General features: G+C 67.9%; 60 protein-coding genes (2 of these 60 cut by a window edge). 25 read left to right on the forward strand and 35 right to left on the reverse strand.

Annotation, left to right across the window (positions count from 1 at the left end):
• The 4 genes from uvrB to MWU52_RS11770 all read left to right on the forward strand — a co-directional run.
• On the forward strand, positions 1-1,689 hold the 3' portion of the coding sequence (gene uvrB / locus MWU52_RS11755; RefSeq protein WP_246952877.1) for an excinuclease ABC subunit UvrB. The gene continues 477 nt to the left of window position 1, outside the view; only the last 1,689 of its 2,166 coding nucleotides appear in the window; the start codon falls outside the window, past its left edge; it ends in the stop codon at positions 1,687-1,689.
• Positions 1,690-1,773: 84 nt separating this feature from the next.
• Positions 1,774-2,442: a helix-turn-helix domain-containing protein gene (locus MWU52_RS11760; protein ID WP_246952247.1), complete on the forward strand. Its 669-nt coding sequence runs from the start codon at positions 1,774-1,776 to the stop codon at positions 2,440-2,442.
• 12 nt (positions 2,443-2,454) lie between these two features.
• Complete coding sequence (locus tag MWU52_RS11765) at positions 2,455-2,850, forward strand: hypothetical protein (RefSeq protein ID WP_246952249.1); 396 nt, start codon at positions 2,455-2,457, stop codon at positions 2,848-2,850.
• A 105-nt stretch (positions 2,851-2,955) separates the two neighbouring features.
• Entirely contained in the window at positions 2,956-3,138 is a 183-nt protein-coding gene (locus tag MWU52_RS11770; protein WP_246952250.1) for a PLD nuclease N-terminal domain-containing protein, read from the forward strand.
• 56 nt (positions 3,139-3,194) lie between these two features.
• Here MWU52_RS11770 and MWU52_RS11775 read toward each other — a convergent pair whose 3' ends face one another.
• A complete protein-coding gene (locus MWU52_RS11775; RefSeq protein ID WP_246952252.1) occupies positions 3,195-3,473 on the reverse strand; it encodes a GlsB/YeaQ/YmgE family stress response membrane protein in 279 nt (92 codons plus the stop codon).
• A gap of 122 nt (positions 3,474-3,595) precedes the next feature.
• Between MWU52_RS11775 and MWU52_RS11780 the strand changes: the two genes are divergently transcribed.
• Positions 3,596-4,291 carry a hypothetical protein gene (locus MWU52_RS11780; RefSeq protein ID WP_246952254.1) on the forward strand — a complete coding sequence of 232 codons (696 nt, stop codon included), beginning with the start codon at positions 3,596-3,598 and terminating at the stop codon, positions 4,289-4,291.
• 14 nt (positions 4,292-4,305) lie between these two features.
• Here the strand turns inward: MWU52_RS11780 and MWU52_RS11785 are convergent, their stop codons facing one another.
• The 3 genes from MWU52_RS11785 to dacB are packed head-to-tail and all read right to left on the reverse strand — an operon-like array spanning position 4,306 to position 6,514.
• Positions 4,306-4,578: a DUF5665 domain-containing protein gene (locus tag MWU52_RS11785; protein WP_246952257.1), complete on the reverse strand. Its 273-nt coding sequence runs from the start codon at positions 4,576-4,578 to the stop codon at positions 4,306-4,308.
• A 29-nt stretch (positions 4,579-4,607) separates the two neighbouring features.
• Entirely contained in the window at positions 4,608-5,069 is a 462-nt protein-coding gene (locus MWU52_RS11790) for a TrmH family RNA methyltransferase (protein ID WP_246952258.1), read from the reverse strand.
• Positions 5,066-6,514: a D-alanyl-D-alanine carboxypeptidase/D-alanyl-D-alanine-endopeptidase gene (gene dacB / locus MWU52_RS11795; RefSeq protein ID WP_246952260.1), complete on the reverse strand. Its 1,449-nt coding sequence runs from the start codon at positions 6,512-6,514 to the stop codon at positions 5,066-5,068. The genes MWU52_RS11790 and dacB overlap by 4 nt, the downstream gene beginning before the upstream one ends.
• A gap of 101 nt (positions 6,515-6,615) precedes the next feature.
• Between dacB and MWU52_RS11800 the strand changes: the two genes are divergently transcribed.
• Positions 6,616-7,461, forward strand: a complete 846-nt coding sequence (locus MWU52_RS11800; protein WP_246952262.1) for a DMT family transporter — start codon at positions 6,616-6,618, stop codon at positions 7,459-7,461.
• Here the strand turns inward: MWU52_RS11800 and MWU52_RS11805 are convergent.
• Positions 7,458-8,057 carry a nicotinate-nucleotide adenylyltransferase gene (locus MWU52_RS11805; protein ID WP_246952264.1) on the reverse strand — a complete coding sequence of 200 codons (600 nt, stop codon included), beginning with the start codon at positions 8,055-8,057 and terminating at the stop codon, positions 7,458-7,460. The genes MWU52_RS11800 and MWU52_RS11805 overlap by 4 nt on opposite strands.
• Before the next feature lie 127 nt (positions 8,058-8,184).
• On the opposite strand from MWU52_RS11805, the gene MWU52_RS11810 reads away from it, so the two are divergent.
• Together MWU52_RS11810 and ettA are read left to right on the forward strand one after the other, a co-directional pair.
• Positions 8,185-8,448, forward strand: coding sequence for a hypothetical protein (locus tag MWU52_RS11810; RefSeq protein ID WP_246952266.1), 264 nt, complete (start codon positions 8,185-8,187; stop codon positions 8,446-8,448).
• A 42-nt stretch (positions 8,449-8,490) separates the two neighbouring features.
• Positions 8,491-10,146, forward strand: coding sequence for an energy-dependent translational throttle protein EttA (ettA, locus tag MWU52_RS11815; protein WP_246952268.1), 1,656 nt, complete (start codon positions 8,491-8,493; stop codon positions 10,144-10,146).
• Between the two features lie 25 nt (positions 10,147-10,171).
• On the opposite strand, the gene MWU52_RS11820 is transcribed toward ettA, so the two are convergent.
• The 5 genes from MWU52_RS11820 to fliF are packed head-to-tail and all read right to left on the reverse strand — an operon-like array spanning position 10,172 to position 13,986.
• Complete coding sequence (locus MWU52_RS11820) at positions 10,172-10,729, reverse strand: hypothetical protein (RefSeq protein ID WP_246952270.1); 558 nt, start codon at positions 10,727-10,729, stop codon at positions 10,172-10,174.
• 30 nt (positions 10,730-10,759) lie between these two features.
• Entirely contained in the window at positions 10,760-11,467 is a 708-nt protein-coding gene (fliP, locus tag MWU52_RS11825; RefSeq protein ID WP_246952879.1) for a flagellar type III secretion system pore protein FliP, read from the reverse strand.
• The gene (locus MWU52_RS11830) at positions 11,467-11,742 is read right to left on the reverse strand and encodes a FliM/FliN family flagellar motor switch protein (RefSeq protein ID WP_246952272.1); all 276 of its coding nucleotides are present in this window, start codon (positions 11,740-11,742) and stop codon (positions 11,467-11,469) included. Before MWU52_RS11830 ends, fliP begins: the two co-directional genes overlap by 1 nt.
• Position 11,743: 1 nt before the next feature.
• Complete coding sequence (locus tag MWU52_RS11835) at positions 11,744-12,355, reverse strand: hypothetical protein (protein WP_246952274.1); 612 nt, start codon at positions 12,353-12,355, stop codon at positions 11,744-11,746.
• Positions 12,352-13,986 (reverse strand): flagellar basal-body MS-ring/collar protein FliF, encoded by a 1,635-nt coding sequence (fliF, locus tag MWU52_RS11840; RefSeq protein ID WP_246952276.1) that lies wholly within the window; start codon positions 13,984-13,986, stop codon positions 12,352-12,354. The genes MWU52_RS11835 and fliF overlap by 4 nt, the downstream gene beginning before the upstream one ends.
• A 123-nt stretch (positions 13,987-14,109) precedes the next feature.
• Here fliF and MWU52_RS11845 point away from each other — a divergent pair, with 123 nt between their 5' ends.
• The 9 genes from MWU52_RS11845 to MWU52_RS11885 all read left to right on the forward strand — a co-directional run bounded on the left by MWU52_RS11845 (position 14,110) and on the right by MWU52_RS11885 (position 22,470).
• Positions 14,110-14,607, forward strand: coding sequence for a flagellar basal body-associated FliL family protein (locus tag MWU52_RS11845; RefSeq protein WP_246952277.1), 498 nt, complete (start codon positions 14,110-14,112; stop codon positions 14,605-14,607).
• A 1-nt stretch (position 14,608) separates the two neighbouring features.
• Positions 14,609-15,010: a hypothetical protein gene (locus MWU52_RS11850; RefSeq protein WP_246952279.1), complete on the forward strand. Its 402-nt coding sequence runs from the start codon at positions 14,609-14,611 to the stop codon at positions 15,008-15,010.
• Complete coding sequence (locus MWU52_RS11855; RefSeq protein ID WP_246952281.1) at positions 15,007-15,573, forward strand: hypothetical protein; 567 nt, start codon at positions 15,007-15,009, stop codon at positions 15,571-15,573. Before MWU52_RS11850 ends, MWU52_RS11855 begins: the two co-directional genes overlap by 4 nt.
• Before the next feature lie 3 nt (positions 15,574-15,576).
• On the forward strand, positions 15,577-16,440 hold the full coding sequence (motA, locus tag MWU52_RS11860) for a flagellar motor stator protein MotA (RefSeq protein WP_246952283.1): 864 nt from the start codon (positions 15,577-15,579) through the stop codon (positions 16,438-16,440).
• On the forward strand, positions 16,437-18,200 hold the full coding sequence (locus MWU52_RS11865) for a hypothetical protein (RefSeq protein ID WP_246952285.1): 1,764 nt from the start codon (positions 16,437-16,439) through the stop codon (positions 18,198-18,200). The genes motA and MWU52_RS11865 overlap by 4 nt, the downstream gene beginning before the upstream one ends.
• A 64-nt stretch (positions 18,201-18,264) precedes the next feature.
• Entirely contained in the window at positions 18,265-20,325 is a 2,061-nt protein-coding gene (locus tag MWU52_RS11870) for a flagellar biosynthesis protein FlhA (RefSeq protein ID WP_246952287.1), read from the forward strand.
• Complete coding sequence (locus tag MWU52_RS11875; protein WP_246952289.1) at positions 20,322-21,077, forward strand: flagellar biosynthetic protein FliR; 756 nt, start codon at positions 20,322-20,324, stop codon at positions 21,075-21,077. Before MWU52_RS11870 ends, MWU52_RS11875 begins: the two co-directional genes overlap by 4 nt.
• Positions 21,074-22,147 carry a flagellar type III secretion system protein FlhB gene (locus MWU52_RS11880; RefSeq protein ID WP_246952291.1) on the forward strand — a complete coding sequence of 358 codons (1,074 nt, stop codon included), beginning with the start codon at positions 21,074-21,076 and terminating at the stop codon, positions 22,145-22,147. The genes MWU52_RS11875 and MWU52_RS11880 overlap by 4 nt, the downstream gene beginning before the upstream one ends.
• A complete protein-coding gene (locus MWU52_RS11885) occupies positions 22,144-22,470 on the forward strand; it encodes a hypothetical protein (RefSeq protein ID WP_246952293.1) in 327 nt (108 codons plus the stop codon). The genes MWU52_RS11880 and MWU52_RS11885 overlap by 4 nt, the downstream gene beginning before the upstream one ends.
• Before the next feature lie 25 nt (positions 22,471-22,495).
• On the opposite strand, the gene MWU52_RS11890 is transcribed toward MWU52_RS11885, so the two are convergent.
• The 9 genes from MWU52_RS11890 to MWU52_RS11930 form a co-directional block, all read right to left on the reverse strand.
• Positions 22,496-22,954, reverse strand: a complete 459-nt coding sequence (locus MWU52_RS11890) for a hypothetical protein (protein WP_246952295.1) — start codon at positions 22,952-22,954, stop codon at positions 22,496-22,498.
• Positions 22,955-22,956: 2 nt separating this feature from the next.
• Positions 22,957-23,688: a flagellar basal body L-ring protein FlgH gene (gene flgH / locus MWU52_RS11895; RefSeq protein ID WP_246952297.1), complete on the reverse strand. Its 732-nt coding sequence runs from the start codon at positions 23,686-23,688 to the stop codon at positions 22,957-22,959.
• Positions 23,689-23,714: 26 nt separating this feature from the next.
• Complete coding sequence (gene flgA, locus MWU52_RS11900; RefSeq protein WP_246952299.1) at positions 23,715-24,128, reverse strand: flagellar basal body P-ring formation chaperone FlgA; 414 nt, start codon at positions 24,126-24,128, stop codon at positions 23,715-23,717.
• On the reverse strand, positions 24,125-24,910 hold the full coding sequence (gene flgG, locus MWU52_RS11905; protein WP_246952301.1) for a flagellar basal-body rod protein FlgG: 786 nt from the start codon (positions 24,908-24,910) through the stop codon (positions 24,125-24,127). Before flgG ends, flgA begins: the two co-directional genes overlap by 4 nt.
• Positions 24,911-24,923: 13 nt before the next feature.
• The gene (locus tag MWU52_RS11910; protein WP_246952303.1) at positions 24,924-25,637 is read right to left on the reverse strand and encodes a flagellar hook-basal body complex protein; all 714 of its coding nucleotides are present in this window, start codon (positions 25,635-25,637) and stop codon (positions 24,924-24,926) included.
• Position 25,638: 1 nt separating this feature from the next.
• Positions 25,639-25,905 (reverse strand): flagellar biosynthetic protein FliQ, encoded by a 267-nt coding sequence (locus MWU52_RS11915; protein ID WP_246952305.1) that lies wholly within the window; start codon positions 25,903-25,905, stop codon positions 25,639-25,641.
• A gap of 10 nt (positions 25,906-25,915) precedes the next feature.
• Entirely contained in the window at positions 25,916-26,137 is a 222-nt protein-coding gene (fliE, locus tag MWU52_RS11920) for a flagellar hook-basal body complex protein FliE (RefSeq protein WP_246952881.1), read from the reverse strand.
• A gap of 75 nt (positions 26,138-26,212) precedes the next feature.
• Positions 26,213-26,605, reverse strand: a complete 393-nt coding sequence (gene flgC, locus MWU52_RS11925) for a flagellar basal body rod protein FlgC (protein WP_246952307.1) — start codon at positions 26,603-26,605, stop codon at positions 26,213-26,215.
• 2 nt (positions 26,606-26,607) lie between these two features.
• Complete coding sequence (locus tag MWU52_RS11930) at positions 26,608-26,967, reverse strand: FlgB family protein (RefSeq protein ID WP_246952882.1); 360 nt, start codon at positions 26,965-26,967, stop codon at positions 26,608-26,610.
• 98 nt (positions 26,968-27,065) lie between these two features.
• Between MWU52_RS11930 and MWU52_RS11935 the strand changes: the two genes are divergently transcribed.
• Positions 27,066-28,448, forward strand: a complete 1,383-nt coding sequence (locus MWU52_RS11935) for a FliI/YscN family ATPase (RefSeq protein WP_246952310.1) — start codon at positions 27,066-27,068, stop codon at positions 28,446-28,448.
• Positions 28,449-28,579: 131 nt separating this feature from the next.
• Here the strand turns inward: MWU52_RS11935 and MWU52_RS11940 are convergent, their stop codons facing one another.
• The 4 genes from MWU52_RS11940 to MWU52_RS11955 all read right to left on the reverse strand — a co-directional run bounded on the left by MWU52_RS11940 (position 28,580) and on the right by MWU52_RS11955 (position 31,082).
• Positions 28,580-29,368, reverse strand: coding sequence for a DUF1217 domain-containing protein (locus MWU52_RS11940; RefSeq protein WP_246952312.1), 789 nt, complete (start codon positions 29,366-29,368; stop codon positions 28,580-28,582).
• Positions 29,365-29,757, reverse strand: a complete 393-nt coding sequence (locus MWU52_RS11945) for a flagellar biosynthesis repressor FlbT (protein ID WP_246952313.1) — start codon at positions 29,755-29,757, stop codon at positions 29,365-29,367. The genes MWU52_RS11940 and MWU52_RS11945 overlap by 4 nt, the downstream gene beginning before the upstream one ends.
• 13 nt (positions 29,758-29,770) lie before the next feature.
• Positions 29,771-30,142, reverse strand: coding sequence for a flagellar biosynthesis regulator FlaF (locus tag MWU52_RS11950; RefSeq protein ID WP_246952314.1), 372 nt, complete (start codon positions 30,140-30,142; stop codon positions 29,771-29,773).
• 112 nt (positions 30,143-30,254) lie between these two features.
• Positions 30,255-31,082, reverse strand: coding sequence for a flagellin (locus tag MWU52_RS11955; protein ID WP_246952315.1), 828 nt, complete (start codon positions 31,080-31,082; stop codon positions 30,255-30,257).
• Between the two features lie 240 nt (positions 31,083-31,322).
• Here MWU52_RS11955 and MWU52_RS11960 point away from each other — a divergent pair, with 240 nt between their 5' ends.
• A complete protein-coding gene (locus MWU52_RS11960) occupies positions 31,323-34,493 on the forward strand; it encodes a 4Fe-4S double cluster binding domain-containing protein (RefSeq protein WP_246952316.1) in 3,171 nt (1,056 codons plus the stop codon).
• On the opposite strand, the gene MWU52_RS11965 is transcribed toward MWU52_RS11960, so the two are convergent.
• Positions 34,490-34,954, reverse strand: coding sequence for an Lrp/AsnC ligand binding domain-containing protein (locus MWU52_RS11965; protein ID WP_246952318.1), 465 nt, complete (start codon positions 34,952-34,954; stop codon positions 34,490-34,492). The genes MWU52_RS11960 and MWU52_RS11965 overlap by 4 nt on opposite strands.
• Positions 34,955-35,086: 132 nt before the next feature.
• Between MWU52_RS11965 and MWU52_RS11970 the strand changes: the two genes are divergently transcribed.
• Positions 35,087-38,050 (forward strand): L-glutamate gamma-semialdehyde dehydrogenase, encoded by a 2,964-nt coding sequence (locus MWU52_RS11970; RefSeq protein ID WP_246952320.1) that lies wholly within the window; start codon positions 35,087-35,089, stop codon positions 38,048-38,050.
• A gap of 17 nt (positions 38,051-38,067) precedes the next feature.
• On the opposite strand, the gene MWU52_RS11975 is transcribed toward MWU52_RS11970, so the two are convergent.
• Positions 38,068-39,684 (reverse strand): GMC family oxidoreductase N-terminal domain-containing protein, encoded by a 1,617-nt coding sequence (locus MWU52_RS11975; RefSeq protein WP_246952322.1) that lies wholly within the window; start codon positions 39,682-39,684, stop codon positions 38,068-38,070.
• Positions 39,685-39,806: 122 nt separating this feature from the next.
• Here MWU52_RS11975 and MWU52_RS11980 point away from each other — a divergent pair, with 122 nt between their 5' ends.
• The 4 genes from MWU52_RS11980 to MWU52_RS11995 all read left to right on the forward strand — a co-directional run bounded on the left by MWU52_RS11980 (position 39,807) and on the right by MWU52_RS11995 (position 43,973).
• Positions 39,807-41,039: a TRAP transporter substrate-binding protein gene (locus MWU52_RS11980; protein WP_246952324.1), complete on the forward strand. Its 1,233-nt coding sequence runs from the start codon at positions 39,807-39,809 to the stop codon at positions 41,037-41,039.
• A gap of 132 nt (positions 41,040-41,171) precedes the next feature.
• On the forward strand, positions 41,172-41,846 hold the full coding sequence (locus MWU52_RS11985) for a TRAP transporter small permease subunit (protein WP_246952326.1): 675 nt from the start codon (positions 41,172-41,174) through the stop codon (positions 41,844-41,846).
• Positions 41,843-43,201 carry a TRAP transporter large permease gene (locus MWU52_RS11990; RefSeq protein WP_246952328.1) on the forward strand — a complete coding sequence of 453 codons (1,359 nt, stop codon included), beginning with the start codon at positions 41,843-41,845 and terminating at the stop codon, positions 43,199-43,201. The genes MWU52_RS11985 and MWU52_RS11990 overlap by 4 nt, the downstream gene beginning before the upstream one ends.
• Before the next feature lie 4 nt (positions 43,202-43,205).
• Positions 43,206-43,973, forward strand: a complete 768-nt coding sequence (locus MWU52_RS11995) for an IclR family transcriptional regulator (protein WP_246952330.1) — start codon at positions 43,206-43,208, stop codon at positions 43,971-43,973.
• Here the strand turns inward: MWU52_RS11995 and MWU52_RS12000 are convergent.
• The 8 genes from MWU52_RS12000 to MWU52_RS12035 are packed head-to-tail and all read right to left on the reverse strand — an operon-like array spanning position 43,970 to position 51,601.
• Positions 43,970-44,866, reverse strand: a complete 897-nt coding sequence (locus MWU52_RS12000; RefSeq protein ID WP_246952333.1) for an SMP-30/gluconolactonase/LRE family protein — start codon at positions 44,864-44,866, stop codon at positions 43,970-43,972. The two genes, MWU52_RS11995 and MWU52_RS12000, sit on opposite strands and share 4 nt — an antisense overlap.
• 25 nt (positions 44,867-44,891) lie before the next feature.
• On the reverse strand, positions 44,892-45,878 hold the full coding sequence (locus MWU52_RS12005) for an oligopeptide/dipeptide ABC transporter ATP-binding protein (protein WP_246952334.1): 987 nt from the start codon (positions 45,876-45,878) through the stop codon (positions 44,892-44,894).
• On the reverse strand, positions 45,875-46,858 hold the full coding sequence (locus MWU52_RS12010; protein ID WP_246952336.1) for an ABC transporter ATP-binding protein: 984 nt from the start codon (positions 46,856-46,858) through the stop codon (positions 45,875-45,877). The genes MWU52_RS12005 and MWU52_RS12010 overlap by 4 nt, the downstream gene beginning before the upstream one ends.
• Positions 46,855-47,166, reverse strand: a complete 312-nt coding sequence (locus tag MWU52_RS12015) for a hypothetical protein (RefSeq protein ID WP_246952338.1) — start codon at positions 47,164-47,166, stop codon at positions 46,855-46,857. Before MWU52_RS12015 ends, MWU52_RS12010 begins: the two co-directional genes overlap by 4 nt.
• Positions 47,163-48,152: an ABC transporter permease gene (locus tag MWU52_RS12020; protein ID WP_246952340.1), complete on the reverse strand. Its 990-nt coding sequence runs from the start codon at positions 48,150-48,152 to the stop codon at positions 47,163-47,165. The genes MWU52_RS12015 and MWU52_RS12020 overlap by 4 nt, the downstream gene beginning before the upstream one ends.
• Positions 48,149-49,126: an ABC transporter permease gene (locus MWU52_RS12025; protein ID WP_246952342.1), complete on the reverse strand. Its 978-nt coding sequence runs from the start codon at positions 49,124-49,126 to the stop codon at positions 48,149-48,151. The genes MWU52_RS12020 and MWU52_RS12025 overlap by 4 nt, the downstream gene beginning before the upstream one ends.
• Before the next feature lie 39 nt (positions 49,127-49,165).
• Positions 49,166-50,005 (reverse strand): hypothetical protein, encoded by an 840-nt coding sequence (locus MWU52_RS12030; protein ID WP_246952344.1) that lies wholly within the window; start codon positions 50,003-50,005, stop codon positions 49,166-49,168.
• 36 nt (positions 50,006-50,041) lie between these two features.
• Positions 50,042-51,601 (reverse strand): ABC transporter substrate-binding protein, encoded by a 1,560-nt coding sequence (locus MWU52_RS12035; protein WP_246952346.1) that lies wholly within the window; start codon positions 51,599-51,601, stop codon positions 50,042-50,044.
• Positions 51,602-51,716: 115 nt separating this feature from the next.
• On the opposite strand from MWU52_RS12035, the gene MWU52_RS12040 reads away from it, so the two are divergent.
• Complete coding sequence (locus MWU52_RS12040; protein ID WP_246952348.1) at positions 51,717-52,925, forward strand: crosslink repair DNA glycosylase YcaQ family protein; 1,209 nt, start codon at positions 51,717-51,719, stop codon at positions 52,923-52,925.
• Between the two features lie 27 nt (positions 52,926-52,952).
• Here the strand turns inward: MWU52_RS12040 and MWU52_RS12045 are convergent, their stop codons facing one another.
• Positions 52,953-53,966 (reverse strand): PAS domain-containing protein, encoded by a 1,014-nt coding sequence (locus MWU52_RS12045; RefSeq protein ID WP_246952350.1) that lies wholly within the window; start codon positions 53,964-53,966, stop codon positions 52,953-52,955.
• Between the two features lie 96 nt (positions 53,967-54,062).
• On the reverse strand, positions 54,063-54,614 hold the final stretch of the coding sequence (locus tag MWU52_RS12050) for an ABC transporter substrate-binding protein (protein WP_246952352.1). 1,023 nt of this gene lie beyond the right edge of the window; 552 of the gene's 1,575 nt are visible here — the last part of the coding sequence; its start codon lies off the right edge, out of view; its stop codon occupies positions 54,063-54,065.

Consider the following 54,614-nt stretch of genomic DNA (forward strand, 5'->3'; position numbering starts at 1 on the left):
GGCATCGGCTCGGTCGAGACCTACGGCGCCATGACCCAGGACCTGATCGCGGGCAGCGAATACGACCAGCGCCGCGTCATGGCCGATCTGGTGGCCCAGCAATACCGCCGCAACGACGCCGCCTTCGCCCGCGGCTCCTTCCGGGTTCGCGGCGATTCGGTCGAGATCTGGCCCGCCCACCTAGAGGACCGCGCATGGCGGCTGTCCTTCTTCGGCGAGGAACTGGAGTCGATCACCGAATTCGACCCGCTGACGGGCGCCAAGACCGGCACCTACGACAAGATCCGCATCTACGCCAACAGCCACTACGTCACGCCGCGCCCGACGATGCAGCAGGCGATCAAGGGCATCAAGGCGGAGCTTCAGATCCGCCTCGACCAGCTGGTGGGCGAGGGCAAGCTCCTCGAGGCGCAGCGGTTGGAGCAGCGCACCAATTTCGACCTGGAGATGCTGGAAGCGACCGGCGTCTGCAACGGGATCGAGAACTACAGCCGCTACCTGACAGGCCGCGCGCCGGGCGAACCGCCGCCCACGCTCTTCGAATACATCCCCGACAACGCCATCGTCTTCGCCGACGAAAGCCACGTCTCGGTTCCCCAGATCGGCGGCATGTACAAGGGCGACTTCCGCCGCAAGATGACGCTGGCCGAACACGGCTTCCGCCTGCCGTCCTGCATGGACAACCGCCCCCTCAAATTCGAGGAATGGGACGCGATGCGCCCGCAATCGGTCTTCGTCTCCGCCACCCCCCAGGCGTGGGAGCTGGAGCAGACCGGCGGCGTCTTCACCGAACAGGTCATCCGCCCCACGGGCCTGCTGGACCCGCCGGTGGAGATCCGTCCCGTCGACATGCAGGTGGACGACCTGCTGGACGAGATCCGCCGCGTCTCCGCCGACGGCTATCGCACGCTCTGCACCACGTTGACCAAGCGCATGGCCGAGGACTTGACCGAATACCTGCACGAACAGGGCATCAAGGTCCGCTACATGCACAGCGACATCGACACGATCGAGCGGATCGAGATCCTGCGCGACCTCCGCCTCGGCGCCTTCGACGTGCTTGTCGGGATCAACCTGTTGCGCGAGGGGCTCGACATTCCCGAATGCGGGCTGGTCGCGATCCTGGACGCCGACAAGGAGGGGTTCCTGCGCTCCGAGACGTCGCTTGTGCAGACCATCGGCCGCGCCGCCCGGAACGAGAAGGGCCGCGTCATCATGTATGCCGACCGCATCACCGGCTCGATGGAACGCGCGATCGGCGAGACAAACCGCCGCCGCGCCAAGCAGCAGGCCTACAACGAGGAACACGGCATTACCCCCGCGACGGTCAAGAAGAACGTCGAGGACATCCTGGCCGGTCTCTACCAGGGCGACGTCGATATGAACCGCGTCACGGCCAAGGTCGACAAGCCCATGGCCGGCGCCAACCTGCAGGCCCATCTCGACGCCCTGCGCACCCAGATGCGCAAGGCCGCCGAGAACCTGGAATTCGAGGAAGCCGCCCGCCTGCGCGACGAGGTCAAGCGCCTGGAACAGGTCGACCTCCTGGTGTCCGACGACCCGCTGGCGCGCCAATCGGCGGTCGCCCAGGCGGTAGAGGATGCGCGCAAGGCCGAGGGGCGGAGTACCGCGGGGCGACCGGGGCAGCGCGGGGGGAACGTGAAGCGGCGGAAGAAGGGGGGGCGTTAAGGCTTGCCATATAAGGTCCCGACTTGACCGGTAGAGGATTAACAAAGTGGGCCTCCGGGTCTAGTAATGGCACCGGAGGGCCTGATGCCACTTGATATTAACATTCTCGGCGAAGGCGTTTACACGCCGCGCGAAGTTGCACGCCTTATCGGCTCGACGCCGCAAGATGTTCTTAGGTGGACGAGGGGCAGCGGCCCAAACCCACCGCTATGGAACGCGTATTATCAGCCTCTGGACGACACAACCGAACTAAGCTTTCTCGATCTCATTGAGTTGCGAGTAGTGAAAGCCCTTCGAGCGGCAGGGCTTTCGATGCAGAGCATTCGCTTCGCGATAAATCTGGCTAAGGAGCGCTATGGAATTAGCAGGCCACTTTCTACTGCTGGATTTAGAACGGATGGCGCAGAAATTCTGATAGACGCGATCGAAAACGACGGAGAGTATTTAAGCCTCTCAAAGAAGAACCCCGGCCAGAAGGTCTTCTCGAAAGTTGTCGGCCAATCACTTGTCGATTTGGAATATGATGGAGATCAAGTGGCGCGCTGGCGACCGGGATTTGCATCAGGCGTTGTTGTAGACCCCAAAAGGTATTTTGGGGATCCACTCCTAGACGATTTTGGAATCTCAACAAAAGTGATCTCGGATGAGTTTGAATTGACTGGAAGCGTACAGAAACTTTCAGATCTATACGAAATTCCAGAGAAAGCAGTCCGCAATGCTATCAATTTTGAAGAAGCGCTTGAGAAGCCATAGAACTCTGGGTTGATGGCGAAGGTTCTTTTCGATCACAACATGCCGCCAGCGCTCGCCAGAGGTCTTCACGAGATCATCTCCAAGGATGGGCACGAAGCGTTTGCCCTGCGGGACAAATTCCGGCCTGATATACTAGATGTCGAATATTTCGATATACTTGGACGAGAGCGCGGATGGATAGTAATATCAAAGGACTTAGCAAACTCGAAAAAGAAGGCTGAGCGTGCTGCAATTATGAGGAATAGGATCATCGCATTTTACCTCTCTCCAGCGCTCCAACGGAAGCCTGTCACAAAGCAAGCAGCGTCCGTGCTGTGGCATTGGGAAGGAATTCTTGAGATGGCCCGCCTCAACGACCGTGGTCTGTTTCAACTTTCTGAAAATAAGGGGAAGTTTCGGCCACTGTAATTGCGATCGGATACGCCTCCGAGGACGTTTTCGCGTAGATCGCCGCCCCGGAACCATCCTCACACCCCCTCGTTTCTCCCCCGACCAATCAAAAGGAGAAACCTCATGGAATACGGCATCATCGGCCTGCTGATCCTCGCGGCCAACATCTACGCGATCTACCATGTGATCACCTCCGGCGCGTCGACCATGGCGAAAGTCCTCTGGACGCTGGGCATCCTGATCTTCCCCGTCCTGGGCGTCATCGCCTGGTTCATCGCAGGCTCCAAGGGCCACGCGACGGCCTGATCGCCCGACGGAGGCAAGATCGGCCGCCCGGGGGCCCGCAGCCTCGGGCGGTCGCGCTAACTTCTCCGCCCGCTGACCGCCCGCACCAATCCCACCACCACCGCCGCACCCACGGCCCCCACGATCACCACGAGCAGCAACCCGCCCGCCGCCAGCACCGTCACGCCCAGCGCTACGAGGATGAACGGCGTGGCCATCGCCGCCACGGCGCCCAGGATCGCGTAGGGCGCCTTGCCCCGCCCCGTCAGCGCGCCGGCCAGCCAGCCGATCACCAGGCCGACCAGCGCCAGGATGATCAATGCGGCCACCCCCAGACCTTCGAAGAACGCTTCCATCTTCCGACCTCGCTCCGTCTCTGTTCCGTGGGATCCTAGCGTATATGGCGGCGGTGGCATCCCTCATGTTCGGCGTTGACGGATTAACCGTTGCTTAACCATGGTTGCGCCATGACCGCGGGATGCGCGTCCTGCTCCTGCTTCTCGCCCTTCTCGCGACCCCCGCCACCGCCGGCCCATGGCCGCGGGCGAAGGGGGACGTCTATGCCCTGTTGAGCCATCAGGGCGGCCGCGAAGGCTGGACTGGCGCGTATTTCGAATGGGGCGGTGCCCGCAACCTGACCTTCGGCCTCGACCTTGGCGGTCATGTCGTGGGCCTGCCCCGGCTGATGCGGACCGGGTACTCGGACATCGCCGTCGACGGGCGCGTCCGGTCCTTCCTGCGGGTCCCCGTGCCGCTGCCCGAAGGCGCGCATGTGCCGAACTGGTTCGATCCCTGGCTCGCCGCGGTCGAGCTTAGCCTCGGGCGCGACTATCTCGAGGACAGCACCCAGGCGGATCGGGTCGGTGTCGGCCTCACCATCGGACGCGGCTTCGACGGGCCCATGGGGGAGGGCTGGATCACGCTCGATCTGCACGGCTCGACCACGCGCGAGGACCGGACCCGCGAACAGGCCGGCTTCGTGGTCGGGATCAAGCCGCGCGAGAACCTGGCCGTCGAACTGGCCGCCTTCGGCGAACGCGAGGACGACACGCATTACCAGTACGGCCCCACGATCCAGTACGGCTTCGGCGCGTTCGGCGAGGGGCGGCTGGGTGTCGCGCGCGCCTCGGACGGGGGGACGCGCTGGACGCTGGGCTGGTCGCGAACGTTCTGACCGCGCGCGGGAGTTCAGTCGCCGGACGGCTCGATCGTCTCGAGGATCTGCGTGGCCCAGTCGCCGATGACGGGGATGAAGTTGATCTGGCTCAGCGACCAGACGACCACCGACAGCAGCAGCGACGCGCCCAGGACGGTCCCCAGACCGAACGCCAGGCCGCGATAGAGCTGAAACAGGATCAGGCGCGGAATCGAGTTGTGCACCTGGATCCACCGGTGGCGGTTCATCCGGGCCAACTCGCGCCGCAGGCCGGCGATCTCTTCGTGGATCTCGTCGGAATTCATAGCGCGATACCTAGCAGCTTGGCCGCCTGTCACAAGGTGCCGCGCAGGGCCTGATAGGCGGCGGCGGTCGCGGCGTTGGCCAGGTTCAGCGACCTGATATGGTCCGAGCGCATCGGCAGCCGCGTCAGCCGGCCCTCATGTCCGGCCAGAAGGGCGGGGGGCAGACCGACGGTCTCCTGCCCGAAGACGAGGTGGAAATCCTCGGGATAGTCCTGGTCGTAGAAGCTGGTCGCGCCGAACTCCTCGAACAAGAACAACGCCTCGGGGCGGGGCGCGCGACGCGACAGGAACTGCGCCCAGTCGTCGTATTCATGCAGCCGGACGTGCTTCCAGTAATCAAGCCCGGCCCGCCGCACGTTCCGGTCGGTGATCGCGAAGCCGTAGGGCCGGATCAGGCAGAGATCGAGGTCGAGGGCGACGCAGGTCCGCCCCACGGCGCCGGTGTTGCCCGCGATCTCGGGCTGGACCAGGACGATCGCGGGGCGCGTCACGCGTGGACGGCCGCCCAGCGCTCGATCAGGTCGAACTGCAGCGACCGCGCCGTCCGGGCCCAGCCGCGCCCGCCCTGGGGTCGTTCGCGTTCGGCCACGGACAGGCGCGCGCGCCGGTCGGTATCGGCGACGAAGGTCGCGAAGGCGAGGCTGCGGCCGGAGCGCGCGTCGAAGTAACCGGCAAGCCCCGAGACGAAATTGAGCGTGCCGGTCTTGGCCTGCACGGTCTGGCGCGGCGGGCCGTCCAGCGTCAGTTCCTTGAGGAGCGGGCGCAGGCGGGTCATCGCGCCCGCCGCCGTCAACAGCCGAACCATGTCGGCCGCCGCGACGCGCGTCGTCCCGTTCAGTCCGGAATGATCGTCGAAATCCGGCTGCCGCCCGCCGGTGCGCTGCGCGACCCAGGCGGACATGGTCGCCGCGGACCCCCCGAGGGACCGGGGCGGCCCCGTCAGGCGCGTGGTCGCGGTCGCGCCGATGACTTCGGCCACGAGATTGGTGGAATAGCGCAGCATGGACGCGACGATCCGGTTCAGCGGCGCGCTTTGCGTGATGGCGATCGTCGTGCCCTGCCCGCGGCCGGGCTGGGCGGCGGGCGCGGTGATGCCATTCGACCGCAGCATGGTGCGCAGGACGTCGCCCGCATAGCGATCGGGGTTTCGCACCGGCAGCCACCGCGATCCGCTGCCGCCAAGCTGCCCGCGCGCAACCGTCCAGTCGTCGACATCGCCCGCGCGCGCGTAGGTATAGACCGGCAGCGTGCGGTCGGCGATGCGCATCCGGCTGGTGGACACGCCCGGGCGGAACCGCTCGGTGCGCGCCTGCAGGGCGGTGTCATAGGCGTTCCCCTGACGCTTCCAGGAAAAGTGGACGCGGTTGAAGTTCAGGTTCACGCCACCCACGGCCGGGTTGTAGCCGACATGATCCGGCTGGGTCGGGTCGATCCGGTCGATCACGGGCAGGGCCGAGCCGTCGACCAGGAGGCGACCCGCCACCTCGCGCAGGCCGGAGGCCTTGGCCTGACCGGCCAGGTCGTGCAGGCCATCGGTGTCCAGCGCCGGGTCGCCGCCGCCCACGAGCACCAGATCGCCGTCGAGCCGGCCGTTCACGATCGGCCCCGTCGCCACCAGCCGCGTCTGGAAGCGGAAGTCGGCGCCCAGCGTCTCCAACGCATAGAGCCCCGTGACGGCCTTGGCGACCGAGGCCGGCGGGAGCGGGCGGATGGGATTGTAGGTCTCCAGAACCTCACCGGTGCGGGCATCCGCGACCATGAACCCGACGCGCCCGCCCAGGCCCGCCGAGGCGATCAGGCGTTCGGCATCTGGCGCCGACCGCGCCAGCGCGTCCGCGGGCTTCGCCGCCGGTCGCAACGATGTCTCCGGCGCGTTCGCACAGGCCGGCAGGGCCGCCGTGGACAGGGCGCCCGATAGAAAGAAACGTCGTCGCATTCGTGAACCTCCGCAACTGAAGCGTTGATGCAATGCCGCCCGGGCATTGTGAAGCCCATCCGCATCTGTCCCTGCCCCGAGCGAGGTGCTAGGCGGGCGCGATGACCCGCGAAACGCTCGGATCGGTGGCACTGATGTTCGTCGCCATGTCGCTGATCCCGCTGGGGGATACGGCGGGGAAGCTGCTGACCGGGACGCATGGTGCCTCGCCGTTCTTCGTGGCCTTCAGCCGCTTCGCGGTCGGAGCGGCCATGATCGGCGCGATCCTGGGCGGGCGCGTCCATTGGCCGCTCTACCGCGACTGGCGGATCTGGTTCCGGGCCGGCCTGATCGCGGCGGGCATCGCCTGCATCCTGACGGCGCTCAGGACGGAGGACCTGGCCACCGTCTTCGGCGCGTTCTTCGTCGGTCCGATCTTCAGCTACCTCCTTTCGATCCGGTTCCTGGGCGAACGGGTGACGTCCCTTCAATCGGTTCTGCTGGCGTTGGGGTTCTGCGGCGTGCTCCTGGTGGTGCGTCCGGGTTTCGGGATGACGACGGGCTTGGCCTTCGCGGTTCTGGCCGGGCTTTTCTACGGTGCGTTCCTGACGACCTCGCGCTGGCTGGCGGACCTCGCTCCGCCCCGGCAGCTGATGCTGACGCAGACGGCGCTGGGGACGCTTCTGCTCGCGCCGCTGGGCCTGCTGGAGATCCCGGCCTTCTCGGCGCCCGTCACGGGGCTGGTCCTGCTCTCTGGGCTCGCCTCGGCCAGCGGCAACCTCCTGCTGGTTCTGGCCTATCGACGCACCCGTGCGACGATCCTGGCGCCATTCGTCTATTTTCAACTGATCTCGGCCACGACGTTGGGCTGGCTGGTCTTCGGGACGTTCCCGGACGCGCTCGCCCTGACGGGGCTTGCCATCCTGATCGCGGCGGGGCTGGGCACCGTCCTTCTGCGGCGCGGCTAGTCCCAGCCGCCGGCGCGACGGATCCGGGTGGAAGAGGCGTCATGCATCGGCATGTCGAGGAAGGTCCAGGCCGGCGGGTCGCGTCGCCCCAGACCCCGTGCCGCCCAGACCGGGACATAGGCCCGGCGAAGCCGTTCGGCCGCCGGCGAATGGCGCGCGGGTCCGCGCTGGTCGGGCCGTGCCAGGACGGCGACCGGGACGCGGGCGAAGATCTCGGTCCAGTCCCGCCAAAGATGCACCTGCGCCATGTTGTCCGCGCCCATCAACCAAACCAGGCGAACGCCGGGCAGCCGATTTTGCAGCGCGGCGATCGTGCGCGCGGTGTGCCGTGTCCCGAGCCGCGCCTCAACATCCGTGACCGCCACGCGCGGGTCCTGCATGACCGCGCGCGCCCGTGCCATCCGCCGGTCGAGCGACACAGGTCCCCGCGCCTTGAGCGGGTTGCCTGGCGAGACGAGCCACCAGACACGGTCGAGATCGAGGCGCTTCAGGGCCTCGCGTGTGATGTGCGCATGCCCCGCATGCGCCGGGTCGAACGACCCGCCCAGAAGGCCGATGACCATTCCGGGCCGGGTTGGGGGGAAGCCGTGGCGCATGACGACAGGCATGCCCCGGCGCCCTGACCGAGGCAAGCGCCCCGCACCGGATGGCCTGACGGGCCCGGGGCGTGTATTTCCGTGGCTGACGTCCCGCGCGCGTTCGCGCGGATGGGGGGCAGATGCCATGAAGGACATCATCGAGGTCCTACTGCGGTCCTTGCGAGGATATTTCCCGATCCTGCTGGCGCTCGTCACCGGCCCCAAGACCACGGTCCTGTCGCGCCTCTATGGGCGGGTGGACCTGTCACGCTTTCGTTCCGCCCCAAGTGCTCGTTTAGGCCGCATTGCGGCTGGGTGCGACATTGCTGCGCGGCCACTACGACAGGGCGCCGCCGCCGCTGCTCTGACATCGACAGGCTTTGTTGAACCCGGACGCACGGCGCAGTAATGACCCGCTCGACCCGAGACACCAACGCGCAGGAGCGGACGAATGGCAGCCTATCAATACGTCTACCACATGGACGGCGTGTCCAAGACCTATCCGGGCGGCAAGAAGGTGTTCGAAAACATCCGCCTGTCGTTCCTGCCCGGCGTCAAGATCGGCGTCGTCGGCGTCAACGGCACCGGAAAGTCGTCCCTGATGCGGATCATGGCCGGGCAGGACAAGGACTTCCAGGGCGAGGCCTGGGCCGCGGAGGGTGCCAAGGTCGGCTATCTGCCGCAGGAGCCGCAGCTCGACGAGAGCCTCACCGTGCGCGAGAACGTCATGCAGGGCGTCGCGGCCAAGCAGGCGATCCTCGACCGCTACAACGAGTTGGCGATGAACTACTCGGACGAGACCGCCGAGGAGATGGCGAAGCTCCAGGACGAAATCGACAGCCAGGACCTGTGGGACCTCGACAGCCGTGTGGACATCGCGCTCGAGGCGCTGCGCTGCCCGCCCGACGACGCGTCCCCTGCGAACCTTTCGGGCGGCGAACGGCGGCGCGTGGCGCTCTGCAAGCTTCTGCTCGAAGCGCCCGACATGCTGCTGCTGGACGAGCCGACCAACCACCTGGATGCCGAGACGATCGCTTGGCTGCAGAAGCACCTGATCGACTACAAGGGCACGATCCTGATCGTGACCCACGACCGCTATTTCCTCGACGACATCACCAGCTGGATCCTGGAGCTGGAGCGCGGACGCGGCATCCCCTACGAGGGCAACTACTCCGCCTGGGTGGAGCAGAAGGCCAAGCGGCTGGAGCAGGAGGCCAAGGAGGACAAGTCCCGCAAGCGCACGCTGGAGCGCGAACTGGCCTGGATGCGCTCAGGCGCCAAAGCCCGGCAGACCAAGTCCAAGGCCCGGATCGCCGCTTATCACGAGATGGCCGACCGCTCCGAGAAGGAGCTGATCGGCAAGGCGCAGATCATCATCCCGAACGGCCCGCGTTTGGGTCAGAAGGTGATCGAGGCAGAGGGCCTGACAAAGGCCTATGGCGACAAGCTGCTGTTCGAGAACCTGAGCTTCTCGCTGCCGCCGGGCGGCATCGTCGGCGTGATCGGCCCGAACGGCGCCGGCAAGTCGACGCTGTTCCGCATGCTGACCGGACAGGAGCAGCCCGACAGCGGCAAGGTCGAATACGGCGACACGGTCAAGCTGAGCTATGTCGACCAGTCGCGCGACGACCTGAACCCCGACGACAATGTCTGGCAGGCGATCTCCGGCGGGGCCGAACTGATCAAGCTGGGCGACGCCGAAGTGGCCAGCCGGGCCTATTGCGGGGCCTTCAACTTCAAGGGGGCCGACCAGCAGAAGAAGGTCGGCATCCTGTCGGGCGGCGAGCGCAACCGCGTGCACATGGCGCGCCTGCTCAAGGATGGCGGCAACGTGCTGCTGCTCGACGAGCCGACGAACGACCTCGACGTGGAGACGCTGCGGGCGCTCGAGGACGCGATCGCCGAGTTCGCCGGCTGTGCCGTCGTCATCAGCCACGACCGCTTCTTCCTGGACCGGCTCTGCACGCATATCCTCGCCTTCGAGGGCAACGCGCATGTCGAGTGGTTCGAGGGCAACTTCGAAGCCTACGAGGAGGACAAGGCCCGCCGCCTGGGGCCGGACGCGCTGGAGCCGAAGCGGGTGAAATACAAGAAGTTCACGCGCTAGCGATACGCGCCCGTGGGGCAGGTCGTCAGGCCGCCTGCCCCTCGAGCTGGCGCAGCGCGCGGTGAACGGCGCGCATCTGCGGCCCCGGCAGGGTGCGCAGCAGCGCGGCCTGATCCAGCGACCGACGCCCAATCAACGTCCGCGCGATGATGGCCGGGTGTTCGCCGCGCAGGTGATCGCGGTCGAGGCGCGTCTCGATGATCTCGCCGACCTCCACCCGCGGGAGAACGAATTTCGCGACATCCGTCCGCCCCGCCCCGGAAGTCGGTGCCTGCGATGCAGCGGCCGGCTTGTCGGGGACCCGCACCTCCGCGCCCGACGAGCCGGTCTCGGGCATGGTCAGGGTCGGGGCGCCATGTGTGAAAAGGCGCGGCGCGGGTTTCGCCGGCCGGGCCTGCGGCGAAGCATCGGCCCGCCCGCGCTCGATCGTCTCGACCAAATCCCGCGCCCAGTCGCGCAGCCGCTCGGGCGGCACGTCGGCGGGGACGTCGCCGCGCCCCTCGATCATCGAAAGCAGGGCGCGGGCCTTCCGGGCGGTCCCGGTCGAGGGCCGGTCGCCGTCGGGGGCGTGAAATTCGGGCATGCGGGCGGTGCTTGGCATGGAGAAATCCCCTTAGAGATAGCTTCGGACGAGCGCGCCGGACACGAGGGTCCAGCCGTCGACCACAACAAAGAAGGCAAGCTTGAACGGCAGCGACACGATCGCGGGCGGAACCATCATCATGCCCATCGACATCAGGACGGCGGCAGCGACCATGTCGATGATCAGAAACGGCATGAAGACCAGAAAGCCGATCTGGAACGCGCGGCTGATCTCGGACAGCAGGAAGGACGGCACGAGGACCGAAAGCGCCCCGGGCTCCGCCGCGGGCCGCAGGTCCTGCAGATGGGCCAAGGTGTCGCCATCGACACGCGCGGCCATGAAGGCGCGGAACGGCTCTACCGCGGCGGGAACGGCCAGGGCGGCATCCATCTCGCCCCGCGTCAGCGGGCCGATCCCCGCCTCCCAGGCCGCGGTCGCGACGGGCTCCATCACGAAATAGGTCAGAAACAGCGCGAGGCTGATGATCAGCATGTTGGGCGGTGACGCCTGCAGGCCGATGGCCTGTCGCATGATCGACAGCACGGTGACGATGAACGGAAAGCACGTCACCGTCACCGCGATGCCCGGAGCCAGGCTGAGAACCGTCAGAAGCGCGATCAGCTGGACGGTCCGCAGCGTCAGAGACCCCTCACCGCCCAGGTCGATGGCGAGTTCCTGCGCGACGGCCGCGCCGGGCAGCGCGAGGATCAGCAGGACCGGAAGGAGAAGGCGCGCGATCACGCGGCCCCGTCGGTCTCTGCGACCTCGGTCAGGCGCACGGCCAGGCGACCGGACGTATCGCCCTCGACCGCCTGCAGCTCGCCGCGCGCGATCAGGCGGTCCCCGGCATAGAGCTCCACCGGATCCGACATCGACCGGTCCAGCGGCAGGACGGCGTCGCGCTTCAGCGACAGAAGTTCCGATACGGTGGGATGCGCGCGCCCGACCGAGATCGTGATTTCCACCGGCACGCGCGACAGCGCCGTCTGAGCGTCTTGAGTTCCGTCAGCCAATTCAGGCCCCCTTTGGTTGCTGTGCCACGGCGCCTTCCGCCGGGCGGGTCGTTGCAAGAAATGCTTCGAGCGCGTCGTCGAGCGCGGTCAGCGCCGCCTCCAGGTCGATGCGCCGCTCTCCGCCCGGCCAGCGGATCTGGGCCTGACCCAGCGACAGCGCCGCCTCGGGCAGCACGCGGGCGCGGTCGGATCCGATACCGGACCGCTCGACCAGCGCCGAGAGAGCGGCGGCCTCCTCGGGCGCCACGAACACCTCCGCCGGTCCGGGCGTGTCCGCCAGGATCCGGCGAAGGTCCTGCATCACGATCGGCAGCAGCGCACGCTGCGCCGAGGCGGGAAGCAGGCGATCGAAGATGTCACGCAGGGCGGGCCCCAAGCTTTCCAGAACGGAGGCGATGGCCGCCTGCCGATCCAGACCCATCGTCGTCAGCCGGGCGCCCAGCTCCTCGCCGATGCGCCCATGTTCTGCCGTCAGGCGCGCCACCGCGTCTTCCCAGCCCGCATTGTAGCCCTCGTCGTAGCGATCATCGGCGCGGGTCGCCACGTCGGCTGCCGGAGAGGCGCGGACCTCGGCCGTCCCGGCGGCGAAATCCTCAAGCGCGAGCGGGCTCAACGCGTTTCTCCGGCAGGCTCGTCCATCCATCCGCGCAGGACCTCGATGGTTTCCTCGCGACGATCCGCGATCAACTGCCGGAGGCGGTCCACCGGATCATCCGCATCGGCCTGTCCGCCGTCCCCGGCGTCCCCGAGCCCGGGCAGATCGCCGCGATCCGTGCTTGCGGGGAGGTTGGCGGGAATTGCCGCGGCGGCTGGCTCCGGCTGGGGCAGTTCCCGCGGCTTCGTGTCCAACTCCGACCCGGCCGATCCGATGGCCATCTCAGGGGACGGCAGAGACGCGACGAGCCCCTTGGACAGCAGCGGCCTGACAAGGAACACCAGGCAGGCAATTCCGAGACCCGCCAGCGAAAGCGCGGTCACCATCTGCGCGATCTGCCCCCCGCTGAACCGTGGCAGCGACAAGGTCGGCGCCGCGGCCGGGTCGGCGGGCAGCTCGAACTCCATGCTGCGGACGGTCACGGTATCGCCGCGGTCCTCGCGGAATCCGACGGCGGACCGGACCAGGTCGCGCAGCACTTCCAGTTCGGCATCGGACCGCGGCGTCCAGGCCATCGATCCATCCTCGCCCTCGGACCGCTCTCCGTCGACCAGCACGGCCACGGTCAGCCGCTCGATCGCGCCCGGCTCCTTCTGGATCTGGCGCTCCGTAGCCGAAAAGTCGTAATTCACGCGCTCCCGCGTCTCCGCGCTCGTGCTGCGGCTGCCGCCCTCCTCGGCCGCATCGCCGTCGGGCAGGTTGCTGGCCACCGTCACGCCGGCGCCGGCGCCGCCCTGGTCGGAGGCGTTGCGCTCCTCGGTATCGGTGCTGATCACGACACGGCTTTCGGGGTCCAGGACCCGCTCGGTGATCGTCTCGCGGTCCTTGCGCGTCTCGAGTGCCAGTTCGACGACGTAACGTCCCTGCCCGACCCGGGCCGCCAGCAGGTTCTCCACCGCGGCGCGCATCTCGACCATGCGGGTGTCGCGGGCCTCGTCCTCCGTTTGCGACAGGCCACTGCCCACCACCCGCCCCGTGGCCGCGTCGATGACGGCGACGTCCTCGGCCGCGAGGTTCCGTACCGCCCCGGCGACCAGCGTCTGGACCGCCCGGGCCAATGAGGCATCGACCGCCCCCGATTTCATCTGCAGCGTGACGGCGGCCGTGGCGCTGCGATCGCGCGAGAACGGCGACGAATCGGCCGTGGCCAAATGGACGCGCGCCGTCCGAATTCCCGGCGACGCCAGGATCGTGCGCGTCAATTCGCCCTCACGCGCGCGCCAATAGGCCGCATCGAACATCTGCGACGTGGTGCCGAAGCCCGTCAGCCCGTCAAGGATCTCGTAGCCCGCACCGTCCGTCCGGGGCAGCCCCTCGCCGGCAAGCCGCATCCGCAAATCGTCGCGCATCGCGCCGTCGACATGGATCGAATCACCGCGAACCTCATAGGTCGCCCCCATCCCGTCGAGGCTGGCCACGACCTCGGCCGCCGCCGACGGCTCCAACCCGGCGAACAGCAGCTCCATACGCGGCGCGGTCGCCAAGCGGGCCAAGCCCAAAACGGCTGCGAACGTGACCAGGGTCGCCACCGACAGGATCGCGAGACGGCGCTTGTTCATGCCCTGCCAGGCGGTAGTCAGATTCTCCACTTGCGTCCTCCGGGATGCGACCCGCCCGTTCTGGGCGTCGACGGCGAGGATTCCGCAATTCCATTAACAATCGGTTAGTCACCAGCAGGTTAGGACCGGCTCGGAAATCGAGAGGATCCGACCATGTCCGAAACAGACGAATCTGCCCCGGCGGACGATGCGGCCCCGCGCAGCAAATCGGGCCTAATGACGTGGATCCTGACCGCCTTGGTCGCCATCGCAACCGCCGGGGGGGGATTCGCCGCCGCGCGGATGGGGGTCGCGGATCGCCTGCTCGCCGGCGGATCCGATGTGGAGGAGCACGGCGAGCACCTGCCCGATCTTCCGCAATTTCTCGAGCTCGAGCCGATCGTGATCTCGGTCGGCGATGCGCGGTCGGTCCGACAGCTGCGCTTCCGCGCCTTCCTGGAGGTTGCGCCCGATGCACCGACCGATGTCGCAGCGCTTCAGCCGCGCATTCTTGACGTCTTCGCGGCCTATCTGCGGGCCGTGCCCATCGAACAGCTGGAGGATCCGACCGCGCTCCTGAGGCTCCGGGCCCAGATGCTGCGCCGCGTCCAGCTCCTGGCCGGTCCGGATGCGGTCGGCGATCTCCTCATCATCGACTTCGTGATCACCTGACATGACATATCTTCCGCTTCTCTCCGACCTCCTGCTCGTCTGCGCGACGGTCGCCGTCGCCATCTGGTGCCGCGCGCTCAGCCGGCGACCCGACGATACCAGCTCCGACGACCTGGCCTCTGCCGCGACCATCGCGGCGCTCGCGAAGCAGGTGGAGGACCTGCAAGCCGCAATCCGCGCAAATGCGTCCGAAGAAGACGATCACGCCGCCCGCCTCCGGGCCGAAACGGACCGCGCCGATGACCGGATCGGGCGGATGGAGATGCTACTGAGCAGCCTCGAATCGCTGGAGGAGGACGCGACGGCACGCCTGATGGAGACGCCGGACGAGGTCGACGCGGCACCCCGGATGCCCAGCTTTCGGGACCTTCGCGTGGCACAGGTCGGGGGTGGACAGGCATGACGACGTTCGGCTTCAGGCGCATCGCCGCCACGCTTCTGATCGCCGCGCTCGTCGTCTCGGCCCTGACGCGAATCGTCTCGGCGGGCCTCTCCGGCCTTCCGGGCGACGGATCGCCGGAGCCGGACGACATCGCCACCCTCCTCTGCCCGCCCTCCGAGGAGGTCGCCCTCCTGCTCGACCAGATCGCGGACCGCGACGCCGAGCTGCGCGACCGGGAAACCGCGCTCGCCCTTCGCGAACAGGATCTCCGCGTGGCCCGGCAGGAGGCGGAAGCCCAGCTTCTCCGCCTCGCTGCCGCCGAGGACCGGCTCGCCGCCCGGATGCAGCAGTCCAGCACCGCCGCCGAAGGGGACGTGGAGCGGTTGGTCGCGGTCTATGAGGGCATGAAGCCCAAGGATGCGGCGACCCTTTTCGAGACGATGGAGCCGGGGTTCGCGGCCGGGTTCCTGGCGCGCATGCGTCCGGACGCGGCGGCGAACCTCTTTTCGAACCTCACGCCCGAAAAGGCCTACGCGCTCAGCGTGACGATGGCCGGGCGCAACGCGAATGCGGCAACGGAGTAGATCATGGTCGGACTGGCGGGAATCGTCTGTATCTTCGTGATGGTCTTCGGCGGCTATCTCATGGCCGGCGGAAAGATGGCGATCATCCTCAAGACGCTGCCTTACGAGCTGACGATGATCGGCGGCGCGGCCGTCGGCGCGTTTCTCGTCGGCAACAGCATCTCCGAGGTCAAGCACACGCTCAAGGACATCGGAAAGGTCTTCAAGGGTCCGAGATGGAAGGCCGATGACTACCGCGACCTGCTCTGCCTGCTCTACGAACTCGTGCGGCTGGGCCGGCAGAACGCCGTCGCGCTCGAAGAACATATCGAGGCGCCCGAGGCCTCGGACATCTTCGGTGCCTATCCCCGTATCGTCGCCGACGCCGAGGCGGTCGCAATGATCTGCGACACGCTGCGCGCCATCTCCATGAACTACGACGACCCCCATCAGGTCGAAGAGGTGCTGGCCACGCGGATGGAGGAAAACTTCAACCATTCGATGCATTCGAGCCATGCCCTGCAATCCATGGCCGACAGCCTCCCGGCGCTGGGCATCGTCGCGGCGGTCCTCGGCGTCATCAAGACGATGGGATCGATCGACCAGCCGCCCGAGGTCCTGGGCAAGCTGATCGGGGGGGCGCTCGTCGGGACCTTCCTGGGCGTATTTCTCGCCTACGGGATCGTCGGCCCGTTCGCCATTCGCCTGAAGGCCATCAACGAACAGGACGCGCATTTCTACACGCTGATCCAGGAGGTTCTCGTGGCGAACCTCCACAACCACGCGACCAATATCTGCATCGAGGTCGGGCGCCAGACGACACCGACGCACATGCGCCCCAGCTATTCCGCCCTGGAAGAGGCCCTGAAGTCGCGGAAGGCCGCATGACCGTGTTGCGCATCTGGCTCGCCAGCCTGTTTCTGGCTCTGGCGGCTCCGGCGGGCGCGACTCCGATCCCGGTCCTGTCTGGCGAACATGCCGATTTCAGTCGTCTGGTCTTCGCCCAGTCCGCCCCGCGGATCTGGACGATATCCGGCCTAGGCACCCGTGAGGTCCGGATCGCGTTCCGCGGACCGCCACCGGACCTCGATCTCGGGAACGTCTTCGACCGTATCCCACGCACGCGACTGCGCGACATCGGCGCGACCGGCCCGACACTTCGGTTGGCGCTGGGCTGCGCCTGCGACGTCGATGTCAGACAGATCGCTTCCGGTCACATCGTGATCGACCTGCGCGATCCGCCGCCCGAACGGGTCGACGAGATCGCGCGCGGCCCCGGCCTCTGGCCCCTTGCACCTCATCCCTTCGCGTTAAGGGGCTTCGCGGCCGAAACGATCCCGGCCGACTTGACCAGGATCGGTCCGCTCGCCGCGGCCGACGCAGCGGCCGCCGACCTTCAGGTGCGTCTTCACCCCGCCCGCAGCATACCCCTCCTTCCCGACCCGCAGCGCGACCGCCCGGAACGGGTGCAAGGCCTTGCCTGCCCGCATGAGGCTTTCGCGGAACAGGTCCTGCAGGACGACCCCGCCGAGGCCATGTCGAAACTCCGGGGCCAGGCCGCAGCGCTTATCGACGCGAACGGACGCGATGAGGGTCGGGGCTGGCAGGATGCCGTGCGTCTCCGGCTGGTCGCCGGACTGGGTACCGAAGCCATCCATGTCGCCCGAACGATCGGCGACCCCGATCCTTCGGTTCTCGCCATGGGGGCGGCGCTGGACGATCTGCCCCGCTTTCCGTCCCTGACGCTCGACCCGGCCTGCGGACCGGCCACGACGCTACTAGCTCTCCTGGATGCCGCGTCGCTGGACGATTGGGCGCGGGTCGATTCGACGGCGTTGATCCGGTTCGTGGACGCGCTGCCACCGCTTCGATGGCAAGATATCGAACCGCGACTGCGCGGCCGGTTGGCGCGTGCGGATCGCGCCCACCTTCTCGACGGCCTGCATCCCGCAGTGCCCTCTCGGACGGAACCGGCGCCGGACGAAGCCGAACGTCTCGCCGCAAGAACCGACTTTGACGCCGTTTTGGCAACGACCGAAATCCTGCGTCAACATCGCAAGGACGGCCGGCCCGTCGATGAGTTGCACCTGGTGAATGCGCTGGCACTCCGCGGCTCCGTGCCGGAAGGTCCGGAGAGGACCGAGCTCGATCTGGCCCTGGCAGGCGCGCTTGTCGTCTCGCGTCATCCCGCCGACGCGCTGCGACTGGTCGACGAAAGTGCCGTCGGTGCCGACCTGGTGCTCCACGCGGCGCTAACGGAACTTCCGGCGACGGCCGCGGTCGAGTTCATCGCACGGCTTCGGCCATATCTTTCACGGGAAGAAAGACGCGACCCCCGGATCGCAGCTCTCTTCGAAGCAGTCGGACTGCCCGGGGCAGCGTCGCGTTTTGCCGGCGGGGGTGCGGCGGAGCAGCCCCGGACCCCGTCCGAGATGACGCCCGAGCCGTGGTTGACGCGAGACCTCGGGACCGTGGCCGATGACCCCGAAGAGCGGCCCGCCCGCCGCGCGTTCGCGCGCCTCGTCGTCGCGAAGAACCTCTCCGTCCCGCCAACGGGCGACCTGGCCCGTGCCGAACGTGACCTGGATGACAGCCGTGCCCTGCGTACTTCCCTGGAACGACTGATCATGCCGGAGGAGCCATCGTAACGGGGCATTAACCACGGGCGGACTAGATCGATTCCATCAGGAGCAAGGCACGGGATTCCCTGCGATGAGATCGATCTTCCAACCGACCGTCCTTCTGGCGGTCGCCCTGATGGCCGTCATCCTGATGATGATCCTGCCGATGCCCTCCTGGGTCCTCGATATCGGCCTGGCGACGAGTTTCGCCCTCGCCATCCTGATCTTCACGACCACGCTCTTCATTGAACGCCCGCTCGACTTCTCGGCCTTCCCGACGATCCTGCTCGCATCGCTGATGCTGCGACTGTCGCTCAACGTCTCCTCCACCAAGCTTATCATCGGCGAGGGCCATACCGGAACGGATGCCGCCGGAAAGGTGATCGAGGGATTCGCCAGTTTCGTGATGGGTGGCAGCATCGCGCTCGGCCTGGTCGTCTTCGGCGTGCTGCTGATCGTGAATTTCATGGTCATCACCAAGGGCGCCACGCGCATGGCCGAGGTCGGCGCACGGTTCGCGCTCGACGGGATGCCCGGCAAGCAGCTCGCCATCGACAGCGACATGTCGGCGGGCGCCATCGACCATGCCGAGGCCAAGCGCCGCCGCGAAACGGACCTCGCCGAGACGACCTTCTTCGGATCACTCGACGGCGCCTCGAAATTCGTGAAGGGGGACGCGGTCGCTGGTCTTCTGATCACGCTTCTGAACTTGGTCGTCGGCCTGTCGGCGGGGATGATCGCCCACGGCATGCCCATCGGACAGGCCATCGAGACCTACGCGATCCTCACGGTCGGGGACGGGCTCGTCTCGCAGATCCCCGCCGTGATCATATCCATCGCATCGGGCCTCCTGCTCGCACGGGGCGGCGGAACCGGCGTCGTCGATATCGAGATCGTCGCCCAGATCGGCCGGCGGCCCGCCGCCTTGGCGACTGTTGCGGCGATCATGTTGGTCTTCGCCTTGGTTCCCGGCCTGCCCTTCCTGCCCTTCACGATCGGCGCCGCGATCCTGGGCGGCGCGGCCTGGCTGCGTCATCGCCGCAGCCAGACGACCGCGACCCAGGACATGCCAAACGACGCGGGCCCCGCGCCGCAGCGAGAGATCGGCGACGTCCTGACGCTCGACGATATCTGCGTGGAGTTCGCGCTCGATCTCGTCGACCTCGCCCTCGACCCCTCGAACGGACTCGAATCCCGCATCGGGGGCTTGCGAGACCACATCGCCGAGCGTTTCGGCATCATCCTTCCCGAGATCCGGCTGACTGACAACCAGGGCCTGCCGAGCAGCACCTACATCATCCGTATCCAGGGCGTCGAAACGGCGCGGGATCGGCTGGAGCGGGACCACGTCCTCGTGCTGACTGGCGCGGGCACGCCCGAACACCTGCCGGGCCGCGCGGTGAAAGAGCCGGTCTACGGCGCGCCCGCGAAATGGATTCCGGCGGATGCCGCTGCCGAACTGATCGGAGAGACCATCGTGACCCCGGGCGAGGTCCTCGCGACGCACCTGCTGGAAGTGATCAAGTCGAACTTCCCAAGGCTTCTGGGGCTGAAGGGGCTGCATCGCTTGCTGGACGCCTTCACCAAGGTCTCCTCACCGGAGCGGTCCGTCGCCAACCGCCGCCTGCTGGACGATGTCATCCCCTCTAAGGTCCAGCCCGAGCTTCTGCTTTCCGTGCTGCGCCTTCTGCTTGCGGAACGTGTGTCGGTGCGGAACCTTCCGGTGATCCTGGAGGCCATCGCCGAGCGGCGAGACATGGGTCTGACGCCCGAGGAGGTCGGCGAGCATGTTCGCCACCGCCTGGCCGAGCAGATCACGGCCGAGTTCCGCCGTGCCGACGGCACCCTGCCCGTCCTGCAGCTTTCGCCCGATTGGGAGGTGGCGTTCGATCGCCATCAACTGGAAGGGGCGAACGGCCGCGCGGACATCGCCTTGCCGCCGGACATGTTCCAGAAGCTCGCCATGGGCCTCGCCGAAGGGGTCGGTCGTGCGGCGGAACAGGGCAACCACGTCGCTGTGGTGACGTCCGCGCGGCGCCGCCGTTTCGTCCGCGAGGTGATGGCCGCCCGCGGCCTGCCCAACCCGGTCATCGCATATGAGGAGATCGGCGCGACCACGCCCCCCGCGATCCTGGGGTCCGTCGCCGCATGATCGCGGCGATGCTGGAGCTTCAGGCCGCCGCCGCGCCGATCTTTGTGGGCCTCTTCGCCTTCTTCCTTCGTGTCGGCGGCCTGCTGCTGCTGCTGCCGGGCCTCGGGGATCGGCTGATCCCGATGCGCATCCGCCTGATGGCCGGGCTGGCCTTGGCCGCGGCCGTCGCCCCGACGATATCGACACCGCCGGATCTGACGCCGGGGCTGATCGCCTCCGAGATCGCGATCGGCTTCGCGTTCGGCGCCGTCCTGCGGTTCGTCGCCGCCGCGCTGACGATGGCCGGGATGATGGCCGCGCAGCTGACCTCGCTTTCGCAGCTTTTCGGCGGGGCTGAGCCATCGTCGGCAATGGGCAATGTCCTGAACCTCGCGGGGCTCGCGCTGATCATGGCATCCGGCCTGCCGCTGATGACGGTCGAGATGCTGATCCGGAGCTACGACGTCTTGCCGATGGGAGCCGTCATGCCCGGCGGTGACCTGGCCGCCTGGGGTGTGGCACGGGCCGGCCAGGCCTTTGCACTGGCCTTCGCGATGGCCGCGCCTTTCGCACTGGCCGCGCTCCTCTACAATGCGGCGATGGGGGTCATCAACCGTGCCATGCCGCAACTGATGGTGGCCCTGGTGGGGGCGCCGGCCATCACCGGCGCGAGCGCCGTCCTTCTGTTCCTCGCGGCGCCGCTGATGCTGTCGGTCTGGAAGACGGCCATGGTCGCGGCACTTGGCGACCCCGTCGGCGGGGGCCTGCCATGAGCGGGGAGGATGGCGCCGAACGCAGCCATGAGGCAACCCCCCAGAAGCTGGAACGCGCGCGGCAGAAAGGCGAGATCGTCAAGTCGCAGGATCTCGCGACATGGGGAGGCTATCTGGGCGCCCTGCTCGGCATGACGCTGCTCGCACCGTTCGTGGGCGCCCAGCTGCGCGACCTCGGCGGCACCCTGCTCGAGCAGAGCGATCTGCTCGCCGCACCGCTGCGGAGCGGCGGATCGGGCCCGACCGGACCGATCCTGGCCCGGTCGCTGTCGGCGGTGGGATTGCTGGTCCTGCCGATGGCGGGCCTGGTGATCGCCGTGCTCGTCGCGCAGCGTGCGATCGTCGTCGCGCCGTCCAAGCTCGCCCCAAAACTGTCGCGCATATCCCTGGTTTCGAATGCGAAGAACAAGTTCGGCCCCTCGGGCCTGTTCGAGTTCGCCAAGTCGGCCGTCAAGATGATCGCGTTCTGCATCCTTCTGGCTTGGTTCCTGGTGGGCCATGCCGACCGGATGGTCGCCGCGGCCGCCGGCGATCCGCGGGCCATCGTCGGAACGATGGCCGGCATGCTGACGGAGTTCGCCGTCGCGGTTGTCCTCCTCTCGGGGGCGGTGGCGGCCATCGACTACGCATGGCAGCGCCATGCCCATCTCAGCAAGAACCGGATGACGCGCCAAGAGGTCCTGGACGAGATGAAGCAATCCGACGGCGACCCGCACATGAAGGGAAAACGTCGCGAGAAGGCGCAGGAAATCGCGTTGAACAAGATGATCCACGACGTGCCCGACGCGACCGTGGTTCTGGTGAACCCGACGCACTACGCCGTCGCGCTGAAATGGTCGCCCAGCGATCCGACGCCGCCGGTCTGCCTTGCCAAGGGGGTTGACAATATGGCGCACCGGATCCGCGAGGCCGCGACCGAGGCCGGCGTTCCGATCTACAGCGACCCGCCCGCCGCCCGCGCGTTGCATGCGACGGTGGAGGTCGGCGACCCGATCGCGCGGGAACATTTCGCCGCCGTCGCCGCCGCCGTGCGCTTCGCCCGCAGTCTGACCGGCGAGGATGCCCCGTGACACGCGACCGGCTGGACGAACTGCGCGATCTCGCCACCCTGCGAAAGGACCGCTCGGCCGCGAGGCTGGCAAAATATCAGGGCCTGATTGATGGGCTGGAGGAGAAGGTGCGCGCGCTGCGCGACGCCCGGCCGCCGGCCCCGGAATCCGTCGCCGAGGCGGCCGCACGCGATCGCTGGAGTCGGTGGCGCGGGCAACAGCTCATGGTGTTGAACCAGCAGATCGCACAGCTCAATGCCCTCGCCCAGCCGCATCGCGAGGCGCATGCGCGCGATCACGCGCGTGAGATCGTGGTCGACACGTTGCGCAAACGTCGCGGCTGAGTATCGCGACCCGGCTCCTGAGGGATCAGGTCGCCTGTCGCGCCATCGAGACGAGGAGAATCCGCGCGGTCTCGTCCGACAATTCGCGGACAAGCACCTCGTCGAGCCGTGAGCGCAGCCGCTTCAGAACCTGCGGCGTCGTGAAGTCACCGTCGAACCCGCCCAGGCTGGCATGCAGGAACAACGCCTGATTCAGCCCGTCCCGCAACAGCGGCTCGCGCAGCAGAATGTCATCCTTGGCGGTGTGTCCGGCCTTCGCCCCCAATGTCAGGATCACGTGGCCCCAGACCTGGCCGTCCCGCAAGACCGGCACGATGAAGCCGTCGCGGAAGGTGACGAATGCCTCCTTCTCTGGCGCGGCCGGCTCCGGCCTGGGCGCGGCGTCCTCGACCGCCTCGGCCGGGGCCGGGCGCAGCAGGTGCCCGGCCGCGCCGCCGCCAAGGGCCGCGACCAGGATGACCGCGATGGGGATCAGCTTCGCCATCGTCAGAACGGCAGCAGGATGTCGGCCACCTGCTGTCCATAGCGCGGCTGCTGCACATCGGTGATCTGGCCCCGGCCCCCGTAGGAGATCCGCGCGGCGGCGATCTTGTCATACGTGATCTCATTCTGGCGAGAGATATCCTCGGGCCGGACATATCCGGTCACGAGCATCTCGCGCAGTTCGAAGTTGACGCGCACTTCCTGACGGCCTTCGATACGCAGCACGCCGTTGGGTTGGACTTCGACCACGGTCGCGGCCACGCGCAGCGTCAGCCGCTCCTTCCGGCGGACGCCGCCGGACCCCTTGGACGCGCTCTTGGACGAGGTCCCGACCGCGTTCGCGAGGCTGGACCCGGCGGGCAGCTCGTCCTGAAGGCTCTGCGGCAGGCCCAGGAATTCGGGCACCTGCATCGACTCCGAACCGCTTCGGGATCGGTTCGTCGCATTGTCGATCTCGGCACGCTCGTCGATCTCGACCACGACGGTCAGGATGTCGCCCTGCTCTCCGGCCCGCCGGTCGCCCAGCAGCGACTGCCGGTCGCCGGCCCAGAGCGACGCCGCGCGAACCGGATCGCGCACCGCCAGGATGTCGACCGGCGCCGGCATGGCCATGGCCCGGCTTTCGGCGCTGGCGGCGACCGGCGTCAGATCCGGAGCCTGGCCCACATCGGCGACGCGCCCGCAGGCGGAGAGGGTCAGAAGGGCCGCGGCGGCGGCGATCGCGATACGAGACATGGGTTCTCCGCTGGGAAAGTGTGAGTTCAGTTGACCACGACCGCGCCGGTCTCGGTCGCGATGCCGGTCAGCGTGGCGCGCGACGACAGGTTCATAACGCGAACGGGTTCCCCCGCGCCGGCACGGCCGAGCGCCCGCCCCTCGAGGGTGATCGTCAGTCCGCCACGGCGAAAGAGCAGCGGCACGATGGCGTTCCGTTCGATGACCGTCGGCAGGCCGACGTCGCGGGCCAGGATCGCGCGCCCGGGGTACAGGTTCACCCGCGCTTCCAATCCGATGACATCACGGGGGTCCGCGAACCCGTCCTCCGTCTCCGTCTCCGCGAAGGTCAGGTCGTCGGCCGTCAGCGCGGTCCCGGCGCGCACGGCGTGGATCACGGTCACGGATTCCGCGGCAAGCGGGTGGGCGACCAGGGCCAGGAGGAACGCCAGACGGATCATCGGATCTGCGTCGTGGCCGACATCATCTGATCGGCCGCGGTGATGACCTTGGCGTTCATCTCGTAGCCGCGCTGCGCCTCGATCAGATCGGTGATCTCGCGCACGGCGTCGACGGAACTGTCTTCGAGATAACCCTGACGGAAGAAGCCGAGCCCGTCCTCGCCTGGGAAACCGGCGATCGGGGCTCCGGAGGCGCCCGTCTCGGAATAGAGGTTCGAGCCCAGCGCCTCGAGGCCCTTCTCGTTGCTGAACCCCGCCAGCGACAACTGCCCCAGCAGTTCCGGCTCCGTCCGGTCGACGAAATAGGCATAGACCTCGCCCTCGGGGTTGATCGAGATGGACCGCGTATCGTCCGGAATGGTGATGTCCGGCACGACCGGATGGCCGTCCGACGTCACCAACAGGCCATCGCCCGTCCGCTTGAGCGCACCGTCGCGCGTATAAGCGGCCGCGCCCGACGGCAGCGTCACCTCGAGATAGCCCCGCCCCTCGATGGCGAGGTCGAGATCGCCGCCCGTCTGGCTGAGCGCGCCCTGCGCCACCTCCATCGCCACAGCCGTGGGCCGGACGCCGAGGCCAAGCTGGACGCCGGCCGGAACCAGCGCCCCGGTCGAAGACGCGATCGTCCCGGCGCGCGTGACTTGCTGATAATGCAGATCGGCGAATTCCGCCCGCCGCGCGTTGTAGCCGGTGGTGTTCATGTTCGCGAGGTTGTTGGAGATCACCTCGACCCGGGTCTGCTGGGCGGCCATTCCGGTGGCCGCGATGCTCAGTGCACGCATGTCTCGCGTCTCCTCATTGATCCAAAAGCCGGAGCATCGAGCGCATCCGGTCGTCTTCACGGTCCATGAATCCCTGCCCCATCTTGTAGGCGTTCTGGACGGTCACCATCCGCGCGATCTCCGTGACGGGATCGACGTTGGATGCTTCCAGGAATCCCTGCCGCACCTGTGGCGCGTCCACCGGGCGATAGGCTTCGGCTTGGAACGTCGTCGCTGCCTGCCGGCGCATCGCCCCCGGGTCCTCCGGGACGACGACGGCGAGCTTGGCGATCGGCTGGCCATCCGACGACACGGTGCCGTCGGGCGCGATGCCGACCTTCTCCGGTCCGCCCGGCAGGACCAAGGGCGCGCCGCCCTCGTCCAGTACGGGATGTCCTTCCGGTGTCACCAATGTGCCGTCAGCCCCCGCGGTGAAGGCACCGGCCCGTGTCAGACGGGGCTCGCCCTCGACCTCGACCAGAAAATAGCCCTCGCCCTCGATGGCGATGTCGAAGGTGCCGCCGGTCTGCTCCAGGCCACCCTGTTCGAACCGGGTCTGACGGCCCGTCGCACTGGCGAAGGAGATCGAGGGCGCGTCCCGCCCGGTTCGCACGACGTGTTCCGAAAAGATCAGCCCTTCGGCGCGGTATCCCGTGGTGTTCGCATTCGCGATGTTCTGCGCGATCACGTCCATCTCCCGCAGGAGGCCGGACTGGCGCGCCAGCGTCGGATAGAGCCCGTCGGTCATGTCAGTACCCCTGTATGATCGGGATGAGCGTGTCGGTGAAATACCGGCCGAGCGTCAGCGTCATGAAGCCCATGCAGGCCCAGAAGACGCCAAGTATGGCCGCCATCTTCGGCACGAAGGTCAGCGTCATCTCCTGGATGGAGGTCAGCGCCTGCAGCAGGCCGATGGCCAGGCCGACCGCCAGCGCCACCGCGAGGATCGGCGCGGAAGTCAGGACGGCGATCCAGAGACCCTGCCGCAGCACGTCGTAGAAAAGGAGATCCGACATCGGCCCCGCCTCAGACGGGCATTCGCAGGATTTCCTGATACGCCTCGACCACGCGGTCGCGGATCGTGACCACCGTGTCGATGGCAAGCTGTCCTTCGGCAAGTGCGGTCACCAGGGCGTGCGGATCGGCGCCGCCGGTCACGGCCGCTTCGGCCTGTCGTTCCGCCTGCCGCAGCGTTTCGACGAACCCCGAGGCTGCCTCTGCCGTCGGGCCCGTCTTGGGCGCGGGCATGCCGCCCAGTCCGCCTGCGATCGCTGAAAGGTCCATTCTGGCCTCCTGTTTATGGTCTCGTGGTTCGTGGGAAAACTATCGCTTGAGAATATCGAAGAGCTGGCTGGACATGCGGCGCACCTGCTCGAACATCTTCAGGTTCGCTTCATAGCTCCGCTGCGCTTCGCGCGCGTCGGCAAGCTCCGTCACCAGCTCGACATTGGATCCGTCATGGTATCCGTCTTCGTTCGCCATCGGATGCGCCGGGTCGTGAACCTGCGGAAGCGCCGCCTGCGACAGCCGGACGGGGCCGGCCTCGATCGCGCCGCTGCGCCGGCCGCCCTCGACGGTTTCGCGGAATTCAATCGTCTTCCGGCGGTAACCGGGCGTGTCCACGTTGGCGATATTCTCCGAGATATGGCGCAGCCGCTGACCCTGGCCACGCATGCCGGAAGACAGAACCGTCAGGGCGCTCGAAAATTCGGCCATGTTCAGCCCCGACCCAATCCGGCGCGCATCATACCCAGCGCGCTCCGATACACCGTGAGGGCACGATCGTGGTGGCGTGCGGCCTCGATCCCCCGCAGGACCTGATCCTCCAGCGAGACGGTATTGCCGTTCGGGTCGGCGGGCACGTCATGCAGGATCCGGGGGCGCGCCGTGCCCTCGGGGCCGGTCAGGTGCCGCGCATGCGTCCGGCGCAGGGCCAATCCGTCATCGGGGGAAAAGGTGGCCATGTCGCGGGCGCGATAGCCGGGGGTGTCGGCATTCGCCACGTTGGTGGCGATCACAGCCTGTCGCGTCGCCGCTTGGCGGGCCATGCCGGCCGCAAGGCGCATGATCTCGGGCATTTCGTTCACTGGGCAACTCCTTCGTCGTCCGTGAAACGAAGCCTTAAGACTGATTCCTTTAGAAATCGTTTCGTACAGCCCCGGCCGGAGACCGAAACATGACCGACACTCTCGACATCCCGGTGGCCGACCCGTTCGCGACCCTTCGCGCTCAGGTGAACCTGATCGAGTCAAGCTTTCCGCTGGGCCAGATCACCGGGCTCGATGCCGCCGGCTTCACGGTCGAGGGCCTGTCCGACCACGTTCTGCTGGGCGAAGAGTTGATCTACGAAGACGCCGAGGGTCGGAGCTTTCGCGCGGAAGTCACGCGGCTCGACCGCGGGCAACTCCGGGCGGCTCCCTATGGCTCTCCCGACGGGTTGCATATCGGCGCGAGGGTCAGGCCCGCCGGCGCCGCGCGCATCGCCCCGCACGATGGCTGGATCGGCCGGGTCATCGATCCGTTCGGACAGCCGCTCGACGGCCGCCCCCTAGTGCCCGGCCATCCGGTCCCGCTCCGCAGGGCGGCGCCGGCGGCCACGCGCCGTCGGGGGATGGGTGACCGGTTGCGCACTGGAATGGCCGTCTTCGACACGATGTTGCCGGTCGCGTCCGGTCAGCGCATCGGACTCTTCGCGGGTTCGGGCGTCGGCAAGTCCACCCTCCTCGGCAGCTTCGCACAGGATCTCGATGCCGATATCTGCGTGCTGGCCCTCGTCGGCGAACGTGGCCGGGAAGTCTCGGATTTCGTGCACCGCACGCTGGGGTCGCGGGGGCGCGCCCGCACGGTGGTCGTCGCGGCCACGTCCGACATGCCGGCGAACACGCGGCGGCGCTGCGCCTTCGCCGCCCTCGCCGTGGCCGAGCATTTCCGCGATCAGGGACGGCGCGTGCTGTTTCTCTGCGACAGCGTCACGCGCATGGCCGAGGCCCATCGAGAGGTCGCCGTGGCCGCCGGCGAGGACGCGTCGCTGCGGGGGCATCCGCCCAGTCTGACGCCGCTTTTGGCCTCGCTTTGCGAACGGGCCGGCCCGGGGGAGGACGGTCAGGGCGACATGACCGCGATCTTCACCGTCCTGGTCGCCGGTTCCGACATGGAGGAGCCGGTGGCCGACATCCTGCGCGGGCAACTCGACGGACATGTGATCCTTTCACGCGATATCGCGGAGGGCGGGCGATACCCCGCCGTGGACGTGCTGCGCTCCGTCTCGCGCAGCCTGCCGGAGGCGGCGAACCCGGCCGAGAACGCCCTGATCGGAGAAGTACGCAAGATCCTCGGAGTGCAAGACCGCAGCGACCTGATGGTGCGATCGGGCCTCTACGAGCGTGGCGCGAACCCGGAGATCGACCGCGCGACGGCCCTGGCCCCGAAGATCGAGGATCTGTTCGCGGCCCGTGGCCTCACGCGACCCGAGGATGGCTTCCGGCTACTGGCGGGCGTCCTCGGAAAATCCTACGAAAACCCGGCCCGCGCAGCGACCGAAAAGCCTGGCATCCGGTGAAGCGGATCGGGTGCCTTTTGGTCGGGCAGGGGGACCGATCCCACCCGGATGTGATCGGCGGCATGGATCCGTCCGGCACCCATCGAATGCCGATTTAGCTCAAACACGACGCAGATCGTCGCGTCGCCCGGTCAGAAGCCGCGCAACAGCACCAGTGCAGGAGAAGACGCGACACCGGCGCCGTCAGCGAGGCCCGCCATCGCGGTGAAGCGATCGAGAAGCGGGTCCAAGACCGCCGGCTGACCCAGTTCCGCGATTTCGTCGGTTCCGAAGATCGTCCGCGCGCGCTCGGTGAAATCTTCGAGCTGACGGTCGATCGGCAAGGTCGCGAATGCCGTTGGCAAGTTCAAGGCCGTCTCCATCACCTTGCGTAGCGGCGGCGTGCCCATGAGCGTGAACCACTTTGTACGGTTCGAACCCTCGCCGTCCGCCAGGGCGGCAAGTTCCCGTCGTGCATTCAGCGCCAGGCGCATCGTCTCGTCGGAATTTCCGAGATCGGCCTCGAAACTCCGCTCGCTGTAGCGCGCCTCGATCCGTGCGGCGAAGCCGGGAAGAACGGATGCGGGTACGCCGCCACCCCCGAATTCGAAGGCCCGCGACAGGTCGCGGTAGCGCTTGTCGCTCAGCCGGTTGGCCAAGGCTTCCGGATTGTCGGTTCCCTCTTCCAGGACCTTGCGGATCAGGAACTTCGCGTCGATGTCGTCGTCGAGCCCGAACGCGCCCAACGCCACGGTCAACAACCGCCTGTCCGCCACCAGTTCTGCGGCGGTCGAGACCGTTCCGATCGTTTCGCGGAAGTAATTCAGGTCGCGCTTTTGCGCGGCGCCGTTTGCATGGGCGGCGCGCTGTGCATCCAAGGTCGACTGCAGAAAGCGCCAACCGGTCAACCCACCGGTCGGCACGAAGGGTTGAAAGGTCACCCCGGCCGCGCCGCGAGAAGCGACGCCTCCTGACGGCGCAGCCCGCCCAGCTGGCGCAGCGCCTGATAGAGCTGCCCGTCCCGCAGATGGGCGGCGATCCGATCGATCCGCGACCGATCCTCCGGTGCCACGAAGGCATGGCGCAGCGGAACGAGCGCGCCCAACACGGCCGTCGTGGTCTCCTCCATGTCCGCCTCGCCCACCATCATCAGCTGCACGCTATGCGCAATCCGGCCGACAGGCGTTCCGGCCGCTTCGGGGTCGATCGCATCGCGCAGGCGCAGCAGTTGCGTCTCCGGCGTCAGCAGGCGCAGGCGCGCACCGCGGCCCACGTTTTCGATGACGGCCCCGTTGACGACGATCCGGTCGCCGGCGGGGAACTTCAGCATCAGACCCGCCATGTCAGGCGGCCCCCGCCGACAGGCCCGCGGCCACCCGGCGGTTGATCTCGCACAGGATCGCGGCCTCGCCCGAACCTTCCAGAACCTGGCTGGTATGCCGCTCCACGAAGCCGGCGAGCCCGAGAAGGCTGACGCGCAAGGCCTCGGGCATGGCATTGTCGTCGCCCGCGCAGGCCTCCGCCGCCGCCCGCCACAGCCGGCGGTTGTCGTGAAGGGCGGCGGCCTTGCGCGAGGCCGTCGCGCGGTCGTCGCCGAAGACCGCCTCCAGCCGGCGCGTGACGTCGGCGAAGACCATGGCTTCCCCGCGGGCCGGCGATGTCAGGGAAGGGTCGATCGCGGCATAGGCGGCCGCGGCGCTCAGAGCATAGCCCATAGGATCGGTTTCTCACGATTGGCGAACTTCGCGACCTGCACGAAGGTCCGGCGCTTTGCGCCAAGGTCCGAAGGACCCGCCCCGGAAATGGTCCGGGGCGGGCGGGATCACGTCAGCGGAACAGCGACAGGATCGACTGCGGCGCCTGGTTCGCGATCGAGAGCGACTGGGTCGCCAGCTGCTGCTGGACCTGCAGCGCCTGGAGACGCGCGGAGGTCTCCTCCATGTCGGCATCGACCAGCGAACCAATGCCCGACTTCATCGCGTCGGTCAGCTTGCTGACGAATTCGCCCTGGTCGGAGATCCGCTTGGCCGAGGCCCCGAGGGCCGCCGCACCGTCGACGGCGGTCTGGATATGCGCCTCGATGGCCGCGATCGACGTCTCCGCATCCGCGGCGGTACCGACATCGACGTCGGACAGATCGAGGTTGGCTTCGAAATCGACCGAATCGACGTCGATATTCGCCGCCGTGACCGAGCCGTCCGCGGCCCGGTCGATCGAGGACAGGACCGAGATGCCGGTGTTGCCCGCCGTATCCAGCAGGTTCGCGCCGTTGAATTGCGAAGCCTTGATGATCGAGGTGATCTGCTCCTTCATTTCGTCGACATCGGCGGTTAGCTTGGTGTAGTCGACGTTTTCGCCGGTGGCGGCGACGATCTTCTCCTTCATGTCCTTCAGGACATTGGTGATCTGCTCGGCACCGGCCGAGGCCACGGCCACGGTCGACTCGCCCAGGGCAAGGCTGTCGGAGACGGCCTTGAAGCCCGACACGTCGGATTCCATGACCTTCGAGATGGCCCAGATGGCGGAGTTGTCCTTGGCCGAGGCGATCGACTTGCCGGTGGAGATGGCCGATTGCGTCGAAGCCATGTCGCGGTTGACGGATTTCAGCGTCTGAAGCGCGACCATCGCGCCGTTGTTGGTCAGGATGCTGGACATTTGGATATTCCCTTGAATGCGCCCGCTTCGCGGGCTTGTGAAATCCGCTTTCGCGGAACGTTCGACATTCTGCCTGCGGGGTCCGCTTGGGCGGGTGTCCCATCTTCGCCGTTCTCGGCACGTCCGGTGCTAGGCCGCGGACCTTAAGAGGGTCCTAACGCGCCGCCCCGCGATGCGGGGCATTCGTCTCGCATTGAAACGGTCTTGCCCGCGGGGGCCCGTCGCGGCCACATGGCCCGCATGCGCCTCTTCTCCAACCGCAAGCGTCCTCCGCATCTCGGCCCCTATCCGCTGGAGCGGCTGCGGCGCGGAGGGATGCCCGATCTCTCGGCCGTCCCCCCGGTGCCGCGGTTGGCCTTCGGTGCAGGCACGGCGGGGATCGTGGGCGCGATGTCGGACTATCAGGCCACGATGGACGCGATTCGTGACGGGCTGGTCAATCGCGCCCGGGCCGACTGCCCCGACGACCCGGTCGCGCGGGCGCGGCACCTCAAGGCATTCGGCTATTTCTGCGACGCGGCCCTCATCGGCACCGGCCCCGTTCCGGCCGAGGCGCATCTGGATGCGCCGCTGCGGAACCCCGACATCGACGACCTGGCGCAGGCGCTGCGCACGCGACAGACCAAGACGCTCGCCGCCGGGATCGACCTCATCATGGCCGACCTGAAGGAGTCGATGGAGGCGCCACCCGCCGGCATCGGCGGTCACCACAACGCCATCGTCATCGTGCAGGACATGCCCCGCCCCGTCCGCGATGAACCGGGCGCCGCCTGGATCGCGGGGGCGGAGGCGCACCGCGCCGCCCTGCGCGCCGCCGAGACGGCCGTCGTCCTGGCCAGCTATCTGCGGGTGCTGGGGTACGACGCCAAGGCGCATACCATGACCAGCAGCGACGTGAACCTTCACGTCCTGGGCCTGGCCGCAGGGGTGCTGATGCCGGACGACCGCGGCGTCGCGGCACCGTTCCTGGGCCGGCGCTTCGGCTTGGCCGCCGTCACCACGACCTTCACGCTCGTCCATGACGCACCGCTCGCACCCCGCCAGCGGCCGGACCCCCGCTGGTGGGTCGGCCACGGCACCGGGTCCTCGGCCACCAACCGCGACCCCTATGCCAAGCGCGACTTCGCCCTTGGCCCGCACCCGTTCGAGACGCTGCCCCGCGTCGACACCCCCACCACCTATATCGACGAGCCGCGCGTCGCCCGCGTGCCCAAGCGCGCCGACCTCTTCGCGCGCGCCCAGTTCGGCGACCTTGGACCGGCGGTGCAGAAACAGGCGACGGCCGGGCATTACGTGCGCAAGGCGGCGCCATCGGCGGCGCAGCGGCGGATGCTGGGGGCGCTGGTCCTTCTGCAGGACGGCGATCCGAACCCCTTGGGCGCGCGACCCGACGACCCCGACCGCAACGCCACCGACATCAAGGCCATCGCGTATTGGCTGGGCATCGACGCGGTCGGCATCAGCCGCTGCCCGGATTGGGCGTGGTACAGCCACGACGCCACCGGCACCCCCATCGACCCGCCGCATGACCAGGCCATCAGCATGATCGTCGACCAGGGATGGGAGACGATGGAGGGTGCGTCCGGCGACGACTGGATCAGCGTGGCGCAGTCGATGCGCGCCTATCTGCGGTTCTCGCTGCTGGGCGGAATCGTCGCGAAGCTGATCCGCGACCTGGGCTACGCGGCCAAGGCGCATACCGTGCTGGATGGCGAGGTCCTGCAGCCGCCGCTTCTGCTGCTGTCGGGCCTGGGCGAGGTCAGCCGCATCGGCGAGGTCATCCTGAACCCGTTCCTCGGCCCCCGCCTGAAATCGGGCGTGGTGACGACCGACATGCCGCTCTCCCACGACAAGCCGATCGATTTCGGCCTGCAACGCTTTTGCGAGGCGTGCAACAAATGCGCGCGCGAATGTCCGTCGGGCGCCATCACCGCCGGGCCGAAGCTGATGTTCAACGGCTACGAGATCTGGAAGTCCGACAGCCAGAAATGCGCCACCTACCGCATCACGACCCCCGGCGGCGCGATGTGCGGGCGCTGCATGAAGACCTGCCCCTGGAACCTGGAGGGCCTGTTCGCCGAGGCACCGTTCCGCTGGGCCGCGATGAACCTCCCCGCCGCAGCGCCGGCGCTTGCGAAGCTCGACGACGCGCTTGGTCGGGGCGGGCTGAATCCTGTCAAGAAATGGTGGTGGGACCTGGAGCTGGAGGTGGACGGCGCCTATCGCCCGACCCGCCATCCGGTGAACGAACGCGGCCTGCAGCGCGATCTCGACCTGGCCTACGAGGACCAGACCCTCGCCGTCTATCCCGCCCCGCTGGCCGCCCATCCCTGGCCCTATCCCGACCCCATGGATCGAGAGGCGGGGATCGCCGCCTATCGCGCGATGATCCCCGCCGCCGCCTATCGCGCCCGCATCGCCGCGGGGGACGAGGCCCATGTCCACCGCTACACCGCCGACCGCGACAGCCCGGTGATCGAGCTGCGTGTGATCCGGGCCGAGGCGATGTCGCCGGACGTCACCCTCTACGATTTCGCGGCGCCCGACGGGTCGGACCTACCCGAATGGACCGCCGGCGCGCATCTGGACATCGTCGTGGCACCCGAATACCTGCGGCAATATTCGATGTCCGGCGACCCGGCCGATCGGTCGAAATATCAGATCGGCGTCCTGCGCGAAGACGGCGGGCGCGGCGGATCGCGCCTCCTCCACCGCATCTTCACACCGGGCCGCCGGATCTTCGCGGCACCACCCGTCAACCATTTCCCGCTGGTCGAGGACGCGACGTTCAGCCACCTGATGGGCGGCGGTATCGGCATCACTCCGATGGTCGCGATGGCGCATCGCCTGCACGCGCTCGGTCGCGACTTCGCGGTGCATTACTCGGTCCCTTCGCGGTCGCGGGCGGCGTATCTCGCCATGATGCGGGCGACGCCCTGGGCGGACCGCGTCCACCTGCATGTCAGCGACGAAGACGGCCGCGCGGCCTTGGCCAAGATCCTGCGATACCGACCGGGCGCGCATGTCTATACCTGCGGACCCGACCGCTACATGTCGGCCGTGATCGGGGCGGCCGAGGAAAGCGGCTTTCCCGAAGACGCGCGCCACCTCGAATACTTCTCCGTCCCCGATCTTCCGGAGTACGAGAACCACCCCTTCACCCTGCGCCTGCGCGACGGGCGCGAGGTCGCGGTGGCCGCCGAGGAACCCGCGACCGACGCCCTCGCCCGCGCCGGCCTTCGCGTCGACGTCAAATGCTCCGACGGCATCTGCGGCGTCTGCGCCTGCGGCTATCGGGGCAAGGCCGAACACCGCGACTTCGTCCTGTCGAAGGCACAGCGCGAAACGCGCATCATCCTCTGCCGGTCCCGCGCCGCCGAACCGGGCGGCACGCTGGAGATCGACCTCTAGACCGGCAGGGCCCCGCCCGCGCGGATCTCCTCCATCACCACATAGGTCCGCGTCTCGCGCACACCGGGCAGCGCCGCCAACGCCTCGGCCAGGAATGCGCGATACTCGTCCATGTCACGGTGCCGCGTCTTCAGCAGATAATCGAACCCGCCGGCGACCATGTGGCACTCCTCGATCCCGCGCACGTTCTGGACGGCGGCGGCGAAGGCGTCGAACACTTCGCCATCGGTGCGGTCCAACTTGATCTCAACGAAGGCGATCAACCCCAGTCCCAAGGCGTCATGATCCAGCCGGACCGTGTAGCCCGTGATCACCCCATCCCGCCGCAGGCGTCGCATCCGCTCCGCCGTGGCATTGGGCGACAGGCCGATCCGTTCGGCCAGCGCCGCGACCGAAAGCCGCGCATCCGCATGCAGGGCGCGGATCAGCCGATGATCCATACGGTCCAGTCGTGCGATCATGGCGAAATCCTCTGCGTTTTTCTCGAAAACCTCGGATACCACCATCGGAATCCCCGTGCACCCCGCAGCTTTGGTGAAACGCCCCACCCGCCGCCATGCTAGGATCGCGCGAGCCCGCCTACGGAGTGCCCCATGTCCTTCGCCGCCCCTTTCGCCCCCGCCGACGAGACCATCGTCCCGACCCTCCTGCCGCTGGCCCAGGTCGCGCCCGCGACCCGCGCCCGGGCCGAACGCCTGATCCGCGGCATCCGCGGCGCGCAGACCCGGATCGGCGGGCTGGAGGATTTCCTGCGCGACTACGACCTCTCCACCCGCGAGGGGCTTGCCCTGATGGCGATGGCCGAGGCGCTGCTGCGGGTGCCCGACCAGGCGACGCAGGACGCGCTGATCGCCGACAAGATCGGCGCCGGCGACTGGGACGGGCACGAGCCGTCGGAGGCCTGGCTCGTCTCGGCCGCGACCTGGGGCCTCGGGCTGTCGAACCGCCTGCTGCGCCCCGGCGACACGGTGCCGGGGGTTCTCGGCGGACTGACCCGCCGGATCGGGGCGCCCGCCGTCCGCACCGGCGTGCGTCAGGCGATGCGCTTCATGGGCCATCAGTTCGTGCTGGGCGAGACGATCAAGGACGCCCTGAAACGCGCCCGCGAGAACGAGGCGAAGGGCGCGCTCCACTCCTACGACATGCTGGGCGAAGGCGCGAAGACACAGGCCGATGCCGACCGTTACGCCAAGTCCTATGCCGACGCGATCGACGCCATCGGCCGCGCCGCCGGCAATCGACCCCTGCCGCTCCGGCCGGGCATCTCGGTCAAGCTCTCGGCCCTGCATCCCCGCTACGAGCCGCGCAATCGCGCCGCCGTCCTCCGCGAACTGACCCCGATCCTGACGAAGCTGGCCAAACGGGCGAAATCCTTCGACCTCAACTTCACCGTCGATGCCGAGGAACAGGACCGCCTCGAACTCTCCCTCGCCGTGATCGAGGCGGCCTTCGCCGACGATGACTTGCGCGACTGGAACGGCTTCGGGCTTGCGATCCAGGCCTATGGCAAGCGCGCCGAGGCGGTGATCGACTGGGCCGGCGACCTGGCCCGGCGTCACGGCCAGACGATGATGGTCCGGCTGGTCAAGGGCGCCTATTGGGACACCGAGGTGAAGCACGCGCAGGTGGAGGGGCATCCCGACTATCCCGTCTTCACCCGCAAGGCGGTGACCGACCTGAACTACCTCGCCTGCGCCCGCAAGATGCTGGCCCTGCGCCCGCATCTCTATCCGCAATTCGCCACGCACAACGCGCTCAGCATCGCGAAGATCCTGGAGATGGAGGAGGGCGGCCACGGCACCGGCAACCGCCATCCCGGGGGGTTCGAGTTCCAGCGCCTGCATGGCATGGGCGAGGCGCTCTATGCCGCCGTCGCGAAGGAAACCGAGGCCCCTTGCCGCATCTACGCGCCCGTTGGCGGCCATCGCGACCTTCTGGCCTACCTGGTGCGGCGTCTGCTGGAAAACGGCGCATCCACGTCTTTCGTCGCGATGGCCGGCGACAAGGATGTCGACATCGCCGCCGTCCTCGACATGCCGGACGACCTCGCCCAGACGCCGCGCCACCCGCGCATCCCGCTGCCGAAGGCGCTGTTCGGCGGACGGCGCAATTCAGACGGGGTGAAGATCGGATCGGACCGCGAATTGTCCACCCTCTCCCGCGCCATGCGCGAGGCGCCCGAGGCGCCGGCGGTTGACCCAATCGCGCCGGGCGACGTGGTCGGGGTCATGGCCCGCGCGCAGGCCGCCTATCCCGCCTGGTCGACCACCGCGCCCTCGACCCGTGCGGCCGCGCTGCGCCGCGCCGCCGACCTGCTAGAGATGGAACGCCCGGCCCTGATGGCCACCTTGGCGCGCGAGGCCGGCAAGACCATCGACGACGGCATCGCCGAGATCCGCGAGGCCGTCGATTTCCTCCGCTACTACGCCGACGAGGCCGAGAACCTGGGCCAGCCCCGACCCCTGCCCGGCCCCACCGGCGAGTCGAACGAATGGCGCGCGCGGGGCCGGGGCGTGTTCGTGACCGTCGCGCCGTGGAACTTCCCGCTCGCCATCTTCCTGGGCCAGACCGCCGCCGCGCTGGTCGTCGGCAACGCGGTCGTGGCCAAGCCCGCGCCGCAGACCCCGCGCGTCGCCGCGCAGGCCGTGGCGCTCCTGCACCGCGCCGGCATCCCGCGCGACGCCCTGATCCTGGCGCCCGGCGGGGTCGAGGTCGGGCAGGCGCTGATCGACGATCCCCGCGTCGCCGGCGTGGCCTTCACCGGTTCGACCGCGACGGCCCGGTCGATCAACCGGGCGCTTGCCGCCAAGGACGGCCCGATCGTGCCGCTGATCGCCGAGACGGGCGGGGCCAACGCGATGATCGTCGACGCCACCGCCCTGCCGGAACAGGTGACGCGCGATGTCGTCGCCTCGGCCTTCCGCTCCGCCGGGCAGCGCTGCTCGGCCTGCCGCATCGCCTATCTTCAGGAGGACGTGGCCGAACGGATGCTCGACATGATCGAGGGCGCCGCCGCCACGCTGACGATGGGCGATCCGATGGACCCGGCCACCGATGTCGGACCCATCATCGACGACGCCGCGCTGACCCGGCTGCGTGACTATGTCGGCACGTGGAAGGTCCGCTGGCAGGGCGACGCGCCGGAGGGACGGTTCCTGCCGCCGACGATCATCGAACTCGGTCCCGACGAAGTCCTGACCGAGGAAGTGTTCGGCCCGGTCCTGCACGTGAAGCGCTGGAAGGCGGGCAATCTCGACCGCGTGCTGGACGAGATCGAGTCGACCGGCTTCGGCCTGACCTTCGGCCTGCATTCCCGCATCGACGCGACCATCGCCCATGTCACCGCCCGCGCGCCCGCCGGCAACGTCTATGTAAACCGCAACCAGATCGGCGCCATCGTCGGCAGCCAACCCTTCGGCGGTCACGGCCTGTCGGGCACCGGCCCCAAGGCCGGCGGCCCGCTCTACCTGCAACGTTTCGTCGAGGAGGTCGTGGTCTCCACCGACACGACCGCGGCGGGCGGCAACGCCACGCTGATCGCGATGGAGGCGCGCTAGCGACCCCCGCGCACGCCTCACGCCCCGACGCGCGCGTCCTCCAGCACCAGGTCCGACGCCTTCTCGCCGATCATGATCGCGGGGGCGTTGGTGTTGCCCGACACGATCTCCGGCATGATGGAACAGTCCGCCACCCGCAGCCCGGCGATCCCGTGCACCCGCAGCCGCGCGTCGACGACGGCGCCCGGGCCGGTGCCCATCTTGCAGGTCCCCGTCGGGTGATAGATCGAGACCGAGTTCGACCGCGCCCAGTCCAGCGTACCCTCGTAGTCGTCTATCGACAGATCGGCGCTGGGCCGAAACTCCTCGGAGATCTTGTCGGTCAGGGGGGCATGACGGGCGATGCGACGGGCGATGTTGACGCCCTCGACAAGCGTTCGGCAATCGGTCTCGGTGCTCAGATAGCGGGGGATGATCTTGGGATAGATCGCCGCATCCGGCGAAGCCAGCCGGATCTCGCCCCGGCTTTCGGGCCGCAGCTGGCAGACCGACATCGTGAAGGCCGAGAACGGGTGCACCCCCTCGCCCGGTGAATCGGCCGACCAGGGCTGGACGTGAAACTGGATGTCGGGCGTCTCGACATGTTCGCCGGTACGGAAGAACCCGGTCGCCAGCGATGCCGCCATCGTCATCGGCCCGGCGCGGAACAGCGCGTATTTCACCGCGATGCGGGCCTGGTTCAGCAGGCTGCGCACCTCGTCGTTCAAGGTCGGCTCGTTGCATTTGAAGACCAGCCGCGCCTGCAGGTGGTCCTGCAGGTTCCTGCCCACGCCGGGCAGATCGGCCTTCACCTCGATCCCTAGCTCGCGCAGATGCGCGGCCTCGCCGATGCCCGAAAGCATCAGGAGCTGGGGCGAGTTGATGGACCCGCCCGAAACGATGACCTCGCGTCCCGCGCGAACAACCCGCTCGGTGCCGGACCGGTCGCGATAGGCGACACCGACGCAGCGCCGCCCCTCCAGGATCAGGCGCGTGGCCGGCGCGCTGGTGATGATCTCGAGGTTGGGGCGCGACCGCGCCGGGTTCAGGAACGCCACCGCCGAGGAGCAGCGCCGCCCCTTTCGCGTCGTCAGTTGGAAATAGGCCGCCCCTTCCTGCGAGGCGCCGTTGTAGTCGGGGTTGAACGGATAGCCCGCGTTCTGCGCAGCCGCGACCCAGGCGTCGCAGATCGGCCGCTGCAGCCGCATGTTCGACACCCAGAGCGGTCCGTCCGATCCGTGGAAGTCATCGGCCCCGCGCTCCTGCCGCTCGGACCGCTTGAACAGCGGCAGCACGTCGTGCCAGCCCCAGCCCTCGTTGCCCATCTGCCGCCAGCGGTCGTAGTCGGCGGCCTGTCCGCGCACGTAGAGCAGCCCGTTGAGCGACGACGACCCGCCCAGCACCCGGCCCCGGGGCCAGTCGATCGATCGCCCGTTCAGCCCCGGATCGGGCTCCGTGCGATAGCACCAGTCGACGGCCGGATTGTGCATCGTCTTGAAATAGCCGACCGGCACATGGATCCAGGGGTTCCAGTCGCGGGGTCCCGCCTCCAGCAGCAGGACCCGGTTCGCCGGGTCGGCCGACAGGCGGTTGGCCAGCACGCACCCCGCCGAGCCGCCGCCGACGACGACGTAGTCCACGATCCGTTCCGTCATCCGGTGCCCCCCAAATGTCCCGCTTTCGTTGCCGAGGCGGAAAGAAAAGCTTGTCAGGTGCAGGATAGAGTGCTGAATATTGAGACCGCAAGTATCATATTTGCGCATAAGGGAGGAAGAACATGAAAGCGTCCAAAGCCCTGAGCGGGATCTCCCGCCGGGATCTGTTCAAACTGTCCGGTCAGTACGGCATGTCGTCAGTCGTGTTGGGAGCCTCGACCTTCGCCGGTGTTGCAACGCTGCCCGAGCTAGTCCGCGCCGCCGAGTCCAGCTACGAGAAGCGTTTCGCCAAGGAGCCCAAGCACACGTTCAAGCTGGGCGCGGCCGGGTTCAACGCCCGCAACCTGCTGATCGAGCGTGCCGGCGTGCTGGAGTTCGCCCGTGATCTCGAAAGCCGCACGGACGGGGAGGTCCGGGTGGAATTTATCGGCGACAACCAGATCTGCGGCCAACCCAACTGCGTCGAGAAGGCCCAGTCCGGCATCATCGACATGTATTCCGCCTCGACCCAGAACTCGGCCGGCGGCGCGCCTTACCTGAACGTGCTGGACTACGCCTACATGTTCCCCAGCCGCGCCTCGCAGTACCATTTCTTCTACAGCCCCGAATCCCAGGAGGTCCTGCGCGACCCGTTCGAGAAGCGGCACGGCCTGAAGTTCCTGTTCACCCATGCCGAACTGCGCGGTATCCAGACCGGGCAATCGTTCGCCGACAAGCCCACCGTCACCAAGCTGGAAGAGTTGTTCGGCACCAAGAACCGCGTCACCGGCACGCAGCTTGGCCGGATCGCAATGGAGCTTCTGAACCTCAATCCGGTTCCGATCGCCTGGGAGGAGACGCTGGACGGCCTCAAGCAGGGCCTGATCGACGGCGCCGAGACCTGGGCTTCGGCCGTGGCCTACGCCAACATGGCCCCCGTGGTCAGCCAGTCCGTCGACCTCAGGTTCTTCTGCGGCACCGAGCATACGGCGATGTCGGCCTCGGCCTTCGATTCGCTCTCGGGCGAGCTGCAGGACGCGGTGCTCGAGTCGGCCTATCTGGCGCAGGTCCACGTGCAGGCCGCCAACGAGGCCGCGCTGGTCAAGACCGTGGGTTTCAGCGATCCGGTCCTGCCCGGCACGATCTTCGCCGAGAACGACGTCCGCCCGGCCTTCCTGGCCGACGACCAGATCAAGATGGCCGAGGAGATGTGCTCGCCCGAGTTCAACCCCGAGCCCTGGGCCGCCTGGCGCGAGCGTCTGAACGGCTGGTCGGGCGGTCTCGATACCTACCAGATGATCTACGACGTCGCGCGCCAGATCCCGGCCGATACCCTGGCCGAAAACGTCGAGCCGCGCCGCTGGTGGAAAGCCTGAGGCCCGCCGCGACCTGAAAGTCTGGGCGCCCCCGCCGGGGGCGTCCACCGCAGGCGACAGGGCGCGTGATCCGTGCCAGTGTCGCGCCACGCGACCGGGAGGGTCGCGCCAATTCGAGGGAGGGCCGGCTGGATGGAGATCTTCGGCGGCATCGGGGCGATCATCGCCGCCCTGTTCGACAACGACGCCTGGATGCTGGGCGACGCGATCCGGCAGAACGCCTCCGCGGCCTGGCTTCTGGGATTGATCATCACGACCCTGGGCGGCCTCGGCGTCATGGCCCTCTACCGCGCCGTCCCCCTGTTGGAGCGCCACCTGGAACCGGCGGTCATGGTCACCGCCTATCTGGCGATCGGCTACATCATCTTCGCCGGCGTGATCGAACGCTTCCTGCTCGACGGGCAGGAGCCGTGGTCGACGACCATCCCGCCCTTCCTGTTCCTGATCATGACCTGGGTCGGATGCAGCTATAACGTCAAGCTGCGCACCCACCTGGCCTTCGCCGAATTCCGCACCGCCATGCCGCCGGCGGGGCAGATCGCCTGCCTGATCCTCGACGCGATCCTCTGGCTCGGCTTCGCCTGGATCGTCATCGTCACGACGACGCAGGAGGTGATCGCCGCCGCGGCGAACTTCCGCATCATGCTGGGCACCGACAACGTCATGCAGTGGTGGTTCCTGATCGCCGTGCCGATCGCCTTCATCCTGCTCTCGGGGCGGGTGTTCGAGAACCTGTTCCGCGACCTCGGCAACTATCGCCGCGGCGACACCCTGATCGAGCAGGCCGTGATCGGAGGCGACACATGAGCGACGGAACCCTCGTTACGCTGATCTCGGTCGGCGTCACCGTCCTCTTCATGCTGGGCGTCCCGGTCTTCCTGGTGATCGGCTACTGGGTCATCGGCATGTCCTTCGTGCTGTCGCTGCCGCTGCTGAACATCGGCGCAGCACTCTCGGACGTGTTCACCGACGGCTTCGCGCTCCTGGCGATGCCGCTCTTCATCCTGACGGGCGACCTGATCAACCGCTCGGGCATCGCGCGACGCCTGTCGGACTTCGCCTATGCCTGCCTCGGCTGGATCCGGGGCGGCCTGGCGATGGCCAGCCTCGGGGCCTGCGGCCTCTTCGCGGCGATCTCTGGCTCGAATTCGGCCACGACGGCCACCATCGGCTCGATGCTGCATCCAGAGATGGTCAAGGGCGGCTACGACGAACGCTTCTCGGCCGCGACGGCGGCGGCGGGCGGGACGGTGGGCATCATCATCCCGCCCTCCATCATTTTCATCGTCTACGGCTTCCTGATGAACCTGCCGATCAGCGACCTCTTCGTGGCCGGCATCATCCCCGGCGCCCTGATGGTTCTGGCGATGATGACCGCGGCGTTCCTGCTTTGCTGGAAGAACAAGTGGGGCATCATCATCGGGCTGTCGGCCAGCCGTGTCATCAAGACGGCAATCGGCGCCTGGCTCGGCTTCTTCGCCATCGGCCTCGTGCTCTGGGGCATCTACACTGGCAAGTTCTCTCCGACCGAGGCGGCGGGCGTGACGGTTGGCTTCTGCGTAATCGTGGGTTTCGTCTGCCTGCCCCTCTACCGCTTGATGGGCAAGCGCGAGGACCGCCCGGTCGAGGACAAGTCCTATGGCGAAATGCTGCTGGTCCAGGGCTTCACGCCGATGGAGTTGCCGTCGATCACCATGCGCTCGGCCCAGATCACGGGCATCCTCGCGCCGCTGATCGCCGTTTCGGTCGTCATGCAGCAGATCCTGTCGGTGCTGGGGGCGCAGCAGGTGATCGGCGATTTCGTCACCGGCATGGGGGGCTACTACGCCGTGCTGTTCACGGCGATGGCCATCGTCTTCGTCTCGGGCATGGTACTCGAAAGCCTGCCGGTCACAATCATCCTCGCGCCGATCCTGGCCCCCATCGCCCACGATATCGGGGTGGAGCCGGTGCAGTTCGCCGTCATCTTCCTGGTCGGCGCCTCGATCGGTTTCATCACGCCGCCCTACGGGTTGAACCTCTACGTCGCGTCCGGCGTGACGGGCGTTCCGTATTTCCGCCTTCTGCCCTACACGGTGCCCTACCTCGTGGCACTGCTGTCGGTCTGGATCATCACCGCGCTGGTGCCCGAGCTTTCGACGTTGCTGCTGCCGGAAAGATAGGGGCATGAAGGACGACCGGACGGAGACGATCCCGACCAACCTGCGCCTCCTTCTGGTGCTGGAGGCGGTGGCGAAGGCCGGCGAGCCGGTAACACCGACCGAGGTGAATGCAGGACTGGGCCTGCCCAAGCCGACCATCCACCGCCTGTTCTCCACGCTGCTCGACGAAGGGTTCCTGCAACGCGACCTCGACGGGCGCGCCTATCTGCCGGGCCCGCGGATGCGCGGCCTGGCCGGCGGCGTGCTGTCGTCGTCGCGCATCCACGGCGCGCGCCAGGCGATCCTGAAGCGCCTTTCGGCCACCATCGGCGAAACCTGCAACATCGCCCTGCCCGATGGCGACGCGATGACTTATCTCGAACGGGTCGAAACGGAATGGCCGCTGCGCATCCAGTTGCCGCCGGGCACGCGCGTGCCGCTCTACTGCACGGCATCGGGCAAGCTCTATCTGTCGACGCTGGGGCGACGCGACCTCGAGGCCTACCTGTCGGCCACGCCGCTGGAGCGCCGCGCGCCGGGCACATATACCGACCGCGCCGCGCTCGAGGACGCCATCGCGCGCATCCGGGTCGACGGGCATGCCACGGACCGGGGCGAGTTCATGCCCGACATGATCGCCGTCGCCGTACCGATACGGGACACCAACGACCGCTTGCTGGCGACGCTGTCCTTCCACGCCCCCACGCAGCGGATCGACCTGGAACGCGGCCTGACCTTCTTGCCGGAGTTGCACGCCGCGGCCGCCGAACTGGCGGCGCTGGTCGCGGCCTAGACGGTCCGCGCGCCCCGCCGGTTCAGCGCGATGGAATAGACCGAGGTCGTCGCCGTGATGAACAGCACATGCCGCGACCGTCCACCGAAACAGACGTTCGACACCGTCTCGGGCACGTGGATACGGCCCAGCACCGTCCCGTCGGGCGCGATGCAATGGACCCCGTCACCGGCCGAGGACCAGACATTGCCGTCCTCGTCCAGCCGGAAGCCGTCGCTGAACCCCGCATCGAGCTCGACGAAATCGCGCCCGTTCGCGGTGCCCCCGTCGGTTACGTCATAGACGCGCATGTGCTTACGGTCGTCCGTGAAGATGCGCCCGGTATCGGCGACGTAGAGCAACCGCTCATCGGGCGAGAACGCGAGCCCGTTGGGGCAGTTCAAGTCGTCCACCACGACGCGGATGTCCCCCGTCGCCGGGTCGACGCGATAGACGACGCAGGGGTTCTCCTGCTCCGCCCGCGCGCCCTCGTAATCCATGGCGATCCCGTAATGCGGATCGCTGAACCAGATCGTGCCGTCGGACTTCACCACCACGTCGTTCGGCGAATTCAGCGGCTTGCCGTCGAACGCGTCGGCGATGACGGTGACGGTCCCGTCCGGTTCGGTCCGGGTGACGCGCCGGCCACGATGTTCGCAGGTGATCAGCCGCCCCTGACGGTCGCGGGTGTTGCCGTTGGCGAAGTTCGACGGCTTGCGATAGATGCTGATCCCCGTCTCGGCCGACCAGCGCAGGATCCGGTCGTTCGGAATGTCCGAGAACAGCAGGCAATCCGCGTCCCCGAACCAGACCGGCCCCTCGACCCAGTCGAACCCGGTGGCGAGGCGCTTGAGCGGCGCGTTGCCCAGCACGAAACTGTCGAAGCGTGGGTCATGGCTGCTGGCCCAGTCCATACGCTGTCCTCCTTCCGGGCCGCCGTCAGGCCACGCCCTTCAATTCGATCTCGCCCGCATGATGGCAGGCCACCCGGCCCGCGCCGAACGGCGCCAGCGGCGGGCGGTCGCGGCGGCAGATATCGGTCGCCAGCGGACAGCGCGGATGGAAGGCGCAGCCCGGCGGCGGGTCGGTCGGGTCGGGGATCTCGCCCTCTGGCGGCTCCACCTCGCGGCCGAACGCGTCAAGGCGCGGCGCCGCGTCGATCAGCATCGCGGTGTAGGGATGCGCCGGGTTGGTAAAGAGATCCTCCGGCGCGGCCTCCTCGACCAGGCGCCCCAGGTACAGCACGCCGATCGTATCGGCCATGTGCCGCACCACCGTCAGGTCGTGGCTGATGAACAGGTATGTCAGCCCGTGCTCGTCTTTCAGATCGCTCATCAGGTTCAGCACCTGCGCCTGTACCGACACGTCGAGGGCGCTCGTCGGCTCGTCGCAGACGATCAGCTTCGGCTCGGACGCGAGCGCGCGCGCCACGCAGATCCGCTGCCGCTGCCCGCCCGAGAACTGGTGCGGGTATTTCTTCGCATCCTCGGCGGCCAGCCCGACCTGCTCCAGCAGGCGCTCGGCCAGACCGGCCGTGTCCCCGCCCCGCGCGGTCACCGGCTCGGTGATGATGTCGCCCACCCGCCAGCGGGGGTTCAGCGAGGCGAAGGGATCCTGGAAGATCATCTGGATGTCCGATCGGATCCGCTCGATCGTGTCGGCATCCGTCTCGGCGAACAGGTCGACCCCCTCGATCTCCACCCGCCCCTCGGATGGGCGCAGAAGGCCCACGACCATCTTGCCGATGGTCGACTTGCCCGACCCGGATTCGCCCACGAGCGCATAGGTCGTGCGTTCCGGGATGTCGAAGCTGACATCGCTGACGGCGGTCAGATGCCGCTTGGGCAGCCGCTCGATCAACCGGTTCAGCCAGGGTTTCGACACGTCAAAGACGCGGCTGAGGTTCTGGACGCTAACGATGCTCATGCCGCGTCCTCCCCGGCCTCGATCGGGAACCAGCAGGCCGCGCGCGCATCCGCCTCGCCCACGCGGGGGCGCGGATCGTGCTGGCATTTTTCCTCGGCGCGCGGGCACCGCGGGCTGAACGCGCACCCGTCCGGCAGGCGGTTCAGCCGCGGCATCGCGCCGGGGATCTGCCGCAGCCGCGCCTGGCCCGCGCTTGCCGCCGGGGTCGAGGCCATCAGCCCGTCGGTATAGGGATGCCGCGGCTGTCCCACGATCTGCGCCACCGGTCCGATCTCGGCCAGGCGGCCGGCATACATCACGGCCACGCGGTCCGCCGTCTCGGCGATGACGCCCATGTCATGCGTGATCAGCATCGCGGCCATCCCCCGCTCCCGGCAGAGACGCTTGAGAAGCGCCGTGATCTGCGCCTGAACGCTCACGTCCAGCGCCGTCGTCGGCTCGTCCGCGATGAGCAGCGTCGGCTCCGCGCAGAGCGCCAGGGCGATCACCACCCGCTGCCGCATGCCACCGGAAAACTCGTGCGGATAGGCCCCCATCCGGTTCTTCGCCGACGGGATGCCCACCTCGTCCAGCCCCCGGATCGCGCGCTTCGCCGCCTCGTCGCGGCTGACGTCCAGATGGCGCAGGATCGTCTCCTCCAACTGCTCGCCCACGGTCAGCAGCGGGTTGAGCGAGGTGAGCGGATCCTGGAACACCATCCCGATCCGCTTACCGCGCACCCGCCGCATGTCGCGAAGCGGCAGGTTGTCGATCCGCTCCCCCTCCAACAGCACCTCGCCCGCCGCAATATGCGCCGGCGGGTCCAGCAGGCCGATCACCGCGTTGCCGGTCATCGACTTGCCGGCGCCGGATTCGCCCACCACGCCCAGGATCTCGCCCGCGTCGATCTCCCACGACACGTCGTCGACGGGGCGCAAGGTGCCGTGGCGGGTCGGGATGTCGACGGTCAGGCCGCGCAGGGAAAGGACGGGGGTGGTCATGTGTCGGCCTCGCGCAGGGCGGCCAGCATCTCCGCCTCGGTGTCGTAAATTTCTGTCTCGGGCAGGAAGGCGGCCATCGCCGGACGGCCGGCCCAGGTCATGTGCACCACCGCGAAGGCGCCTTGTTCCCGCCCGGTGGAGACCAAAAGGCATCCCCCGTCGCGGTCGCGCGCCTCGACCCGCAGCGTTTCGGTCGGCGGCCAGAGGACATGCCCGACCGGCAGTTCGGCCAGCAGATGTTCGCGCAGGGCCGCGCGTTCCTCGGGCGCTGGCCGCCAGAACCCCGTGCCTTTGAGCGGACCATTCACCTCAGCCTCGGGTTCAGCGCGTCGCGCAGCCAATCCCCCAGCAGGTTGACCGACAGCGCCAACGCCAGAAGCGTGCAGGCCGGGAAGAACAGGATCCACCATTCGCCCGAGAACAGAAAATCCTGCCCGATGCGGATGAGGGTCCCAAGGCTCGGCTGCGTCGGCGGGGCGCCCACGCCAAGGAAGGACAGCGTCGCCTCGGCAATGATCGCAAGCGCCAGCGAGATCGTGGCGATGACCAGCACCGGCGACAGCACGTTGGGCAGGATATGGCGCAGCATGATCGCGCCCGACGACCGGCCGATCAGCCGCGCGGCCTGGACGTATTCCTTGTTCTTTTCCACCAGCGTCGCGCCCCGCACGACGCGGGCGAACTGCACCCAGTCCGACAGGCCGATCGCGATGATCAGCACCCAGATCGCCATCTGGTCGCGATGCTCGATCGGGATGATCCCGCGCGCAACCCCGAAGATCAGAAGCGCCACCAGGATCGACGGAAAGGTCAGCTGCACATCCGCGACGCGCATGATGATCGTTTCGGTCCAGCCGCCGACATAGCCCGCCAGCAGGCCCATCAGCACGCCCAGGACCAGCGCGAACAGCACCGCCATGAAGCCCACGAACAGCGAGATGCGCATCCCGTAAAGGATGGTCGAGAACACGTCCCGACCCTGGTCGTCGGTGCCGAGAAGGAAGGTGTCGCCGGTGAAGGCGTTGGGGACGCCCGGCTCCGAGAAGCCGTTCATCAGGTTCAGCGAGGAGGGGTCGAACGGGTTCGTCGTCGCGATCCAGGGCGCGAAGACCGCCGACAGCACCAGGATCAACGTCACCAGCGCCGCGACGACGGCCACGGGCGAGGTGCGGAAGGAATATGTAAGGTCCGCATCCCAGATCGACCGCCAGCGCGAGGGCTGGACGACCTCCGCCTCCTCCAGCCGTTCGTGGGGCTTGGGGCCCTGGCGCGTGGCGTCGGGCAGATCGCTCATGCGTGCCTCCCGTCGATGCGCAGGCGCGGGTCCACCCAGACATACAGGATGTCGACCAGCAGGTTGATCATCACGAACATGACCGAGATCAGCATCAGATACGCGGCCATCACCGGGATATCGACGAACTGCACCGCGTTGATGAACAGAAGCCCCACGCCCGGCCATTGGAACACCGTCTCGGTGATGATGGCGAAGGCGATGATCGCGCCCAGTTGCAGGCCCGTGACCGTGATCACCGGGATCATCGTGTTCTTGAGCGCGTGGCGAAAGTTGACCGCCTTGGCCGACAGCCCGCGCGCACGGGCGAAGCGGATGTAGTCCTGCCGCATCACCTCCAGCATCTCGGACCGCACCAGCCGCATGATCAGCGTCATCTGGAACAGGCCCAGCGTGATCGACGGCAGGATCAGCGATTTCAGCCCGCTCTCGGTCAGGAAGCCGGTCGTCCACCAGCCGAGGTCGACCACATCGCCACGCCCGAATGTGGGCAGCCATCGAAGCTGCACGCCGAAGACGTAGATCAACAGGATCCCGATCAGGAAGGTCGGCAGGCTGACCCCGATCAGCGACGCCGACATGATGACGTTCGCCGCCCAGCCGTCGCGCCGGATCGCGGTGAACACGCCCAACCCGATCCCCACCGTCAATGCAAGGAAGCCAGAGACCAGCGCCAGCTCCAACGTGGCCGGCGCGCGTTCGGCGATGATCTCGGCCACCGGGCGCGACTGGCGATAGCTGATGCCGAAATCGCCCTGCACCGCGCGCCCGAGGAAGGTCGCGTACTGCACCGGGAACGGGTCGTTCAGACCCAGGTTTTCGCGCAGGCGCTCGACATCCTGCACGGTACGCTCCTGCCCCAGAAGCTGTTCGATCGGGTCGCCAACGAAGCGGAACATGGAGAACGCGACCAGACCCACCGCCAGAAGGACGATGACGGACTGAAAGACGCGACGGATGATGTAGGCCAGCATCCCCCGGGTGTCCCCCTTGGGGCGCGCCGGGTCAAGACGTCACTGGTCCCGGCCGGCCTTTCGCATCGCGATGCGGTGGGCCCCGGCGCGGACCCCGTGGCGCAACACCTCCAAGAGCTTGCCGCCCTCGGAATAGTCGGGCGGGGCCAGCGTTTCGACCCGCTGCGTCTCGGTCTGCTCCGGCGCCTCGAAAACGTCGTCCTCGTCGATGGCGATGGCCAGACCGCCCGCCCGTGTCAGGAACCCGAAGGCCTGAAGGTCGGACGCGCCGTCGCCAAGATAGATCATCTGGTCGAACGGACAGTGCATGTCCGCCTTGTCCACCGCGTCGCCGGCCCGTTCCGGCCCGTTGGACCCGTCGACATCCGCGCCCTTGCCCAACGCCTCGAGGTAGAGCGCCTTCTCCGGGTGGTCGATGATCCGCTTGACGCAGGTGAACACGCCGTCCACCTCGTGCCAGCCGCCGGCCAGGATGCGGTCGAAGACGCGCCCGATGCCGCTCTCGGCGATGATCTCGTCGAAGCCGGAGGACAGGACGACGAATTCCACCTCGATCTCCGGGTCGATCTCCGTCGCCGCCGCCCGCAGCAGGTCAGGCATCGCCTCGACCCCGTCATAAAGCCGCAGATGCTTCGCCGCCTCGGCGATCATATCGGGCCCCAAGGGTCGCCCGCGATTTTGCCCGAGGTTCAGAAGTCCCTGACCCCGGCGGATGATATCGTCCCACCCGTCGCCCAGTGCCTCCTCGTAGTCCCGCTCCCACGCCGACCTCTCGATACCATAGGCCGCGCAGATCGCGTCGACGGAGTCGGTGGCCAGCGTCCGGTCGAAATCGAAGGCCAGGAGGATGCGGGGGATGTAGGGGTTCGTCGCGCTCATGGGGCAGCACATAGCGCCGCCCCGGTGCCCGTCACGTCATTCGGGCATCTCGATCCAGCGCAGCACCAGGAAGTTGTCGGGCCGCTGCACGACCTCAACCCCCGACTTCACACCCCACAGAAGCGGCTGCACATAGAGCGGCACATAGGCCTGATCCTCGGTCATGACCTGCACGATCTCGTCGATCATCCCCTGCCGCACGGTGTCGTCGATCTCCGACTGGACCATGGGTAGCAGCTCGTCCACCCGCGCGTTGGAATACCCGCCGAAATTCCACGACCCGAGCTTCTTTTCCTCGTTCGGCGTGGCGCCCAGGAAGCGGATCGGATGTTCCGCGTCGAACGTGCCCGGCGACCAGCCCAGCAGGTACATGTCGTGGTCGTCCGCGCGTAGCACCGGCCAGTAATTCGCGACCGGCATCGTCTCCAGGATCGGCTCCAGCCCGATCTGCGCCAGCATCGAATTGATGGCCGTGCAGACCGCCTCGTCGTTCAGATAGCGGTCGTTGGGGCATTTCAGCGAGAACGCGAACCCGTCCGCGTACCCAGCCTCGGCCAGCAGTTCGCGCGCCAGGTCGGGATTGTGGGCGGGCGCGTCGATCCCCTCGGCATAGCCGCGCAGGCCCGGCCCGATCAGCTGCATCGCCGGCTCCGCGTTGCCGCGCATCACCGTCTGCAGGATCGCGGGCACGTTGATAGCATGCGCCATCGCGCGGCGGACGCGCACATCCGCGAACGGGTTGCCGTCGCCGCCGGCGATCAGGCTGTCGGCATCATGCGGAAAGCCCAGCATGATGATCCGGCTCTCGATCCCGCGGATGGTGTCGACGCCGTCCGTCTCCTCGACGCGCCGCGCGTCCTGCACCGGGACGGGTTCGATCAGGTCCAACTCGCCCGACAGAAGGGCCGCCACCGCGGTGGCGGAATTCTGGACGGGGGTGAAGACCGCGCGCTCCACGTTGCCGCGATCGGTCCCCCACCAGCCGTCATACGCCTCGAGCACGGTGCGCAGGCCTGGCTGCCGCTCGGTCACCATGTAGGGGCCGGTGCCGTTGGTGTTCAGCGTGGCGAAGTTGCCCTGCTCGATATTCGGGCGTTCCGCATCGTTCTCGGCGGCCCAGCCCGAATCCATCATCATCCAGTTCGCGATCCCGTCGACGAAGATCGGGTTCGGCGCGTCTGTCCGGATCTCGACGGTATAATCGTCCACGGCCTCGACACCCGTGACGCCCGCAAACCAGCTCGCCGTGTCCGACTGCTCCGACGAGGCGCGTTCGTAGCTGAACACGACATCCTCGGCGGTGAAGTCCTCTCCGCCATGGAAGGTGACCCCCTCGCGCAGCGTGAAGCGCCAGCCGTTCCCGTCCTCGAGCGGCGCCCATTCGGTCGCTAGCGCCGGCTCCAGCGCCATGTCGCGCCCGCGCCGCACCAGCCCCTCGTAGACGTTGCCCAGCAGGCTGTAGGTCGGCGCCGAGTTCCCCGCATTCGGGTCCAGCGTGGTCGGATCGGAGGTCGAGGCATAGCGCAGCTCGGCGGCCCCCGCCGGCAATGCGGTCAGCAGCACGCCCGACAGCGCGGCGGTCAGGATCGGTTTCATCGGTGGTCCCCCTTGTTTCACCGGTCATGGTGGCACAACCTGTCGCGACGTCAAATCACGAAGGCCGAGGGGGCGATACGATCCGCATGCGCCATCCCCATGCCGGGCCCGCCCCATGACGGTGCTGCCGCAGATCCCGAACGCCACGGCCCGCGCCCTGTTCCTGCAGCGGCACGGGCTCGGCGCCGCACCCGCGGGCCCGGGCCCGGGCCGCGGCGCCGACCTGCTAGGCGTGATCGACGCGCTGGGTTTCGTGCAGATCGACTCGATCGACACCGTGGCGCGGGCCCATCACATGATCCTGCATGCCCGGCGGACAGCCTATCGGCCCTCTGCGCTGCACCGTCTGCACGACCACGACCGCGCCCTGTTCGAACACTGGACGCATGATGCCAGCATGATCCCCATGCGCTTCTATCCGCATTGGCGTTTGCGGTTCCGGCGGTATGCCGCCCTGCGCGCGGCGCGCTGGGCCGAGCGGGGTCGACCGGCTTTCGCCGACCACATCGACGCGGTGCTGGCGCATGTCGCGCGGCACGGCCCCTGCCGCTCCGCCGATATCGGCATGGACGAGGCCCGGTCGGGCACCGGCTGGTGGGACTGGCACCCCTCGAAGGCAGCGATGGAACATCTGTGGCAGACCGGCCGGCTCGCCGTGACCCGGCGGGACGGGTTCCAGAAGGTCTATGACCTGACCGAGAACGTCATCCCGCCCGCCCATCTGCAGGCGCGGCCCGACCCTGCCGACACGATCGAATGGGCCTGCCGCGCCGCGCTTGACCGCCTGGGCTTCGCCACCCCGGGCGAGCTGGCGGCGTTCTGGGACCTGGTCACCCCGGCCGAGGCGCGGGTCTGGAGCGATGCGGCCCTCGAACGCGGCGCGGTCGTTCCGGCCGAAGTCGCGGGCGCCGATGGCCGGCGCCGCCGCGTGCTGACCCACCCCGACACGTGGACACAGGCGCCCTCCGCCGCCCCCGGGCGGATGCGCGTCCTCAGCCCGTTCGACCCCGCCTTGCGCGACCGCAAGCGGGCCGAATGGCTGTTCGGCTTCCACTACCGGATCGAGGTTTTCGTGCCCGAGGCGCGGCGGCGCTACGGATACTACGTCTTTCCGCTGCTCGAGGGGGATCGCCTGATCGGACGTGTCGACATGAAGGCCGACCGCAGCCGCGACCGGCTGCATCTCCGCGCGCTCTGGCCCGAACCGGACGTGGTCTTCGCCGGCGGACGGCGCGCGCGGCTCGACGCGGCCCTGGTCCGCACCGCGCGGCTGGCCGGGATGTCCAATATTGATTTCGCCGAGGGCTGGCTCCGCGCGGGTTGACCGACAGCGATGATCGGGCGCGACCGCCTAGCGGGCCGGAAAGCGCAGGCGGATCACGGTGCCGTTCCCGTCGCTCTCGACCGTCAGCTTTCCGTCCAGCCGCTGGCACAGGTCGTTGACGATCCGGCTTCCGACGCTGGTCTCGCCAGGCCAGACCGTGTCGCCCAGACCGTGCCCGTCGTCGCAGACAGACAGCAGGACCTCGTTTCCCTCGACCGTCATCTCCACGTCGATCTTGCCGGCCTCGCGGTCCCGGAGGCCATGGCGCAGGGCGTTGGTCAGCACCTCCGACATGTACAGGCCCAGCCGTCCCGCATCCTCGATGTCCAGGACGATCTCTTCCATCTGGGTGTTGATGCGAATGCCGGGCCGGGCGTCGATTTCCAGGAAGGAGGCCGCGACCCGGCCCAGATAGGCCCCGACCGGCACCCGGTCGGCGGCGCCGTCCTCGTGATCGGAAAACGTCTCGTAGAGCATGCTCAGCGCCTGCACCCGCACGGTCAGCAGGCGCACGACCTCTTCGGCGGGCCGGGCGCGCGCTTCCAGTCGGATCATCGCCAGGATCATCGCCAGATGGTTCTTCACCCGGTGCTGCAGCTCGCGCAGGCGCAGCCGCAGGTCCTCGGCCTGCTCCGACGTCGTCTCACCATCGCCGACATCGCTCAGCAGACCCAGGAAATAGGCGAGTTCCTCGCCCTCGTCGCGCAGCGGCGACAGCATCACACGGTTCAGGAAGCTCGACCCGTCGGCACGGTAGTTCAGGATGTCGACCGTGATCGCCTCGCCGGCCGCGACGGCCTCGGCGATCTGAGCGCGCGCATCGGGATCCGTTTCCTCGCCCTGCAGGAACCGGCAGTTGCGGCCGATCGCGGCATCGCTCCTGTAACCGGTCATCTCGGTGAAGGCTTCGTTGACGTAGACGATGGGGCAGTCGTCCTCGCGCGGGTCCGCCAGCACCACCGAGAACGGGAAGTTCGCGATCGTCGCGCGTGACAGCCCATCCGGCAGGTCGCGGGGCGGATCCACGGGCCCGTCCTTCATATGCTGTCCCCTCACCCTGGCCCTGCCCCGAACCTACAGGGTCGGGCAGGCGGGGGCAATCCGACGAAAAGGGGGCGCCGAAGCGCCCCCCTGTCATCAATTCACTTCGAAGTGCTTGAACTTCGGGTCATCCTCCGGGCTGACCTCGGTCCCGACCTGCTCGGTCATGCCCCAGTTCAGCACCTGGTGATGCAGCGGCAGATAGAGCTGGTTGTCCTGCACCGTCTCCCAGATCTCGGCGATGGTCGCGTTGCGCACGTCGAGGTCCGTCTCCGACGACAGGCTGACGATCTTGGCATCCGTCTCCGCATCCGAGAAGCCGGTCGGGTTCCAGGACCCGCGGTCGCCTTCCTTGGTATGCACCAGGAAGTTGAAGATGTACTCCGAGTCGTAGGTCGGCACGCCCCAGCCCAGCAGGTAGAAATCCGTGGTCCCGTTCTGGATCAGCGGGAAGTGCAGCGCCTTGGATTGCGCGTTCAGGTTCACCTTGACCCCGATCTGGCCCAGCATCCCCGCCACCGCCTGGCAGATCGCCTCGTCATTGACGTAGCGGTCGTTCGGGCAATCCAGCTGGATCGTGAACCCCTCGCCGTAGCCGGCCTCCTCCATCAGCGCCTTGGCGCCCTCGATGTCCTGCGCGGGCACGGT

The organism is Jannaschia sp. S6380 (assembly GCF_023015695.1).
Taxonomy (GTDB): domain Bacteria; phylum Pseudomonadota; class Alphaproteobacteria; order Rhodobacterales; family Rhodobacteraceae; genus Jannaschia.

Excerpts from the sequence above, each read along its gene's own strand:
- MWU52_RS11760 (WP_246952247.1), top strand. The coding sequence starts at position 1,774 with ATGCCACTTGATATTAACATTCTCGGCGAAGGCGTTTACACGCCGCGC.
- MWU52_RS11765 (WP_246952249.1), top strand. The coding sequence starts at position 2,455 with ATGGCGAAGGTTCTTTTCGATCACAACATGCCGCCAGCGCTCGCCAGA.
- MWU52_RS11770 (WP_246952250.1), top strand. The coding sequence starts at position 2,956 with ATGGAATACGGCATCATCGGCCTGCTGATCCTCGCGGCCAACATCTAC.
- MWU52_RS11775 (WP_246952252.1), bottom strand. The coding sequence starts at position 3,473 with ATGGAAGCGTTCTTCGAAGGTCTGGGGGTGGCCGCATTGATCATCCTG.
- MWU52_RS11780 (WP_246952254.1), top strand. The coding sequence starts at position 3,596 with ATGCGCGTCCTGCTCCTGCTTCTCGCCCTTCTCGCGACCCCCGCCACC.
- MWU52_RS11785 (WP_246952257.1), bottom strand. The coding sequence starts at position 4,578 with ATGAATTCCGACGAGATCCACGAAGAGATCGCCGGCCTGCGGCGCGAG.
- dacB (WP_246952260.1), bottom strand. The coding sequence starts at position 6,514 with ATGCGACGACGTTTCTTTCTATCGGGCGCCCTGTCCACGGCGGCCCTG.
- MWU52_RS11800 (WP_246952262.1), top strand. The coding sequence starts at position 6,616 with ATGACCCGCGAAACGCTCGGATCGGTGGCACTGATGTTCGTCGCCATG.
- MWU52_RS11805 (WP_246952264.1), bottom strand. The coding sequence starts at position 8,057 with ATGCGCCACGGCTTCCCCCCAACCCGGCCCGGAATGGTCATCGGCCTT.
- MWU52_RS11810 (WP_246952266.1), top strand. The coding sequence starts at position 8,185 with ATGAAGGACATCATCGAGGTCCTACTGCGGTCCTTGCGAGGATATTTC.
- ettA (WP_246952268.1), top strand. The coding sequence starts at position 8,491 with ATGGCAGCCTATCAATACGTCTACCACATGGACGGCGTGTCCAAGACC.
- MWU52_RS11820 (WP_246952270.1), bottom strand. The coding sequence starts at position 10,729 with ATGCCCGAATTTCACGCCCCCGACGGCGACCGGCCCTCGACCGGGACC.
- MWU52_RS11845 (WP_246952277.1), top strand. The coding sequence starts at position 14,110 with ATGTCCGAAACAGACGAATCTGCCCCGGCGGACGATGCGGCCCCGCGC.
- MWU52_RS11850 (WP_246952279.1), top strand. The coding sequence starts at position 14,609 with ATGACATATCTTCCGCTTCTCTCCGACCTCCTGCTCGTCTGCGCGACG.
- MWU52_RS11855 (WP_246952281.1), top strand. The coding sequence starts at position 15,007 with ATGACGACGTTCGGCTTCAGGCGCATCGCCGCCACGCTTCTGATCGCC.
- motA (WP_246952283.1), top strand. The coding sequence starts at position 15,577 with ATGGTCGGACTGGCGGGAATCGTCTGTATCTTCGTGATGGTCTTCGGC.
- MWU52_RS11865 (WP_246952285.1), top strand. The coding sequence starts at position 16,437 with ATGACCGTGTTGCGCATCTGGCTCGCCAGCCTGTTTCTGGCTCTGGCG.
- MWU52_RS11870 (WP_246952287.1), top strand. The coding sequence starts at position 18,265 with ATGAGATCGATCTTCCAACCGACCGTCCTTCTGGCGGTCGCCCTGATG.
- MWU52_RS11875 (WP_246952289.1), top strand. The coding sequence starts at position 20,322 with ATGATCGCGGCGATGCTGGAGCTTCAGGCCGCCGCCGCGCCGATCTTT.
- MWU52_RS11880 (WP_246952291.1), top strand. The coding sequence starts at position 21,074 with ATGAGCGGGGAGGATGGCGCCGAACGCAGCCATGAGGCAACCCCCCAG.
- MWU52_RS11890 (WP_246952295.1), bottom strand. The coding sequence starts at position 22,954 with ATGGCGAAGCTGATCCCCATCGCGGTCATCCTGGTCGCGGCCCTTGGC.
- flgH (WP_246952297.1), bottom strand. The coding sequence starts at position 23,688 with ATGTCTCGTATCGCGATCGCCGCCGCCGCGGCCCTTCTGACCCTCTCC.
- flgA (WP_246952299.1), bottom strand. The coding sequence starts at position 24,128 with ATGATCCGTCTGGCGTTCCTCCTGGCCCTGGTCGCCCACCCGCTTGCC.
- flgG (WP_246952301.1), bottom strand. The coding sequence starts at position 24,910 with ATGCGTGCACTGAGCATCGCGGCCACCGGAATGGCCGCCCAGCAGACC.
- MWU52_RS11910 (WP_246952303.1), bottom strand. The coding sequence starts at position 25,637 with ATGACCGACGGGCTCTATCCGACGCTGGCGCGCCAGTCCGGCCTCCTG.
- MWU52_RS11915 (WP_246952305.1), bottom strand. The coding sequence starts at position 25,905 with ATGTCGGATCTCCTTTTCTACGACGTGCTGCGGCAGGGTCTCTGGATC.
- fliE (WP_246952881.1), bottom strand. The coding sequence starts at position 26,137 with ATGCCCGCGCCCAAGACGGGCCCGACGGCAGAGGCAGCCTCGGGGTTC.
- flgC (WP_246952307.1), bottom strand. The coding sequence starts at position 26,605 with ATGGCCGAATTTTCGAGCGCCCTGACGGTTCTGTCTTCCGGCATGCGT.
- MWU52_RS11930 (WP_246952882.1), bottom strand. The coding sequence starts at position 26,967 with ATGCCCGAGATCATGCGCCTTGCGGCCGGCATGGCCCGCCAAGCGGCG.
- MWU52_RS11935 (WP_246952310.1), top strand. The coding sequence starts at position 27,066 with ATGACCGACACTCTCGACATCCCGGTGGCCGACCCGTTCGCGACCCTT.
- MWU52_RS11945 (WP_246952313.1), bottom strand. The coding sequence starts at position 29,757 with ATGCTGAAGTTCCCCGCCGGCGACCGGATCGTCGTCAACGGGGCCGTC.
- MWU52_RS11950 (WP_246952314.1), bottom strand. The coding sequence starts at position 30,142 with ATGGGCTATGCTCTGAGCGCCGCGGCCGCCTATGCCGCGATCGACCCT.
- MWU52_RS11955 (WP_246952315.1), bottom strand. The coding sequence starts at position 31,082 with ATGTCCAGCATCCTGACCAACAACGGCGCGATGGTCGCGCTTCAGACG.
- MWU52_RS11960 (WP_246952316.1), top strand. The coding sequence starts at position 31,323 with ATGCGCCTCTTCTCCAACCGCAAGCGTCCTCCGCATCTCGGCCCCTAT.
- MWU52_RS11965 (WP_246952318.1), bottom strand. The coding sequence starts at position 34,954 with ATGATCGCACGACTGGACCGTATGGATCATCGGCTGATCCGCGCCCTG.
- MWU52_RS11970 (WP_246952320.1), top strand. The coding sequence starts at position 35,087 with ATGTCCTTCGCCGCCCCTTTCGCCCCCGCCGACGAGACCATCGTCCCG.
- MWU52_RS11975 (WP_246952322.1), bottom strand. The coding sequence starts at position 39,684 with ATGACGGAACGGATCGTGGACTACGTCGTCGTCGGCGGCGGCTCGGCG.
- MWU52_RS11980 (WP_246952324.1), top strand. The coding sequence starts at position 39,807 with ATGAAAGCGTCCAAAGCCCTGAGCGGGATCTCCCGCCGGGATCTGTTC.
- MWU52_RS11985 (WP_246952326.1), top strand. The coding sequence starts at position 41,172 with ATGGAGATCTTCGGCGGCATCGGGGCGATCATCGCCGCCCTGTTCGAC.
- MWU52_RS11990 (WP_246952328.1), top strand. The coding sequence starts at position 41,843 with ATGAGCGACGGAACCCTCGTTACGCTGATCTCGGTCGGCGTCACCGTC.
- MWU52_RS11995 (WP_246952330.1), top strand. The coding sequence starts at position 43,206 with ATGAAGGACGACCGGACGGAGACGATCCCGACCAACCTGCGCCTCCTT.
- MWU52_RS12000 (WP_246952333.1), bottom strand. The coding sequence starts at position 44,866 with ATGGACTGGGCCAGCAGCCATGACCCACGCTTCGACAGTTTCGTGCTG.
- MWU52_RS12005 (WP_246952334.1), bottom strand. The coding sequence starts at position 45,878 with ATGAGCATCGTTAGCGTCCAGAACCTCAGCCGCGTCTTTGACGTGTCG.
- MWU52_RS12010 (WP_246952336.1), bottom strand. The coding sequence starts at position 46,858 with ATGACCACCCCCGTCCTTTCCCTGCGCGGCCTGACCGTCGACATCCCG.
- MWU52_RS12020 (WP_246952340.1), bottom strand. The coding sequence starts at position 48,152 with ATGAGCGATCTGCCCGACGCCACGCGCCAGGGCCCCAAGCCCCACGAA.
- MWU52_RS12025 (WP_246952342.1), bottom strand. The coding sequence starts at position 49,126 with ATGCTGGCCTACATCATCCGTCGCGTCTTTCAGTCCGTCATCGTCCTT.
- MWU52_RS12030 (WP_246952344.1), bottom strand. The coding sequence starts at position 50,005 with ATGAGCGCGACGAACCCCTACATCCCCCGCATCCTCCTGGCCTTCGAT.
- MWU52_RS12035 (WP_246952346.1), bottom strand. The coding sequence starts at position 51,601 with ATGAAACCGATCCTGACCGCCGCGCTGTCGGGCGTGCTGCTGACCGCA.
- MWU52_RS12040 (WP_246952348.1), top strand. The coding sequence starts at position 51,717 with ATGACGGTGCTGCCGCAGATCCCGAACGCCACGGCCCGCGCCCTGTTC.
- MWU52_RS12045 (WP_246952350.1), bottom strand. The coding sequence starts at position 53,966 with ATGAAGGACGGGCCCGTGGATCCGCCCCGCGACCTGCCGGATGGGCTG.